Genomic DNA, 57671 nt, shown 5'->3' on the forward strand with positions numbered 1-57671 from the left:
GCATGGCCTGATAGATGAGCAGCGAAGCTGCCATCCAGAGGGACTCGCCCAGGACCGCGAGTGACAGGCGCGCCCCTTGTGCTGACACCACCAAACCGACTTGGGTGTTCCTGTAATCAAGATAGGAGAGAGCGACAAACGAACTGAGATATGCAATCGAATTGACCCAAATAACCGCAGCGACCCCCACCGCGAATTAGCACGAGCATTGTGAGTGCCAAGCGCAGCAGGCTTTGACAATAGTTCACCGCGACTGAGTAAGCATTAATCCGCCCGAGGACACGATAAATGGCTCCCGATATCTGAACATCCGCCGCGAATATCATTCCTAGCATTGCGACTGCGCACAGATATGAAAAGTCGCTAACGTCCGCGTAAACTGCTTGAAGCAGGGGACCGACTGCAACAGCCACAAGGAGAAGCATGATCAAGTTTAGCGCAAGAACCAAAGCACGAGAGCACGTCCATAGACCGCAAAACTCGCGCGAGTCCGGCGGATAAAATGTGCCGTGCTTCAATAGCGCCAGGTCGAGCCCAAGGGGGCCAGGATCAGAACGAACGTCGACAGGTTTTTAAGAATGGCAACTTCGCCAAAGCCGCGAGCCCCAAGATAGCGAGCGATGCAGACGCTCGCCAAAAATGCGGTGACTTGCTGGACAAGCATGCCGCCCATCACGACCGCAGTTTCAGATCGGCGCATATCGTCGCTCACGCAAAATTGGCACAGGGGTTGGCTTCGGCCGACAAACGCGGGTCTCGCCAAGGGCGAAGGGGGTCATTGAGGCGCTTATCGTCCAATCGCCAGATCCGGATGCAAGCTTTTGTCTTCAAGTTCATCGATCATCTTTTCCGCCGGAACTGCCGGTGCGCCAGCAATCGCGCCAGCGAGGAGGGAATACATAATGACCGCAACCACCCAGGCAGCGTCGTCGCGATTCAGGAGCGAACTTTCCAACAAATCTCGCAACCAGCAGAACGAAAGAACCGCGCTCAGCAACCACCGCGACGCATCGGGAGCAAGCGGCTTCGAAAACAGAGAATGCAGCGGGAGGACGACGAGGGTGAGGATCGCAATAATTGCTCCGGGCACCCCGATTTGAAGCGCAAGGTTCAAATATCCATTATGGGCGTGATTGATGGTCGTCACCCAGTTCGAGGCGTAATCCAGGATAGGACTACCGGAGCCTATCGACCAGAACGAACCGTAGCCAGCCCCGAGCCAGGGATGATCCCTTAGATAGTTGATAATGACCGGCCATATCTGCACCCGACCCGTGAGCCCCGTAGGGTCGTCGAATGTGCTCTGAATCAGCTCGTATGGAATAAGATCCAGAGCCACGGCGGAAAGAGGTATCACCACCAATCCAACGAGGACCACGCGGCGCAGAACGGGGCGGGACAGGCAAAGGTTGGACATCAAACCAATCAGAGCAGCCACAAACATAAATCCAAACGACGTCTTCGACGACGTCATGTACAGAAACACAAGAGACAGAATGATCAACACCGGACCGGAGATGAACGATCGATATTTCACGGTCAGATGCAAAAAGAACAGGCAGGCGATGGCGCAAACTGCGCCGGCTTCGTTCTTGTTATCGTGGATGCCGCGCCAACTTCCCGCTAAGTTAGGATCTTGTACGAGATTTCCACCTTGGTGAACGGCATCGGTGAACAGCCCTACGACCAACCAGTCCGCTACCACAACAGCAGCAAATATGGTCGAAAGAATTCCCACGGCATCATCATAGGGAAGGGCACGAACGGTAAGCACCAGAGAGAGTGTAACCACTGACGTAAATACAACGCGTCGTAACGCAATGTCCGGCTCGATCGCCCAAATGACGCTCATGCCGCACCAGACGAGTACAATGGCAAGTCCGATCGGCACCTGCAGCAACGCGCGCGCTCCTTGACGCGCAAAGCTGTTTAAGAGAACTGAGGCAAAGAATCCAACGTAGAGAACTTGACGAAGGGCATCGCCACTCCCATCGCTGGAAGTGCCAGGCGCAAGCTTCGTTTCTCCTAACAAGAAGACCGGCTGAAGCCGCACGATGGCCAACAACAGAATAAGCGTAAGGTTTATCTTCGCGATCCGACTTCCGCTCCAAAAGCGGAGCCAGCTGGGGCCCTTCGTCACCGGAAATCCTCTAGTCTATCGATAGGTCCCGAGGAGTGTAGCGAATCGTCGACGTCCGACGCACAGATATCACGAGATCGTGAAAATTGCTTGTCCTAGACGCTGGCGCGGTTCTGCCGCTTCCTCGACGACGGCCGCATCTGCCCGTCGATCAGCGCCGCGGAACGGGCCTTAAATGGCAGCGCTTTAGAAGCTGTTTTGCGGCTCCGACCTTGGTGACGACCGTGCCGCAATGAACTGATCGGCGACGTGGATCCAAAGCCTGACTCGCCTACGGCCTGGTCACTGCGCGGAGAGCCCAGAAGCTCGACCAATTGAAGACCGTCATGAAAATGTTCAGCCGAACCATCGTCGCTCGAGCAATGGATCTTATACAGATCGAGCTCGCACGCGCGGACCTGACGATGGCATTCCAACAGCATCGGAACCGGCAGAGTTCATCAATCGCTTCGATCTTTGTGTGCAGTATGCCTTATTCGCCTATCGAGTTGCTCTGTACGGCGCCAAAATCACGGAAGTACGGAAGTTAGGAGTCGCAACGCCGATTGCATCATACATTGATGACCGAGCCCATCATCACGACTACGATAAGCGCATCAAGGCCCAGTGTGATATCTTCGCCTTCATTGAGGGCTTAACAACAGAACCTGGCGCCATTGGGCTATCGGATATATTGACCCGATTGAGACGCAGCTAAAAGCCACCTCCTAACCCGTTTCACTTTCCGTGAATATCACTTTCTGTCACGTCGACGCGCGGAGGTTGCGAGGAAGTGCCGAAAGAGCTAAAGGAAGGCTATCATTACTAGTCAGGGACTTTGCCTTGCAAACTGGCGACGCCTCCATTTCCGTTGTTATACCTGTCTATAATTGTCCTGACCGAATTATTGGGGCGGTTCAAAGCGCACTCACGCAGTCACCCAAACCGTTAGAAATAATTCTGGTCGATGACGCGTCTTCAGATCCGATCGATGAGAAATTTATACGCTCGATGGATCCCTGTATTCGCGTTATTCACCACGAAGCAAACCGCGGCGGCAGCGCCGCCAGGAACACCGGTATCGATGCCGCTCGTGGCCGGTTTGTTGCGTTGCTTGATGCAGATGATCGCTGGCTACCAGAAAAATTTGCGACACAACTCGAACAATTGCGCGACCAACATGACAAAGTTTTTGCTTGCGCCAATGTCATAGTTGATCGGGGACCGCTAGGGCAAAGCAATCTGTATAATGCGCGTCCGCCATACTTCGGCGAAGATATCAGTCGATACTTTCTCATCCATTTTTGCACATTTCAAACATCAACATTGTTTGTTCCGACTAAGCTCGCACGATTTGTCCGCTTTGATGACCGGTTACGACGGCATCAGGATTGGGATTTTGTATTGCGATTAATCGCTAGTGGCGCTCAGTACTCTTATTTTCACGAGCCACTCGCAGTCTACTGGGATGGCTCTACAACGGGTAGAGTTTCTCAGCAAAAAGCGATTGGGCCAGCGCTCTTCTGGTTAGATGTCGCCGAAAAACTGATTGCGCCTGACGCTGCAGCCGCATTCTACTTTCGAACAACATTTCGAAAACATTTCAGGGAGGAGCCCAGGCGTGCAGTTTTGATGGCGCTCCGGTTGGCGTTGAAAGACCGGAAGGCCCTTACATGGATGATAAAGCGCGTTCCAGGATTCGAATTGCGCCGTAGAGCAACGCGCCATCGAGCGCCGCAATATCAGTATGATATCTCAGCTCCATTAGATACGGTGCTATTCCGCTGCACCACCGGCCGCGACTGTTTACGAACCGCGTCGTAGATTGCCTCCATCTTTTCGGAACATTTGCCGAGGTCAAACCGCTGCGCCACGAACCTTTCACTCTCGTGCGACATTTTTATTAGTAGCGCCTCATCTGTTAGCAACCGCGTCAAGATTGCAGCGAGCGTTGATACATCTCCTGCTGTGAAGGAAAAACCGGTTGCTCCCTCAAGAATCCCTTCTGTTGCTCCGCCAAGAGCAGAAGTCACGACAGGCACTCCCGAAGCCTGCGCTTCAAGCAAAACAATCCCAAATCCTTCTGCATCACCACTGCTTGCAGTAATGCTAGGGAGGCACAGGACCCTAGATTTGTTTATTTCCGCTTTGACATCATCGGTCGAACGCGCACCCAGAAAAGTGACTGGCGCGCCCTGTTTTGCGGCTTGCACCTCCAGCTCGCCACGGAGAACTCCATCACCAATCACCGTCAACTTCGCCTGTGGCAACTGCTGCCGCACACGCGCCATGGCTTCGATCAGAACTCGACACCCTTTCTTTTCCACCAACCGGCCAACAAACAAAACCTGAAGATCGCGCTGGCAAATTGGAACCTGACCGGGCCGAAATCTCGTCGAATCGATTCCAATATAGCTTACCTCGATTTTCTCCGACGGAATGCCATACTCGATCGCTCGTTGGCGCAACGCGTCCGAGACGGCGACAAATCTCACCCGAGGTTCGACCGCCAATTGTAAGAGACGGTGTGGGTAGAGGCGCATCCGAAGCCCGCCACGACCTGATTTCCACCATTGGGGGTTAGTGTTGATGTCATATCCGTGAAGCGTCACCAGCATCGGCAGGCCCAGTGCCCGCGCTATAGGCCATGCGTCGATCGCGTCCATGCCGAAGTGAGCGTGGAGTAGCGCGGGGCATTCGGCTCTCAGCGAATTCACAAATGCAGAAGGGGCAATCCCGAAAAGCACTCTGAATTTTGACAGCACAGCGCTCAAAGAGCCAGATTTCCCGTCGATGACTCGCACATCGAGCCCATCGAGGGGAAGTTCATTCAAGAGCCGTCTGCCAACCACAATGGGCCGCCATCTTGTGAAGTGTGAGATTTGTTCCTTTATGAACGTCTCTGATAGCGGCAGTAAGCTATTTCGATAGATCAGTACGGTCTGTGGAGTCATCGCGATTACACACCCGAGGCATCTAGCCTATATCGACCTCGGATTGTTGCCTTCTTATGACGATCCGTTAGCGCCTTGAAAGAAGAAGCTTAAGTTCTTCAACGTCTCGGCGGGCCAGAGTTACAATGAGGATAACATAGACAACCACGCCACTGGGAACAAGGACGGCAAGCGTAGGAACAGGTGCCATCTCTGAGAGCCATATTTTTTGCGACATAGCGAGCACTGCGGCCATAAGCACGGCGCTGACCAAAGGGCGGGCCAGACCTCTAGCGAGGTCAACAAGCGTAAGTTCGACCTTAAAAAGCGCGACACCAAGGCCAACTGCAGTAGTGATAATGTTGGCAAAAAGTAAGCCTCAGCAACACCAGCAGCTCCAAATCTAGCACCAAGGAAGAACGATGAGAGATAAAGGAGCGAACAAACCAAGCCAACGTTTCGAAGTAATTTTGTTTTCCCAAGCGCCATCAATATGGTTCCGCCGGTAGAGGCGAGAGATTGCAGATAGCCGGTGGGCGCAAGCCAAGCGATAATGCCGGCGGAGTCCTTCCAGTTTGGTCCGAGAGTAATTATAATAAACGGATCTCTTACCGCCCAAATCCCGAGCATCAGCGGCGCAGTGAGTAAGTTAATCATTTTCAGGAGCTTTAGATAGTTCCGGCCGATTGAACGCTTGTCTTGTTGCTTGCTGCTAAAAATGGGGAAAAATGCACGATTCAGCACCAAGGTGAGATTTTGAAGCGGGAACAGCATGATGCGATAGGCCATGTTGTAGAACCCAAGCTCGGAGGGCCCAAGAATCCGCCCAATGATCATCGCGTCAGCATTTCGAGAGAAATAGTTGACGATATTAAATGAAACCAAATTGCCGCTGAACTGCAAAAGGCCTGTGAATTCGCCTCGGCTCCAACGAAATTTTGGCCTCCAACGCGACAATAGCCAATAGCAGCAACCTGACAGGATTGTTGTAATGAGCGTCTGCCCTATCAGGCTCATAATTCCCGCGCCACGCCAGGCCGCGAAAATTCCGCCCGCAGCGCCGACAAATGCCGAACCAATCTCGACACCGGCGATCGTCCGGAAAAATCCACCGCGCTCGAGGAGCGAGAGTTGGGTGGTTCCAAGCGCCCCGATTGGAAAAGCAATCGAGAGTAGTAACAGTATCGAACCGAGAGCCGGCTCACGGAAAATCCACGCGATGAAGGGCGAACCAAGCGCAACTAGCGCACCGGCAAAGACCCCGAACGCCGCATTCGACCAAAATACAGTGTCAAGCAGCTTGTCGGACAGAACCGCTGTTTGAATGACTGCCGCGCCTGTGCCCATATCGCGAATAATCATCGCAAAGTTGGTCACAACATTGGCCATTGCAAGTAGCCCGAAATCCGACGCCGGGAGCAGTCGAGCAATAATGACCAAGCTAGTGAGCTGAATCGCGACGCGGCCGATCTGGGATGCTGCTGCCCATTTGACATTCGAAACAGCGGAAATTGAATTGCTCATTGAATTGAATCAAGCGCCTTCTTTGCTAGGCACCGTATAAGCGTCTAGACTTTGCTTGTCTCGGCTGTTCATAAGGCAAACAGTCATCGATCGAGCAATCGTTCATCGGCAGCTCGCCTAGGTGAACTCGAAAACGCAGACGCGGCAGATCAACGCACTGATCCGGTACTTTCGTCTAATGGAGAGTGTGCGCCGCAACCCACGCAAATAACTAATCTTTTTTGCGAGTTGCCGATCGCGATCTGCTTCAATTTGATCGTGAACAGCCCACCAAGCATCCGAATATGGTCGCAAAGTCGCCAACACGCGCTGCCGCTGTAGCGCTGTAATATCAAGTGCAGACTCATCGACCGTCTTGATGAATTTCCGCGGCAATTGGTCAGGATACGTTCCGAAGCCATCCCATGCCGCCGCCCGAACACCGGAGGGCAAGCTGCGACGTCCCAGCCCGTCTTGCCCAGGCGCACAACCGACTAATAGAAAAAGGGCAAGAACAGAACATGATGGTCTCACCGGAAGCCCGCCACTTAAGAAAATCAGCCAAATAACGGCACATACACTATTAAAAAACTAGGTTAATAGTTCCTAATGATTAGGAGGATGCGCCGGCCCAATTAATCCCTCCTCGACCAGGCCTAATCTACCTCAAGTTGCCATGGCTCTTGTGTTAAAAGGAAAAACGAAGATGCCCGCTCGTGCTTGGCCGATTTTTTTGTTGTATCGCTGCTCGCAACGCCTGCTTTCGCAGACGACATTTCTTTTGAGTTTTTTGGAAAGGCGTGACTCCCTGCCAGAGCATATCCAAGAGTCCAGCAATTACGATTCACAATTTTCCGAAACAGGCAAAACGTGTCATGTTGATCCTTACTCAGGGGAATTTGCCCCGTGGTGGACAAGAAGTAGATTTGCCCGCTAGCGGACGAATTCCCGCCGGGGCAGCGGTCACAATGGGTCCCTGCAACCCCGGCACGTACCGCTGGACTGCGATCTTTAAATCCGAAGCCGGACAAGTATTGGCCGAAGCGCAGTTTGATACGCAGTACCCCTAACTTTACAACGTTTTAGGATGCTAACCAGCAACGTGACGCCTGGCAGCCTTATATTTCGGTAGTCGCGCCCGTCTACAACGTAGAGGAATACGTGGCGACCTCCATGCAAAGCGTTCTCGATCAAACCTTCTCGGATTTCGAATTGCCGTTGACGAGGGATCAACCGATCGATCTTCCGAAGTCGTTCGTGAAGAACGTCCCTGAGCACCGTTTTACGCAAGGTGTGGTTGCGATAGGTGGCGACAGAGTATCCATAACAGGCCGCATAAAAGTTCGGTGAGCCAGCGGCGGAGCAGGCTGAAGTTGTAGCCGGCGGCGGCGAGCACGGCGTTGGTGCGGTCGCCGTCGCGACCCTTGAGATGGTTACGGCGCATTCGGTGGTTGTCCTTGAGATGGCCGATCACAGGCTCGACGGCGGCGCGACGCCGCATCTCGCGGCGGATGGCTTTGGTGACACGGCGAACCTGGCCGCTGATCCAGACCTTGAACCGGTCGGGATAGTTGTGGCCGCGGTAGCCCTTGTCGCCGTGGATGCGGCGCGCTGCAACACCAGTGAGCTTTTCGAGGTCGGCGATGACGGGACCGAGCGTGTGGCCGTCATAGGGATTGCCGTGCAGGGCCTTGGCATGCAGTACGAACTGCCCGCCTTTGGGCGCGGTGGCAAGCGTGGCAATCGAGACTTTGCAGCCAAATTCGTAAGGTGCTCGGGCCTTGCCTTTGCCGATGCACTCCACCTCGGGGGCGTGCAACGAGTAGACCTTGGGACCGCGCTGACGCTGCTCTTGATGGCGAACCCGGTGGGCAAGATCGAGCAGCGTACCAAAGCGATCCTCAAGCGCAGGGTCGCCCTCGATCTTGCGTCTGATGTCACGGATGATGCGGCCAAGCCGGGTGCGCAGGAATTTGAGCTCTCGCCGGGCACGCTTGAACTGGTGGGCATGCGTGTAGCGTCCCACCATGATGGCGGCGCGCCTGGCCACGCGCAGATAGCTTTGGCGCAGTTCGACGCTCTCGCGTTTGGCCAAACCGACCAGCTTCTCGATCGCCCGGTGCATGAGCCGCGCATCGCTCGGATGCGCGATCGCCTTCTCCTGTACGGTGGTATCCACAACGACCCGCTCGAGATCTTTGGTCTCGATTGCCCCAGTTCGATGCGCCACCGAGAGGCTTTCTTGCAACAGCGCGGCGATCTGCTCCTCACCCAGCCGCTGGCGCCAGCGGGTCAGCGACGAGCGATCGAATGGCAAGTCGTGCCGGAACACCACCTCGCCGCAGAAATACTGAAAATACGGGTTCTCGACCCACCTGTCGCACAGCCCCTCGTCAGAGAGATTGTGCATGTGCTTGAGGATGAATAGTCCGGCTACCAATCGTGTCGGCAACGGTGGCTGCCCCGGCCCGAGGCGACAGACCGAACTGAAGCGTCCCGCCAGGAAGTCCCAATCGATCTCCGCCGCCAGACGCACCAACGGATGGCGAAGGTTGATGATCTTCTCCAGAGATGGACGAAACAGATCGTCCTGACGATCGTCGCGCGGATGGCTCATGGGTGTACGCATACGACGAAGGCCGCCTGGTTGGCGCATGCGCGCGAACACAGCGAGAGCTATGATGGCGTTTGGTGAAGGTCAGGCAGCCTGCTGATCGGCGGCCTTGTCGACCTGACGCAGGAGCTTCCATTCCCAGGGCAGCAGCTCGTGCAGACGCGATGCGGGATGATCGGCGATACGGGCCAAGACGTCGGCGAGCCAAGCCTTTGGATCGACGTCGTTGAGGCGGCAGGTCGTGATCATCGTCAGCATGATGGCGGCACGGTCGGCACCACGCTCGCTACCGGCGAAGGTCCAGTTCCGCCTTCCCAATGCGATGCCTCTCAGGGCGCGCTCAGCGCAATTATTGGTCAAGCAGATCCTGCCATCGTCGAGGAAGCCGGCGAAGCCGTCCCAGCGCCTGAGCATGTAATTCATGGGCTTCAGAACCTCGGCAGAGCGCGAGAGGGTTTCGCGCTCGCGGAGCAACCAGGAATGCATGTCGTCGAGAAGCGGCTTGCTCTTCTCCTGGCGCACGGCGCGCCGCTCGTCGCCGCTAAGGCCATTGACGGCGCGCTCGATCTCGAACAGAGCGTCGAGGCGCCTGACCGCCTCCAGCGCGATCGGGGAGACCGGTTTGCCCTTCTTGCCTTCCCGAGCATTTTTCTCGATATCAGCCAGCTCGAAGAAGCCCCGCCGCGCATGGGCCAGGCAAAATGCCGGTGTAATCGGCAGCGCCTTCTTCTGCGGGTCGAACAGCGGCTCGAAGCCGCTATAGCAATCGGCCTGCAGGATGCCGGCGAAGGCGGCCAGATGTCTCTGCGGATGCTCGCCTCGTCGGTCGCTTGAGGCGTAATAGACCGCCGCAGGCGGCGCAGGCCCGGCGAACGGCCGGTCATCCCGCACATATGTCCAGATCCGGCCAGTCCTGCACTTGCCCTTCGCCAGGATACGGATGGTGGTGTCATCGCCATGAAGGCGTTCGGCGGCGAGCACATGGCGTTCGATCAAGTGGAACAGCGGCATGACGGCGAAGGTCCCGTGGCCGACCTGGTCGGCCAGCGTCGATAACGACAGCTCGATCCCCTCGCACTTGAAGCGCGCGCTCTGGCGATTGAGCGGGATATGCATGCCGAACTTGTCGAACAGGATGGTCGCCAGCAATTGTGGGCCGATGAAGCCGCGCGGCGTGGCATGGAACGGCGCCGGTGGCTGGCTGATCTTCTCGCAATCGCGGCAGGTGAACTTCTCGCGCACCGTCTCAATGACCTTGAAGCGGCGCGGGATCTCCTCCAGCGTCTTGGTCACATCTTCGCCGACCTTCGCCAGCCGCGATCCACCACAGCAGGCACAGGTCGTTGGTGCCTCGATGACGACGCGCTCGTGTTCGATATCGTCCGGCCACGGCTTGCGCACCGGTCGCTTGCGCACGAAGGGACGGACGTTCTGCGTCTTCGCCGCTGCGGCCTGTGCGGCAAGCTCATCCTCGCTCGCTGTGGTGACGAGTTCTTCGAGTTCCAACTCCAACTGCTCAAGCAGGCGTGCCGAGCGCTCGGATCGTTGCCCGTGCAGTTCGCGTTTGAGCTTCTCGATCCGCAGCTCGAGATGCGCGATCAGCGCCTCGGTATCCGATAGTTTCGCCTGCGCATTCGCGGCTTGCGCCTGCCAGTTGGCGGCCTTCGCCTCGGCTTTCTGTCGCGCCTCACGTTCGGCCTGCAGCGCCGCCAGGGCACTGACAAGGTCCGATGGAAGATCGTCCGGCTTCGATATCATGAAGCCATTGAATCAGATCGAGCCGCAGATTCAAACCGTAAAAACGGTTATCCCACTCGCGTCGGACGCTGGGTTTCTTGAGGGTTGCGCCAGTCGATCCCGGACAGCAGATAGGAGAGCTGCGCCGGCGAGATCATCACCGGTTCACCGGCTACCGATGGCCAGATGAACCTTCCTCTCTCGAGCCTTTTTGTAAAAAGGCATGCTCCCTGGCCATCGTGCCAAATCACCTTCAAAAGATCGCCGCGTTTGCCCCTGAAGCAGAAAAGACCACCGCCCATAGCATCGTGCTTGAGCACTTCCTGCACGCGCAGAGCCAGGCTCGGAAAGCCACACCGCATGTCCGTATGGCCCGTCGCCAGCCACACTCGCACGCCCGTCGGGAGCGGGATCAACGTAGTGTCTCCAGCCCTCGCATGATCCGTAGCAAAACCGCGACATCGACGTTGTGGTCCACGATCACGCGTCGGCCATTCGCGGTCACGATCTCCAAAGTGCCCGTCATCGCCGGCGCGGTCGCAGGCGTCGTCGACTGGATCTCCGGCACAATCTGGGCTGGCACAAATCCATCGGCCTGACTGCCGCCAAGCTGTCCTTCGCGATAGGCCTTACGCCATGAAAACAGAAGCTGTTTCGCAACCCCATGGTGCCGTGCTGTCGCCGACACCATCCGTGGCGCCGAAAAACTTTCCTCGACAATTCGGAGTTTCTCCGCTTCCGACCAGCGCCGACGCCGACCAGTCTCCACAATCTCAAGGCGGCTCACTTGGCGACTATCAGTAAGGATATCCATACTGACAGTCAGCTACAGGTCGGAAAAACCCGCAAGACGGCCGTCCTCGGACGAATACTCATGGGTTCTCCCCAACAGCGAATCTCGCCGTCAAAAGGAATCACGAAGCCGCCCAATCCGGAATCAAAAACGCAAGAAAACCAGGACCTACCCACGGCTTTCTTGCAAAATCGAATACTTGCTCGCGTCAAATCACTGCGACAGATCAATCGCTTCCGAATTCTTCACGGGCGACTCCGAAATCATCGTTGAATTAGCCAAACGCGACGCGCGTTTGACAGTCGCGCGAAAGGAAGACTCGGGAATTGGCGACGCCCTCAGTCTGGGGTTGTGACAGGCTAAAGGCCGCTGGATTGCCAGCCTGGACTCAGAATAGTTGATGCCTCTATCTCGCCTCGCTCAGCAGCTCCAGTTCGTAGAGGCCAACCCGGACACAGCCGCCGTAGCCTGTATGGCATGATCGGCAGCGCAGGCAGGGTGGACACGCCCGAGCGGAGTTCGCCGACGCGCGCCAATTCCAGGCAGCAGTTCTTCAAGCTGATGCAACGGATGGGCTGCGATCCGCGCGAGGACGTCGGTAGGCCAGGCTTGCGGGTCGATGCCGTTCATTTTCGCGGTGATGATGAGGCTGTACACAGCTGCCGCGCGCCGCCATCCACGATCAGAGCCGCAGAACAGCCAAGACATCCGTTCAAGAGCGATACCTCTTAGACTTCGCTCTGCTGCATTATTGACAGGCATATCGCCGCGAATACGAACCTTCTGAGGACGCAGATCTATTCTGCTCGCATGCTGCAGCTGGGTCACACTATTTAATTCAGCCTAGGGTTTTAACGCATTGCCGCGTTCACTCAACATCGATTTCGAGCAAGAATGCTCTCCGTATGTTCACGATGATACGGTCTACTTTTACCAATTCCCATGCCGAGGGAGCTGGCTATGATCAGAGAACCTACCAAATTCTTTTGAACGATCAAACGAGCGGGCCATTAATCCGACGTCTCATTTTGGGCGCACATTGTCTAGGAACTCATGATGCGCGGCCCACGATGGCGTCCATCTATGGTCACGAACCAAAACGCTGCATGCCTGATCGTAGCTTCTATCTTGCGACCCGATGGCGCTCTACGGAGAACGTTCCGTCTGTTTAAACTCTGGTGTCAGCAGGGTTAGATCTGACAGTTTGGCAAGATCTTCTCGTATCAAAGAAGCGGCAACAACCCGGTTGTCTGAGCCCACGACAGGGAGTTCGTATTTTCGCAGTTTATTCGGTCCCGCTAAATGAACCACCGAAATGGCCTCATGAGGCTCTCCCGGATCGCACAACAGTTTCCGTGACTGATCCCATACCGGTGTACTCAGCGTACAAATCCAATTGAACCGAGGCGATACAAGGGCGGCTCCTGATGTATCGAGTCGCATGGCCGCTTGAAAAGCGTGCTGATCGAGATTGAGCTTACCGGTGCGGTCAATAGCCTGCTGATACCGATTGATCCAGGCTTCCCATTGTGGGGAAATATCGCTTAACGCAACTATACCGATATTCACCGAGGTCTCAAGTCCAAGCCGAAGCCCCCTCATCACACCAAAGGCGGCTATCATGTTGCCGACCCACCATCTACGCTCAGCCAAGGTAGGCCTATAGCCGGTGCCGTTTTCTGGCGCGACGGCGGTTCCCCTGGATGCGGCTCCTTCCAGGTATGCCAGTAAAAACTCCGGCGTTTGAGCCCAGGCATCTCCATCAAACCAAAGATAGACTCGGTAGCCCGGAAAATAATCCCGTAGCGCAGTCCTTGCGACAAGCCCCATTTGCTTCGGATTACGAAGGTCCGTCGGAACATTCAACGTCCACTCCGGAACTACCAAACGATAACCGAATGCACGCAATTTTGTTGCTTGCTCAGCCGAAAACCCATGATCAATGATCCCAATGTCGACTTTATAATGGTCCGCGAGCAACCTAATGCTCGCTAGAGCACGCTCGACGTAGGGGAAGAAGCTCTCGTCTCCGCCCGTAATCAAGATAGCTTCTCTTGCCAAGTTTCGCCCCCATCGCCATTCCGAGAAGAGAGCAAAACTCAACTCCTTCGGTCACGAACCAATCCAAATCAACCTCAGCGCAGTGCAAGCATAGCCTGCCTCTGGATACAGCGATAATTTTGGATCAAATAAGTACATTCCCTAAGAAGTGTCTACCTCTAGGATATCTGCGTGCTGCTAGCTCGCTCAAACTCGGCACTATCATGGGCCGCCACACCCGCCAAACGATCCGAAAGCCCAACGGTTTTAACTACCTGCAGTTGGTCCTTGCCGTGAGTCATGAGCACTCACAACATCCCCATTGCCTATGGTTACCATGAGAATATCTCCTTGTTTGTTAGCCGGAACTAGCTGAGCGGGAATTATTTATTATAACGCTTTCCTGGGCGACGCTGTACTTGCGACTTTTCCGAATTTTAGAAGCGGCATAAGAATGTCTTGATTTCTTTGGCGTCGGCCAGTTCTGTCGTGTCGTGGTGGATCGCGGAACGCCCGGCTCTGCGCTCTTGCCACATTCGCTTTGTTGATCGGCTAAGACTTCGGCTAACCGATTGAGGAGACATTCTAATGAAACAGTGTCGAGTTTGGGCACTTCTCTGCCTTACGAGCCTCATAGCCAGCCTCGCCAGCCCGGCGGCGGCGAGCGGATGGAAACTCGTATTCGGGGATGAATTCGATAGTTCCCAACTCGACCGAACTAAGTGGGCAACGCGCTATATCTACAGCGGCGAAACAACGGATCATCTGAATGACGAGGTTCAGAGATACAAGGACAATCAAAACCACATAGTTCGAGACGGAGAACTTCAACTAGTAGCGCGAGAAATGGGGCCGAACAACTTCGAATCAGGAATGATTCGATCCAAGCAGACTTTCTATTACGGCTACTTTGAAACCCGCGTGCTGTTTCCTAAAGGACGAGGCATTTGGCCTGCGTTCTGGCTAAACCCCGACTACGATGAGGAGGGACGGCTGGCGTGGCCACCCGAGATCGACATTTTCGAGTACGTCGTGAACGGCAAGGAGGATCTTGAAACGATGCTGCATTCGGCGGCGTCGACGACACCAAATGCTCCGCCTATTACCTATAGCTACCGAGATCCAAATTATGACACCCGATGGATGTCCTATGTCAATTCAACGCCGCTAAACGATGATTGGCATGTCTTTGGGCTTGTCTGGACGCCTGAGAATATCTCTATGTTTGTGGATGGAAAGAGGATCTATACGAGGCCCTATCAGTGGCTGAAGAGGGATGGCACCCTCGGCGCTCCAGCTCACGTGCTTCTGAACTTTGCGGTTGGCGGACATTGGGCCGGGCGGCATGGCATCGATCAAAGCCAATTCCCGCAGGCCTTCCGGGTTGACTATGTGCGCGTCTGCCAGTTCACAAGCGACGCATCTGGCAAACCTGAGTGCGGTGGCAGTAGATTCACCCCCAACCCCGCTGAATTTGGCTATAGGGCTGAACAAAACGACCTGCCCAAGCCGATCCTTGGACCGAAGACACTCGTTGTTCAATCGACCGGTTCAAGCAAGGACCCGATCAAACGTTTGGATATAACTGAGACAACGATCGCTATCGATACACATCTTCGACTTCCGAATTCGTGGCTAAATGCCGGAAGGAAGCTCGCTTTGTCGCTTCGTGCTCCCCAAACAAATAAGGAATTCAGCAGGATCACGCTTCCGCTCGATACGACAACACTTGATGCGTCATCAAAGGAGCAGCTGAAGATTCCAAGATCTCTACCGGGGGGGCTTACACGGTTCAGGCGACTATCTTGACAACTAACCAGCCTAGTCTGCCAGTACCGGTGAAATGCGAATCCTCGCTCGACAGCAGCGCCAAAGCCCTGACGTGTCCAATAGCAACAATCTATTTGGATGATGTCAAGTGAGCGGCGTTTTCATTCGAGCTTCCCGCGAGGGCAAGATGACGGCACACTTAAACGAACGACGGTTGAGCTGGGTTCATACGCATGGTCGATGTCTTTAATTTTTGGGTTGATCAACCGTCGCTATAAATCTAATTTGGTGTGTGAGGGGAAAGCCCTCAGAATTGAATAGAGCTAACGATTGACCTCTCCTCCCCTCTTCTCCGTCTTGATGCCCGTACACAACGGGGAAGCTTATCTGGCCAAGACCATAGAAAGCGTACTGAATCAAACGCTATCAGACTTCGAGTTTATCATCGTCGATGATGGCTCGACGGATCTTACGGGAGAAATAGTCTCAAAGTTTGCCCGTCGAGACTCGCGGATAAAGGAATTTAGAAAAGTTAATTCCGGAATTAGCGAAACCTTAAACATTGGCTTAGCGAACGCGCGCGCCGAATGGATCTCAAGAATTGACGCAGATGACTTGATGCTTCCAAGCCGCCTCGAACGCCAATCCGTATTCATTCGTGAGCATCCAGATGCCGCAGCGTTCGGGTCCTACTACGATCTAATCGATAGTCACGGAACGCGTAAGTTTGTCCGGCGCCCACTCCCTCGAACTGGCGATGAGCTAGATGATTTGCTTGCTCGCGAAGAAGCAATTCCATTCACTCATCCAACGATGGCCTTTCGAAAAGAACTCGCCTTAAAGCTTGGCGGCTACCGACGAGAATTTGAACCATGCGAAGATGGAGATTTGTTCGCTAGGATTTTGCAAACCGGAGCAAAAATACTTGTTCAACCAGAAGTTCTGACACAGTACAGGGTACACGAAAATTCGATCTCCAGCGGAAACGCTGTTCGAATGTATACGAAGCTTCGATTTATATTTTCAAACTTTTATAGAGTTCGGAACGGAGAAGAGCCGTTAAGCCAGCTGCAGTTCGAAACTAGATTAAAGAACGGATCTATTGGGACTCGCATGAGATGGTCGCGGGACTTAGCGTGGCACGTCATGATGGTAAAGCAAACGGCATACGCGGTGCAGAATCGGCAAGTTCGCGCCGCGATTTGTCTCGCCTCGGCCTGCCTTCTTCGACCTGACAGATTGGCTCGTCGTGGGTTAAGAGAAATATCCAAGCTAAAATCTGGTTAGAGAGATTCTTGGATCGGCAGTTGCGTAGGAGCCAGTATCCTCAACCTCATTATTGGAAGGGTTAGGCAAATATCTAGGCAGAGCGAAGTGGATATCGCGGTTGCGAACGATGATAATCCGCCCTAAAATCTGAAGTAAGGGAAAGGCGTATCATGTCGCAGACCAGCACTAGCTTCTTCGGACGAGCTAACCAATTTACTAAGATCTGGAAGGGAGGCTATTTCGAAGGCAATCCGCTAGACCCGACGACATCATCCACATACGTCGTATACGGCTACAATAGCTTTCTATACACGACTTATCTCGTGTGCATAAAACCCTTCGTCAATAAATCTACAACTGTGCTTGAAATTGGTCCGGGTCGGGGCGCTTGGACGAAAACATTTGTCCATCTTGGCGCTCAAAAAATCTATTGTCTTGACGCGGCGCCGCCTGAACATACCGGATTTTACGAGTACGTAGGCAGGCATGATTCAATCAACTACATTACGGTCGATGACACAAACTTGGATCAGATCGAAAATAACAGCATCGATTTTTTCTTTTCATTCGGAGTTTTCTGTCATCTTCCACGGGAGATCGTTGCGGGCTACATCCGAAACTTAGCCTCAAAAATGAAACCGGGAGCAAATGGTTTCATGATGGTGGGTGATTTTGATAAGTACAATAGATGCATAGAGAGACGTTCGACGATATTCAACTATCACAGTAGATGGGTATTGCCCTTCAAGTTACTCTGGCAACTTCTCAAAGTTGTCTTCCCAGAAAAAATACGGCTTACGAAAATTAAGCCCTGCTGACAAAAATGCGCTAGTCGATCAGACGGGTTTTGGAAGCTGGTATCACTTTTCTACAGACGACGCATGTAAGCTCATTCAAGAATGCGGCTTTAAAATTATAGAACGAGACACGGAGGTCTGCCTCCGAGACCCCGTTATCCATTTCATGAAATGACATCACAAGACCAATTCCACCCCCGAATTTTCTATTTTGTGTAGCTCAGTGTTCGGACTTGCCCTTGTACCGCACGCCAACCTCGTGAGATTCGCTGGGGGCGCCAAGCTGTTTTGGCATCGCCGGCCAAAGGCTGATGCAGATAAAGATAACGGCCATAAAGTCTGGCGAGAGAAGTTGCCCTCCTGAAGCAAGCCAAGCATATAAGAGGGCTACTCGAAATTCAGGAGAGGCCCAGCTCGACCAAAGCGCTTTAAGCAGATAAGTCAAAATTGCGATGAAGCCCAGAAGGCCGTATTCATAAATGCTCTTTGCCCAGGTGGGGTCGTGACTGCCACCAATCGAGTTGAGGGTTAATGCCGCGGCCGTAATTGAACCAGGGCCATGTCCCAGGAGCGCCGCCCAGGGCGGAAAATCAATATCTCTTTGCAATAGAATGTATGGCGCAATAAAGCGCGCATAGCCACTCGTTTTCGGGGTCGTAAACTCCGCCACGCGGTTCGTAAAAATTGACAGATCAAGAACTTCGCTTACGACCACGTAGAATATTGTGAACACGGCTCCGAGAACAATAGCACGAGCGAGCGAGTTCAACCGTATCGGAAAGAACAATCCGACCACCAGAATGATGATGCCGGTTCCTGACAGCGAGACCAGCATTCCTCCACTGAGGATTGCGAGACGTATTGGCCGCTTGTAGTGGAAATACTCCAGCAACAACGCGATAGCGCAGAGCATCGACATAAAAGACGGCTCGCGCAAAAAGAAACCATTTGATTTTTTTAGGCCCCCGGCCGCTTCGATCACGGTATTGTAGACACCGCTCGCCTTGATCGGCTCAGGTATCAATTTATACGATGCAAATAACCAATCGTCGTGGATAGCGAATTGTGCAACAAATTGTACTCCACCGATCACGGCAATTAGCGTTGCATAATCGCAGAATTTTTTTATGGCAAACGGACGCCAATTCTCGTTTGCTTGAGACTTGGCAACAAAGGCCAATGGAAAGTAGATAACAGCCAACAGGAAAAATGAGGGGGCTGATGGCCCCCCGTTTGCCTGCAAGCTGACGACACCGAGAAATACGACAGAGCTGTAGAGCAGAAGGCCAGCCAAACTCAACCGGAACACCCCAAAGGCGAGGCCCAACACGAGAACCAAATAGATCGCCACTAAGCTGAAATTGAGGGAGTATGATCCAAAATTGATACCGAACTGTGGAAAGATAAAAATCGTAGAGATGACAATGGAGATAGATAAGCGAAAAAAAGCGCCGGAACAACGCTAGGTTTTGCTGCTCTCGCGGTATTGCGTTGCAAAAAGGGACCTTTGCGGCCTTTGCGCCATTCCAGCGCTTGATCTGAGACACGCGGCTGCATCACGGGCTCAGTCGAAATCTCTCGTTGAGGAGCTCTGCTTCCAATCTCGCAATGAGGATCCGAGATCGAATTGATACTTGAAGTCTCGTTCGATCAATTGCCGCGGAATGACATTAGTAGAAAACCGGAGCTTCTTGAGGCGCTCGCGATTGATACCGGTCCGAAGACCTATCATCTGCAAAGCCTCGAACGGGAGTGCCGCGGCGTTCATAAGCCAGACAGGGCAATTTAAGCGCGGAAGACGATAGCCTGCTGCCTCGGAGAACGCCTTGCAGATATCGCTAATTGAGTAGCGCTCTTTGTGGCAGAAATTATAGGTGAGCAATCCCTCGTTTCGGCCTGTCATGTAGAGCATGGATTGAACGAGATCCTTGACATAACCGCACGACTTGATTGTGTCAGTTCGTCCAGGATAAATGAAAATGCCCCGCGACAATAGCCGCGACAACCTTGTGAAGTTTCCGCGTTCTGACAAACCGTAAATCACGGCTGGCCGAACGATAGTGAGACGGCGGCTCGCGTCCTCACTCTGCCAAAGCTTTTGGATTTCTTCTGCGGCAAGCTTGGACCGCCCATACGCACTGACCGGCTCCGGCTCGAAGTCCTCGTCGATTACGTTCTCGTTTGGACCATAGACCGAAATCGAGCTGGTAAAGATGATGGTCTTGCATCCGATCTGTCGCGCAAATTGACAAACCCGAACCGCGCCCATCACGTTTGTATCGTAATATTCCCAATCCTCGTGCCCCGGCGTTGTGTGAACCGCCGCAAAATTGAAAATATCTGTTTCCACGCCCGGCGTCGCGAGTTGGGTAGGAATTTGCTGTCGAACATCCAGATTCACATATTCGGCGCCACGATTGGCAAATCGCGGCTCGGCGACATCGACACTAACTATCCTCGCGTAACGCTTGGCGTCGACAAGGGCTTGGATCAAATGTGAGCCAATAAAACCCGCCCCGCCAAATACTATCGCTTCCCGCTGAGGCATTCAGATCGCCCTACTCGTTGCATCAAAAGGTGGATTTCCTTATACCTACACGTAATCTGCCGCCCCGAAAAGTGCCGTACAGGACGATTGAACGATGTTGGCTAGGCTCTCTCGTCTATTGGTGCTCTTTGCCGTTTTTTTGGCGGTGGCAACCTTGCCCAGCAAAGCCCAGCTCTCGAGCTTGACACCCACCACGGCGCCGATTTTTGGTGGAACGGCAGGCCTGCCCGCGCCGCCGGCAAACCCGTTCGTGCTTCCAGGAGCGAACTTCATCCCGATTCACAAGGGCCCCTCGGGGGTACCTTGCATCCGGGTCACAGGGATCTCTCGCCCGCAAACCGTGAATCCCCATATCATCGAGCAGATGGTAACGGCTGTGAATTCCTGTCCTAAAATGATTAAGCTCCAGGTTTGCTATTTTAAGTCGAAGGACTGCATCGCGGTGACCGTCAATGGATCGTCCTCCGTTCAGACAACACTAGGTATAACTTCCGGTATCATGGATTTCCGCTACGAATATCGTGAACTGGGTTCATAGCGTTGGTAGCAGATATCGTGCCAATCAGCGCTTTGGCGACAACGACAGCTCGGCTGATCCTATGCATCGCGCTTTTGCTCGAGATCAGCGTAGAATTGCATGCGGCACCGCTTTCTCGTTTACAAGTATGTTTGGACAGACCTCTAGCCATGAGTGAGGCGGGCTCAATCATCGCGTTAAAGAGAGGCTTTTTGCTGACGCCGGCTTGAGATCGAATTTGCGCCGAAGACCGTTCGAGACCACTTTGCGTACTTCGACAGCAGGCCCATTGGCTCGATAGGCCTTGCCAACGTGTTCGATTTCTTACGTGCGCGCGCCGACGGTCACAAGGTTGTAGCGTTTGCATCGGCCTATACGCGCAGCCCGATCGTTTTTTATGCCCGCCAGGACTCGAATATCCGGTCTGTAACTGACATCATGGGTAAGGCAATAGCTTATGATCGTGGCACCCCCGCCGCGATTGTATTCGACGCGCTCCTGGCGAAGAACAATCTCTCGCAATCAAGCCTGAAGCTTATTCCAAATGCTGCTTCCGCGGAAGCGCTGAAAGCGGGGCAAATCGACATCCTGCCGGGTGAAATCGGGAAGGAGTCTCACTTGCTGGATCAATTGGGACAGCCTTTTTATCAGTTGAATCCTTCCTCGTACGGGATCCACCTACCCGGCAGCGTCTACTTCACGACAGAGGAGACCCTGCGAGCCCAGCCGGACGTTCCGCGTAGGTTCCTGTTCGCTTTGGCCCGAGGGTGGGAGCGCATCTATCAGAAGATGCCCGAGGATCTCGCAGTGCTTGCTGACGCTTTGCAGTTACCTCAGAACCTGACGAAGGTTATATTAGACGAACAACGAGCCTTTCTCAGACCGTCCGGCATTCGTCCTTTCGAGCTTGACACATTCTACATGAAGTCGGTCGTATCGCTGCTCGTCCAACAGCGCCTGATCAAAACGCCCCTGCGCTTGGCTGATGCTCTTGATCTTGATGCTGTAGGAGAGGCCTCTAGACAACGCTGGTAACAAAACCATTAGGGCCGGCTATACCAGCTGCCAAGCTCGCTCTCTTTCCGCGCTGATCTTGGATAGCCGGCCTTACCTCCACGGCCGCTGTTCAAAAGGCTCAAGGCCCGGGATGTCAAGATAGCTTCCCTTGCTGCGTGCGTACTTGGCAAACTCGTATCGTTTAAGTTCTGGCACCTCAGAAAGACCGGCAAGCAACACGTCCCGCTTGGTCCACCCTGCCCCCATAAGGTTTGCATAGGCTTCTACATAGAAGCTGGAACGAACGAGAGCTGCGAATTCGCGCTTTACGCGATCCGCCATGTCTGGAGGCAGTTGATCGAGCACAGCAAGAGCAAAACCGTTTCGTTTGACGGCAATCCATCCTTCATAGGGCCCGGTATCGTAGGACATGCGAAGAAAATCGATCGATCGCTTGTTCAGCCCATTCTGATTGACGTCTATCCAATAGCTAAGCAACCAGAGAAACGATAGGCTGGGGTTGCAGGAAAGCGCAGCGGCTACGCTGTGCTGAAGCTCTTGAAACCCGACCGAGGTGCCTTCTCGATTTGCAGAAGAAACCGCAGCCTCGTAGAGACGCAATTGGACGATCGCCTGAGCATTAGCTTTGGACGCTTCACACCGCGCGTTGGCAGGCGATGAAGCGACCAGCAATCGTCTAAGGTACTCGGTATCGAATATTCGCCCATCGATGATCGCCGCCGCCGCGCGCTGTAGTTCATAGCGCTTAGCAAAAATCGGCAGCGAGGCCGCACCCCAAACAGTGCTGGCTACGCCGATAAAGAACAGCCACGCCGGAATAATCAGCCTAACAATCCCGACCATGCGCCAGTCGGCTAAGACGTGTAGCCGTAACGGTGATAGTGACGATTGTAGTAATAGTCGCCCTCTCCCGCTCCATATCGAGCCATCGTCTTGATATCGACCTTGTTGAGCACGACGCCGATCAATTTATGCTGGAACACCGGCATTTCGGCCATCGCCCGCTCAACGACATCCACCTTTGTACGAGCCCACTCGACAACGAGAACATACGAGTCGACCAATTTGCCCGTACCTCGAACGTCGACAATAGGAGCAACCGGCGAAAGATCGAGCACGATTCGATCGTAGCGCTTGCGCAAGACTTCGAACAAACGCTCCATCGCTTCCGAAAGCAGGATGTCGCTGGTATGAGCCAATTTGCTTTCGACCACCGTCGGAAGGAAATCTAGCCCCGTCGCTGCGTCTGTCAGAATAACGTCATCCAACGATGCTGATCCAAGGATGACTTCTAACAGACCCGTCTTTGCTCCAGGCGCCAGCAAGCTCGTAAGAGATGGATTGCGCAAATCGCCGTCAACGAGCAGCGTTTTCACTCCACTCTTGGCCAACATCGCAGCTAGAGCGGAGCTGATCGTCGTCTTCCCCTCATGAGGCAATGTCGATGTAAGTCCGATCACTTTCTGCGAAACGCTATCGATTCCACTGAGCTCAACGGCCATCCGTATCGAGCGAATGGATTCTGCGGCCCGCGAAAACGGCTCATTGACAATAACGTCCATTAAGCTGCCGCGGGAACCAATTTCCCATTTGAGTTCGTCCAAACTGCCCGTGGGCGAACCGGTCGCTTGCCGCGGCGCTCCAGGTGATTTCTCTCGGGACAGCAACCTTTTGATGGGCGACAAAAGTCCGGCACCGAACTGCGGACCAGTGCGCAAGTCCTGCCCTCCAACCTTAGGGACAATGGAAATACATGGGATACCAAGCCGACTTTCAACCTGACCGCTTGTGCGGAACACCCGATCCGATAGATCCCGAAGTGCTGCAAGACCGAATCCCAAAAGGCCGCCGCCAAACATGCAGATAGCAGCAACGATCCAGGTTTTCGGCCAACTCTTGCCCAGCGCCGGCGTAGCCTGCGAAATGACCCTGGCCTCGGTCATGGGGAACGACTGTTGTTGAACCGAGACCATGTAAAGTTGCAAGAAGTTATCAGCCAATGCTCGCGAACTCTGCGCATTGGCTTCAAGATCTCTTAAGATGATCTGAGCCTGATTGAGTTCGTTTGACTGGCTGATCGACTTTCCGAGGCTGTCGCGAACCGATTGCTCTCTCGCCTTGGCGATTTCCAAATCGCTTTTGTAGGACTCGGCGATGCGCCCCAACTCATCGCGAATCGAGCGGCGGATCTCGCGCATCTGATTTTGCAAGTTGATAACAGCAAGATGCTGAGCGCCGTACTTTTGCGACCAATTCGACTCCCGCGCAGCGAGGTCAAGATACTGAGATCGCAACTTATTGATGACGTCGTTGCGCAGCGTATCTGTAACCGTTGCGACGTCGCTAACCAGCGCGTCCTCTTTGCTATTGCTGAGAATATCGTGAATTCGATCAGACCTAGCCTGCGCCTCAGCAGTGGTCGCACGGGCCACCGTCAACGAGCTATTCACTTCCGACAACTGCTGCTCGTTGAGCAGCCGCCCGCCGGCATCTACAATGTTGTTTTTCTGTTTGAACTCAACAACAGCGCGGTCAGCCGCGGAAGCTTGCTCTCGAAGCTCGTTTAGGCGGTCTTGAAGCCAGGTAGCAGCCCGCTTCGTGGCTTGATACTTGGCCTCAAGTGAATCGACAATATAGGCCTCGGCGACGGCGTTCGCGACCTGCGCCGCGAGTGCGGGGTCCTCCGACTGGTAGGTAATCTCGATGACATAGCTGAGCATTCTGCGCTTGATCGCAAGCATGCTCTGAAAGCGACCAAGGGCCCCCTGCGTCAGTCGAAAATCGTCCGGAGCGGGACTGTCGTCACCGAACGAGAATAGATTTAAGACAGAGCTGAGCGCTCCCGGGCCGCCGACGAATTCCGGTTTTTCTTTGAGCCGCAGGTCCTTGATCACGGCGAGTGCGATGCTCTGCGACTTCATGATCTCGACTTGGCTGTCAACCATAGAAGAGTCGATAGGCGTATCGCTGCCCATGGGACTTTGCTGCTGAAGCAGCTGTGTTTTGCGGCTGTCGATGACAAGCTCTGCAGTGCTCGTAAATCGCTTAGGCGTCGTCAGAAGATATCCGGCCCCGAGCCCGCAAAAAAGCAAAACCACGAATGCGATCAAACCGTACTGTCGGCGACAGATGGCCAAAGCCCAAGAGATCATCTCTTGAACGGGCTCGGCGTTCACGCCGTCAACTGTAGAACGCTGGGAAAGCTGAGATCTTTGAAGCATGCAATCCGTATGGTTTGTCGCCGGACTCGCGTCAGCGGGATACTCGTGCTGCCCCGAACCGCGCGGCGGACGGCCTAAGGGCTAACGCTGGTCGTCGCAGTATTAAACACCGTGAACGAGGTCGCGCTCGCCGAGGATGTTCCACCCGTAAAATAGTTGGTCGACGAATTCAGCGTGCTGTTGGAGCTAAACAACGCAATCCCCGTGCCAAACGAGGCACCAGACTGCAGACTTCCTCCCGTCGAACCGCCAGATGCGCCGCCTGATACGCCACCGCCGCCTGCAACGCTCCGGATTGGGCTACCGGTTGCTGCAGCATATGCGTTTTTGGCGTCTTCGGACGGAGTCGCGGCAAGCTGCGTCTGGATATCGATTGCAAAAGCCGGATCCGGACGAATACACAGGCCAGCGGCCTGTCCAAGGCCGGTACCGATTGCGCCCTGCTGAGCCGAATTTGCGGTGGAAAGAAGGGCGATGACGATCGGAAGTGTGGCAGGATTGGATGCAACCAAGTCACGCACCTGCCTGATCAGACTTGGCCCACCTTCCGCGTTTTTCGGATCCTGAAGCAACTGGCGGGAGTTACCTAGGAACTCGTCAACTGTGGTCGCAGGGAGCTGTTGATCCGGACCGTAACAGGCAGCAAGGGCCTGGGCAGAGACACCAACGAGAAACGCTATCCCCAACGCGGCGCTGATCCTAACTCTCAAACGATTTCTCACGATCAAGTCCCACCTTCAATATGCGGATTGGTTGAGTAATTTTATCGCAAAATCAATCGAATAGAAACCTCGTTATCAGCAATAGTTAACGGGCGCCGACCGTGTCATCTCGGCATAGAAACCGATCGTTCCTTCAGGCCAAATATCCAGAAAGGCCGATCAGAGGCCAATCACAATCAGATTAGCTTACTTGCCTTTAATGACGCACCGAACGCGCCGCTTTGCCGGACATTGTGCTAGTCCAGCCCCCACCAAGCCAAGAACAACAATAGTAAGCCCAGGAATTTGCAGCGAAAAATCGATCAAGGAATGCAGCATCGCAAGGGATAGGAGAGCGATGCTAGCGAGAGGGAAAATCCGCCCTTCCCGTCGATTCCGGACACCGTTGATCAGGACGGCAAAAATAACTCCCACAGCCAACGTAACGAGTAGCGTGAAGGGGATTCCCTGCTCGGCCGCCAACTCCAAGGGCGTACTGTGCGCTCGATCCCAGATGCCAAAAGACGAAATGTCGCTTGGACGGTAAGCCGGAAAAATCGAAGCAAACGTCCCAAGTCCCGCTCCCCACCAAGGATGATCCGAAATGAGCCGGAGAACAGATCGATAGACGGATAATCTCGCGCTATCGACGAGCCCCTCCACTGCAACACGCCCCGCGATTCCTGCTCCTACAATGGCCATCAGGGCCGCGAATAGAGCCGTCCCGCCGGCTAAGGTGTACCAGGTAGACGACCGCCCTGTCCCCTCGAAGGCCCAAGTCAGAATACTAAAGGTAACGAAAATAAAAAGGAGCGAACCTGCCCGCGACCCTGTCATGAACGTGGCTGACAATAGCAGAATGAATACGGCGAAGTTCACTATGACCTGATACGAACCGCCGCTCCGAATCAACTCGCTCAGCTGATGTTGCTGCACGCGAAAGCTGGACCCGGAGATGCTCCGCAACAATCGCAGGAGCCAAAGAAGGGCGCATGCCCCGAAATAGACCGCGGCCGTGTTACGATTGATAAATGTCCCAGTAAGGACCGAGCGGTAGGCGACTTTCTCACGCCAAAGCACCGTTGCCGGATCCCAAATAAAACTAACAATTGCATAGGCGCCATAGACGGCCCCTGACCATGCAACAACCGATAAAATAAGCCAGGCCGACGAACGTTTTTCGCCAAGTATAAATCCGCAAGAGAGAGACAATGCGGCTACGATTTGCGGCGCGACTGCATAGAAAGGTTGATCGCGAACGACGGAGACGCGTGGAGCAAGGGGTTGATCAAGCAGGCCAGCGGCTAGCGGCCAGACGTGATCGCCAAAGCGGCCTACGATAGGGGCGAGCGCGGTAGTTTGTATGAAGAGCAAACCGGCCCAGGCTATGGCCACTATCGAAGCGCAGGCGACGAACGAAATCTGTGCTCGGGTCGGCGAGAGTGGAACCGAAAGCAGCAATGTTCCGCCTAATGCGACCACCCAAACCGAGAGAACGGCCTCGTCGGTCGAGCCAAAGGCAGAGGCGCCAATGCGATGACGCCACAGAACAAGCAAAGAGCAATTCGCTTCCGAATTGCACCCATTACTGACGCGAGGTGATTCTCAGGATTTGGACGTTGTTGGCCGCAACAGTAGCGTCGTTTGCAGTCGCGATAATGACGCGCACGTACTGCATAAATTTCGCGCTATCCACCGTCGCAGCATTCGCTGCGAAAACGACGTCTTTATCCCGCATCTGGAGTTGGTTCGCGAGGAAATATCCGGCCGGATCCCGAAAATCGACATTGTAAATCACAGGAACCGTGGGCTCCACGAATTTGGAGCAATCCACGCCAAGCCTTTCAGCTAGCTCGCGCGGCTCGCGTCTGTAAAGGTATACACCCGAAGGTTCTGCCTGCGCGTCGAGCAGGCCACCAGCCTTGGCAACCGCCTGGGCAAGATTGATCTTCCACATGTCGAAGGTGAACTGTCCCTGGGTTCCGGAAGCTCCGAACGCAAGGAAAACCTGCGGCTCGCGGTAAACATAGATCGTATCATCCGGGTGAACCCAGACGTTATTGGCAGGCTGATAAACCAGCGCGCCGAACGGCACGGTTGCACGTTTGCCGTGTCTTTCAAGCGTTACCCATGTCTCATAACCTTGCCCCTTTGGACCTCCAGCCCGGGTAATCGCATCAAGCACGTGCTCGCCCGCCGAGAGAGCTGGCAGACGCGCTGGCGCGTTCACCTCACCAAGTACAGAGATCAAGGAAGTATTCTGGGTAGCTAGCGACACAATGACTTGCGGCTCAATGGCTCGATTGCCGATCGCTCTGATAATTTCTTGCTGGATCTCAGCTGGAGTCCGGCCTGCGGCCTGTATGGCACCTGCGTAGGGAACAGTTATCTTGCCGTCAGTGTCGACGTTCTGGTTCGGCAACTGGACAAAGTTTCCCGGCCTCACACCCGCTTCTGCCGGAATGAACAGACCTCCCGCCGCGGCCTCAAAGACGGAAACGGCAACTACGTCTCCGATACCGAACTTGATTTTAGGGGGCGGACGGTTGTCCGGAAAGGACGCAGCCAGCGCACCGGGGCCATATTCCTTAAGAATATTAACAACTTGCGGCGTAAGTTGCACTAGACCATAGTCAGGCCCCGATCGGGTGATTTCACTCTTAATAACGTGGTCTTCAGGACCCGACATAGGCATAATCGAGCAGCCTGTCGAGCTGAACAAGACAACCACCATCGCCCCGACTAGGAGGAATCCCCGCTCCAACACACTCAATGTCCCCAATGACCAGATCCCAAACTCGGCGAATTCTCAAGACGAGTCAATGATACGGCTACTCTTGAGATCGCTGCACCGGCAATAACATGGACGTTGTTGCATCGCGGTTACAGCGCAGCTTGGCGACGGCCAAAAGCGCCTCAATAGGCATTCCTGCGGGTGGTAACTTCCAGACAGGTCATCATAAGGATCTTGAGGTCAAGGACCACGTTCCAATGGTTAATGTACCAGAGATCACAATCGATCCGGCCCTTCATTTGCTCGACCAGTTCGGTCTCTCCCCTAAATCCCCTCACCTGCGCCCATCCCGTGATGCCTGGCTTAACGTGGTGCCGATACGCATAGTCCGATAGCAATTGACCATAGTAACTATCATGAGCCAACGCATGAGGCCGCGGCCCGACAAGCGACATGTCTCCCAAGAGAACGTTTATCAATTGGGGAACTTCGTCGATGCTTGTCCGACGAAGTAACCTCCCAACGCGGGTGACACGAGGATCAAAGCGCTTTGCTTGGACAACGGCCGCCCCATCCTCCATAACTGTCATGGAGCGAAACTTGTATATATAGAACTGCTTGGTATTAAAACCATTGCGGCGTTGTCGGAAGAAGATTGGGCCTGGAGAATCCAGCTTGATCATGATCGCGCTGCAAATCATCAGCGGCGCGAGTAAGAAAAGACCGATCAAGGCTCCAACGACATCGACAGAGCGCTTGGATATTTGCTCCGTCCGCGACAACGGACCGCGTTGAATCTCGACGGACAAAGTTGTCCGAAGCGTGAAAGATGGGTTTCCGGCTAGCGAGCGGATACGTTGGTCCGGCAAAAGGCGCGCCGGAAGAGGCGACACTCGCAAGCTGTCGCGAATGAGCTCAACTTTGCGCGTATCACTCCAAGGGAACGCCAGAACGATCTCTTCAGCTCCGCGGACCCGCGCAATATCGATAGCGCGCGCCAAAGCGGCTGACTCGCCGGCGCCCATGGCAAAGCCGCCCTTGCCGGAAGGAAACACCACCCGCTCGACTTCAGTGATGCCGAATTTTTCAAGCAGCTCCCCGAAACTAAGGGAGGCCAACTCCTCACTCGTGCCCAACAAAATGGCACGTCGCCCGATAACTTGGCCTTCGGCTACAACACTACGGATGAACCGTCTCGCAACTCCCCGCCCCGCCATCAGCAAGACAGGAGTGAGCACTCCGAAACAGACGACCGAGCCGCGAGAATAAACCGCACCACTCTTCATAAGAAAAGCAAGGGCGGTGAGCATAAGACAGACAAGAGCCCATTGTGCGAAAATGCGCCCGCTGTCCCGTTGCCTCTTCGCCAAAACGACGCGAAGATCATATCGTCCGGTGGCATGACCAATCAGCCCATAAAGCAAAGCAGCAACCGGCCCAGCTCCCAAGACCGGCTCGATATGATCAAGGGTTCCGTTAGCGGCGACCTGATATAGGGCAGTCCCGACCATGCTCGAGAGCATAATCGTAGCAGCGTCGAATGATGCTATGAGATGCCCCAGAGCAGCATAGGGAACCTTGATGCTTACACGCCGCGTCGGGTAACGGCCCTCAGTGCGAGGCTGGCTCGATTCTAGGTTCGACTGGCCCGATACGGGTCGGTTTTGGGCGACCTCGACCTCTGAAGTGCCCGACACTGAACTGCGAGGGAGCAAAATCACCTCCTAAAAATTCGGACAACGCGACCTAACTCACCATTCAATCACAACAACACTTGTTATATCGCATTGCAATAAAATAATGCACTGCATTAAATCAAATTTGAAAGACCGCGCACTGAATGCCCGATCCTTGGCCGTTGAGTCAAGCCGAGGTACAAACGCAAAACCTCAGACGAAAGTTATCGATGATCAAAATTGGCCTCTGGGGCCTCATATCGATATTAGTGTTTGCTTCGATGCCCCCTCCGAAGCGGAAGAAAACAATCTAGATCGGCCGGCTTGCGCAACTCAGCCTCCGCAAGAGTGCGACATGCAATACCTGAAGCAGATTGGCAAAGGTAGCATCGTCACCCAGCTGGACGGCGGATGGCAGTTGGTGAAAACAAGGCCCCCATCAGGGGGGTGGACGCCGTGTCGATCATGCGCGTTGTGGACACGAGGAACTCAGACCCGGGCCTCGCCGGACTTAGCTTCGCATGCCAGGGCGACGGAACTATAAGCGCGATTGTGATACTCGTGCAGCCGATGTCACCCGGCTCCCGACCACGCGTTAGCTTAAGATCAGGTGCAAGCGACGCTCTCGAAGTGGAGGCCACTGTCGGTCCAACAGGGCGCTCTCTGTCGCTCCCGCTGCCCGCGCGAGAACTTGCGATCAAGGATTGGCAGCAAGCAGCAGAGCTCGATGTCGAGATTGGGAAGAGGGAAACATCGATGCGAGGGACTGTTCCCGTCGGAGGACTGGCCGCCGCGTTTCGGCTCCTTAACTCCAGCTGCCCTCGGCATTAGAGATTGAAATCATTAAGGAACCTCATTGACAGATCCTTAGGGCGAAGGGAGCAATGGTGACGCCGGAGACAGAAAATGATTCCGCGGCCATATTCCTTTTTCTTACGGGTGCAGTGTTAGCCTGGCGTTTTCGCGTCTGGATTCTAGTGCCGCTCGGTCTGACAACTGTTCTGGGCACCCTGCTTCTTCAGCTCTGGCTTGACTTTGGCGCCCTGGATGCTTGTGGCAACGGTTTTCTGCTGAGCGCAACGCTACAGCTGGGTTACTGTTTTGGTCTAGTCGCTAGAAGCGCGCTTCCGATGCGCCTTAAGCAACGCTCGCCTCAGAGAGCATTCGTTGCCGCCCTATATGAGCAACGTTCGATTAACAAACCTCGATGACGCCGAGCGCTCACCTCGCCTGATCAGTCGTAGACGCTGTCGACTGTTGGCGAAGCCATACGCGCGTGATAGTCGGGAGAACTGGCAAGCGACCGCTGCTCAACCTCACAATTTCCGTTACCCACTTGCAAATCGCCTATTATCTCCTCGCCTCGCTATTGGTTGCGACTTTGGCCGGGCCATTCCTTCCCGAAAGTCTTGTGCAACACGGGGCTTTCATTATTTCTGCTCTTTTGTTGGTGTGTTCGGTAGCGGCAATGCCCGCCACGGAGTTTGCGGCCGCGACATCAAGCCTGAGACGATGCGCCGCAGCGATGCTCCTGCCAATCGCTTGGATGTTGATGCAGCTGGCGCCAATTCCGTTCGCTCTGCTTGGGAATCAAATTTGGTCCAGCACAGCGCTCGCGTTAAATGAACCGTCACTCTTTGGCCGAATAAGCGTCAACGCGGGAAGCACTGTAAACGCCCTCATTTGGTACTTGGCGATCCTATGTCTGACGCTTTCGACCGCACTTCTCACGAACGACCGTCGTCGAGCTGAAATCACACTATTTGTGCTCACAACTGTCGCGACTTTTTGGACCCTCGGGGATTTGCTGGACTTTGCTTCGATCGCCCCTGGCCTTCGTCCCCTTGGCGGTCACTTTATGGTCGGCTCGATCGCTGCAATCGGTAATGCCGCGATCATGACCATGATCATCGGGCGACAAGCGAGACGTGCGGACAAGTCACGCGCTTCACTTCTCTCGGGCATTGCCTTGGCGTTGCTTGGCATCATGACGGCGTCAGCCTCCCTAGCCGTTCGCGGGAATAATCACGCGCTGGCGTTAATCGGCCTCGCTTTGGCTATTTTGGCGTTTGTTGCGATCGCGCGCCGAATGGAACTCGCTGCATGGGTTTCGGCAGCCTTTATTACGGTTCTTGTGCCTGTCATCGGTTGGGTGGCGCTCTCATCAATGAGAATGTCATTTCCATTCGAGGTTATAAATGCAGCCTCATCGAACGCGCCGAGCTCAATCGCACTAGCACAACGCGCTTTGGTAGGATCCACTTGGCTAGGAGAGGAGTCGGAACGTTCGACCAACTGGCTCGCGTTTATCTAGGCTATGGCGAGATGAGGGTACCCGCAGCTTCCTCGACGGCAATACTGGTTATTGTTGAATGGGGACGCTTTGCGCTTCCGATTCTTTTGCTCTGCGCCCTGCAGATTTTCTTTGTCATGGTACGAGGCGCTATTGATCGAGGACGAGACTCGTTCTATTCGTCCGCTGCGGCAGCCGTTTTTGCAGTATCGATCGGCCAAGCGTTCGCGGGCAGCAGCCTATCAGATCCATTGATCCAGATTCTACTTGCGGGAACGGTCGGTCTTGGCATTTCGCAAAGCTCCGGCAGGACTTCCAGTGTGTCGACCTAAACCTTGGCGCTGGCAATCGTTGCCCATAATCGCGAGTTCGGCACTTGCATGCGAACCCAGCGATACGGGACACGCGACCAAGACTTTATCTGTGACGTGAGATTGTCGAGCACCAAATCTCCATCGCCTGTCCTGACGACCAGAACGAGATGATGCTCGCCCGAACTGACGATGACCTCACTCAGTAAAAGCGACCGGGATGGCCAGCCGCGCGCGAGCAATTCGTGTCGCTTACTTACTGCGTAATCATTGCAATCGCCCCGTGCAGGATTGATCAGCCACTTCTCGCCGGCAAGCCCAAGATCATTCGGTTCGGGCGCGATGGCGAGGTTAACCATTTGGTTGACCTCCCTGAGGTCCGCCAGCTTTTCGTTGGTCAGACGAACCAGCCCGGGACGGAAAATCGGCTGCGCTCGGCACTCCTGTGCGTACCGCTGACAAAACTGCGTGTAGGCCATCGGCGGAAGAGCCGGCGCGGCAGCCTTAATCCTTTGCATAGACGACTGCAAGTTCATGGGTAGGCCTACAAAGCCCGCATGAGCCGGCTTGAGTGTTACGATCGCAATTGCCATGCCTGCAGCGGCCAGCGTCCATTTGTTGCGCATTGGTTGCTCCCCGTAGCATTATTGGCTAGGAGGCTACCCACCAGCGCTTTAAATACTGCGCCGATGCACGCATTCTATTTAATAAATTGATGGCTATAGTCTTCGGACTGCGTTTACCAATCCGCCCGTCGAGGTTCACCGACCGGATACAAACTCGACCCATGATAAAGCTGCCGCGCTTGAGGACTAAACCGGCCAAACCGAAGTTACCGGAAGGCATACGCATCTACGCGCTAAGCGACATTCACGGGTGCGCGGATCAGCTTGAGCAGATGTTTGCAGTTATTGACCGGGATCTGGCGAACATCGGCTCCCGGCGTGCAATCCATTTATTCCTTGGGGATTACGTTGATCGAGGCCCGGACTCAAAACGAACAATTGACCTCTTGATCGATCGGGGTCTGAAGCATGAATCGGTTTTCTTAAAGGGCAATCATGAAGCATTCTTACTTAGCTTGCTCGATGATCCAGGCCAATTTCACGCTTGGCGGCAGTTTGGGGCCCTTCCGACGTTGACCTCCTATGGCCTAAGACCTTCGCTCAACCCCGATCCCCTCGAGCAGGCAGAATTGATCCGACAGCTGCAGCTTGCAATGCCAAGATACCAGCTGAGATTCTTGAAAAGCCTCCGGGCGCGTTTCGTTTGTGGAGATTTCTTCTTTGTGCATGCAGGTGTCCGGCCGGGCATACCGCTGGCCAAACAAGACGAACAAGACATGCTTTGGATCCGCGATGAGTTCCTCTCAAGTAACGAATACTTTGGGAAGTATATAGTTCACGGGCATACCCCCCGTTCCAAACCCGGATGTGCGTCCCAACCGGATAAATATCGACACCGGAGCTTATGCGACCGGGAATTTGACCTTGCTAACGATCCAGAACGACAGTTTGCTCGCCTTGTAATATGGGTAACCCGCGAATGACTCCCTCGGTCCGCGTTCGTATGACTTTCTTGACCCTGGCCTTAATCGTCGGTTGCTACGGCATTGTCTCCGCGGCCGCGCAACTGGGATCGGAACCCCGATCGCAATTTCCGAGCGATCCAACGAAGATTTTCGGGCAAGCAAAGCCAGGATTCACATGGACCATGTCCTCGCCCTGGTTTAGACCCGATTTGGAAAGCGACGCCACTTTGAACGAAACATTGCGGGTCCTTGAACCTGGTCGAGGAGGAGGCGGAGTCTCCTTGGAGAGCGAGCAAGCGCGATCGCATCTCAGGCAGATACTTTCGTCCGCCCCGTACGATGCCGAGCTTTGGCTTGCACTTGCTGTGCTGGAGGACCACTACGATCGGGGCGGCCCTGCCTCGGTCAACGCCTTGAAGATGTCCTATTACACCTCGCCGACCGCGCTAGAACTTATGCCAGTGCGGCTCGATACCGCGACCCTCTCGGATGCGACGACCGACGCCGACCTGGCAGAGTTGGTTCGCGGCGACCTGCGTTTGATGCTAGCGCGGCGCCCCGATCAAAAACCAGCAATCGTGCGCGCCTACCGACGTGCGTCAAGGCATGGGAAAAGTTTTCTCGAGCAGGCTGTAGGGACAATCGACCCCCTTTCGTCTCACGCTTAGGGGTTAGGGCCCGCCAGCGCTTGCGCTTGCCATTTGCGACGTAGCGCTTACAATTGATCCCAATCGGGAGAATCTACAGCATGCGGTCTTTTTTGGACTTTTCTTGGTTGGCGTCAGCCTGATCGTATTAATCTCGCCGTCCGCGGCCGCCGACTATGCCGTCCCGCCGGTTGCCGTCCGCCATGCGGCCAGCATCCCGTATATCGATCGCGGCTCCAGCCCCTATTGCGGTCCCCGCTGTGGTTGTCCGATCGTGGTCAAAGTTCGGCACCGCTCGCTTGAGCAGGGCTATTCATCCGCGTTTGACCCTCGAACGCGCGGCGAGCCCAATTACTATTACGGTCGGGTCCGCACATATGCGCGCTACACCCACCCGGCATTTCCGGAGAATGTTCTTCAGTATTGAGCTGTTGGAGCTTCGACCGATCGAGTTGACCAGTGCCTACCTGCGTTCAGGTGTGGGTATGACCGGGATTGGCCTAACTCACCCTCTCCGCCTTTAACTCGGGAAACCGGCTGAGAATCGCCGCCCTCAAGAATTTGAAATGAGCGATTGAGGAACCAAGTTCCTTAAGCCGCCGCTGGCCGTTCAAGATCTCCTTGTCGAAGAGGTCTTGATGATGGTTGTCAAGCGCCTCGCGCTCAAGATATTCGTCGTTACCGTTGCCGAAGGTCACTGCAGCCCGTGCCAACACATCTTCCACCCGGCGGTTCAGGCCCGACTGTTCCCGCTCGGCCGCCTGCAGAGCGTCTTCGATCGCTATCATGATAGTTTCAATGCGAGACTGATCTGTTTCGGCATCGCGCTCAGGGGAACGAGCACGGAATTCCTGCTCAGCCCGGCTGTGGCCTTTCAGAAAGTTATGGGTGCGGGCCCGCAAAAATAGCTGAAACATGCGTGCATTTTCCGATTGAAAGCGCCAGACCAGAAAATGGGTCTAGGATGGTTAATAAAGGCTAAAGCCCCCGCGCTGCTCAGCCCGATTTTGGGCCATCCATGCTTTCCAGGCGCCTTCATGCTTGGCGTACAATTCCAGCCAACGCTGCTCGCCCGCAATCTGCCGCAAAACGCTTTCGCCGCAGACAATATCGCCATTTACCAAGGCAGCGCCGGGCTGGCTATCCAGCCGCTCGAACTCGAACGTCTCATCGAGGGTCAACCCGATCAGGACCCGTCGCCCACCCGCATCGACGAAATATCGCCTCGGCGCGCTATTCATAAGGTCAGTCATGATGCGCTGGCTCTCGCAAGATCCAAGGACCACTCAACGTATTGAAGCGGCGACCATAAGCCCGGACAAACAGCGAAAGCCCGGTACGAACAAAGCAACGAGCCAGATCATCCACAACCACCTAAACCCGACAGCAAGGAAGCAATCAAAGGCCTTCAAAATCCGTGGAGCACTTAAACTACCACCGTATAAGCGGACAATGGCAGCTGCGATTTAACCTAACTAGACAAGGTTACTTCGATGATCGTGGACCCAGCCCACCGTCTACCCGTCCATGCAAACGCTAGACCGGAGTATCGACATCTTCTTCCGGCTGTACATCCTTAAAATGATCTGCGCGCAGCTGGCCGAGACGAGGGTGGCCCGTACGGTGCGTAGAGCTGACGCACGTGCATCCGCTTATGCGATCGCCACCTACGCGCGGCGTAGCCAGAACCGAAGCCGGCAAGGAAGATCAAGATCACGATCAAGAATGGCGTCATTGGGAAGTCTTTTCATTTGCGGAACGTTTACATCTCCCAGACGCAGCATTCTCATCGTGCAGTTGTGTCAGCATGATGATGAACGCCGATAGTTTCGTCATCAAGCGAGAGAAATTTTGGGCGGCAATCTGCTTGCGGATTAGTCGTCGGCCTGCGATCAGCTAAGGAACCACAGGACCAATCTCACCAGCGACAGTGTGATGAAATAAACCCAACCGGCCATTGCGACGAGCACAATGATGAAGAACGCGCCTTCGAATGCCCGTTCTCTGATCTTGGTGAAAGGAAATGCCGCCCAGGTCTTTTGAAGCATTTGCGTATTCGCATTGGTCGTTTGCGCAATCATAGACGAACGAATTCGACGATCTCGTGACGCGTCATCGTAAAACGCGTCACAAGAATTTTTCTAGAGACCATTCAGCAAAGCAATGTTGCCTGCGCGCATCATGATTGGATTGTGAACCGAAGTTGCCTGGACATTCACGATTTCGCGCGCGACGACTCGATTCGTATCGGCCGGGACAAAATTCGCGAGGCTCCAGCGCGACGGAATAAAATAAGTGTCGTGCAACCAAGCTAGCGGGGGCTATCGGCACGAGGTCCGGAGTCTGTCCATCCGCGCCGGATCGACCGCGAAACAGAAAGAAGCCCTTGTCTGTGGAGACAATGTCTCCTGATTGTAGCGTGTCGCCGCCGAGCACTCGCTGGGTGGCTATCTTCTCAGGCGGATCCGGCGCGAACAAGCGCAGCGGAGCATTGTGCTGCCAATCTCGCCGCGCCCGCTCGGCACGCTTGCGCGCATCTTCGATCCGGCGCTTCCAATCTTCGCGAGGGATCAAACTGTCGGGGGAAAGAGCTAGGTCGTTCGCCGGCGCCTCGGCTGCCGGCACCTCGTCGCCCGCGCGGCCTGGCCCCGTCCATGCCTGGGCAGCAACAACCAGTACGAAGGTCGCGACGAAATGGGCCTTCATACGCGTCATCACAGTCGTCCAGACTTGCCGCCTGCAGTATAATCCGTCGGGTGGGCGCTGTCTGCGGGGTGCTCGGTCGAGAAGCCCCTTGCACACGCCGAGGCATGCATTATCACGAGGCAGGCATTTAGTTTGGGCTTTGAGGACGCATGAAGGGTATTATCCTGGCAGGAGGAACGGGCTCCCGGCTCTATCCGGTGACGGCCGTGGTGTCGAAACAGCTCCTGCCTGTCTTCGACAAGCCGATGATCTATTACCCGTTGTCCACCCTGATGTTCGCGGGTATTCGGGACATCCTCATCATCACGACTCCCCAGGACCAGGTGCTGTTCCAGCGGTTGCTCGGCGACGGTTCCGAAATCGGCCTGCGTTTCTCTTATGCCCATCAGGACAGCCCGCGCGGATTGGCGGACGCCTTCATCGTCGGCCGAGACTTCGTCGGCAAGGACCCGGTCGCCCTGGTGCTGGGTGACAACATCTTCTATGGCAACGGTCTACCGGAGATGTTGAGCCGGGCCGCCGCGCCCAAGCGCGGAGCCACGATCTTCGGATATGCCGTCAATACGCCGGATCAATATGGCGTGGTTGAGCTCGATGCTGGCGGACGCGCGCTGTCCCTCGAGGAGAAGCCTGCGCAACCGCGCTCGAACGTCGCGGTGACGGGGCTCTATTTCTATGACAATGACGTTCTCGACATTGCCGCCGGGATTTCGCCGTCCGCGCGCGGCGAGCTTGAGATCACCGACGTCAACAGGGTCTATCTGGAGCGCGGAGAGCTGTTCGTTCGGATTATGGGGCGCGGCATGGCCTGGCTCGACACCGGCACGCATTCCTCGCTGGTCGAAGCTAGCCATTTCGTCCAGATCCTCGAGCAGCGCCAAGGGCTGCGCATCGCCTGCCCAGAGGAAATTGCGCTGCGGCAGGGCTACATCTCCCTTGAAGCCTTCGAGAAGCTGGCGCAAAAAAGCGCCAAGAGCGGCTACGGCGAATATTTACTGTCGGTCTACCGCTCGTTTGAGCGCAAGGCGGACGGCTTCTGAAGCAGGGACCGAATGCGCTTCGAGGGCATCACCATTTTCGTAACCGGCGGTGCGGGCTTCATTGGCTCGGCCGTGATCCGCCATTTGATGGCCGACACCGGTGCGCGCATCGTCAACATCGACAAGCTGACCTACGCGGCCAATCTCGACTCGCTGCCGGGCGCAGTCGGCCATCCGCGCTATGCTTTCGAAAAGCAATGCATCGGCGAGAGCACCGGCCTGCGTGCATTGTTCGAAAAGTACCAGCCGGATGCCGTGATGAATCTCGCGGCGGAAAGCCACGTCGACCGTTCGATCGACGGCCCGGCGGAGTTCATCCAGACCAACGTGATCGGTACCTTTACGTTGCTTCAGGAGGCACTGCGGCACTGGCGGGGACTGACGCCTGCGAGGCGCGCGCGCTTCCGATTTCTCCACGTCTCGACCGACGAAGTGTTTGGATCGCTCGGCGCCAACGGCATGTTCAGCGAGGATACGGCTTACGCGCCGAACTCGCCCTATTCGGCGAGCAAGGCCTCGTCCGATCATCTGGTCCGCGCATGGCGGGAGACCTACGAGCTCCCCACCATGGTGACCAACTGCTCGAACAATTACGGGCCATATCATTTTCCCGAGAAGCTGATCCCGCACATGATCATCCGCGGGCTGGCGAACGAGCCTCTGCCGGTCTACGGCGACGGCGGCAACATCCGCGACTGGCTGTATGTTGCCGACCATGCGTTGGCCCTGACGCTGGTGCTCGAGCACGGCACGGTCGGCGAGACCTACAACATCGGCGCACGCTGCGAGCGCAGCAATCTCGACGTCGTGGCGCAAATCTGCGAACTGCTTGACGAAATTTCACCGCCCATCACGGGTTCGCACCGCGGGCTGATCAGCTTCGTCACCGATCGTCCCGGCCACGACCGGCGCTACGCCATAGATCCCGGCAAGATCGAACGCGAACTCGGATGGCGGCCGCGTGAAACTTTCGACAGCGGATTGACCAAGACCGTTCGCTGGTTCTGCGACAATCGAACATGGTGGCAAGACATTCTCGATCGCGGCTATCAGCAGACGCGTATCGGCCTCGGTTGAAGAAATCCCGTGGTTATACGGGAGGCACGTGCCGAATTTATCTCGGTACGGTTGAGCAGTTAGCTTAACCCGCGTTGTTTGTTGCGAAGTCTCACCGATCGCATAACCATCTTCGCACCGGGCTTTCCCCAAGAGTCCGGCCCCACCCAAGCAAAGCCGTCGAGCGACATGGGTCGCTTGGCGGCTTTGTCTTGGATTTGCGAGAGGAACAATTTGGACATGGCGCGCAAGCCCTGGTCATTCAAGGAAGACCGTCGGTTGATGGAGCTGGCCAGGTCTTGTACTTCACTGGAAGAGGCGGCAAAGCAGCTGGGTCGGTCGCCCCACGCGGTCAAGCGCATGGCACTGCGCCTTGGCTTGTCGCTCAAATCGAAGGCCACCAACCAGGGCTGACAGATCCGGTCACGAGGCCAGTTGACGCTAGACGGCCGGTGGTTCTGTGCGTCGCTACCGTCTCAATGATGCACTTCGTCATCCTTTGGCTCGCCCTCGACGTCGCTTTCGTGCGCTGCGGCTGTGGATCACCCGGCCTGTCGACCGCGGGATCCAGGTGCACCGTCATGAGTTGAGCGTCGTCCGTGTGAGACAATCCTCGCGCCGATAGGAGTGCCCTACTAACCACGTGCGCGCGATCAATACGCCGGAAGCGGGATGAACATTCGGCAATTGAGCTCCGCAAATCACGGAGTTCGCCAATGCCCCTGCGGCAAACTACGCGACCGCCGTCGACCATCTTGCAATCACTTTTCCGCATCCACAACCCGCCGTAGCTTGTGCGCATTCCGAGGCCCTAGCAGTAAACGGTTTGACGGGCTGGCATCCCTTTCTGATGCCGGCATGGCACGCTCAAATCGACGCTCAGTCCACACACACCGACGACGGTCCGATGATGCGAGCGACGGCATTCGCGACTTGCCGGTGTTCTGCAGGACTATCGCGGCCTAAGTCGAAAAATGGCCGGGCGAGATCCGGCTTTCCGAGCTCGAGCCTCAAGCCTTGCAGTTGAAACGGCACTCGTGCGCCCTCTACGGCGGCAGCGAAGCAACGATGATGACGGTGTGGTGGCAGGAACTCCCCCTCATCCGAACGGCCGATCCCGCGCCCCGCATTCAGCCGTCCCTACCCGCAACCGTTTCACGACACGCAGGCTGTCGAGCCCATCCTCGCAGCGATTTTGTAGGCATTCCCCACCAGGCTCTCGGCTTTTACCGGCGCCGGGGAGGAGATTGCATTTGACCGCGGTCATTAATCCCAAGCTGGATGAATTGAATCGCGAGATCGCAGTGCGCCAGCGCCGCACCGAAGATCAGCAGGTTCTAATCGAAGTTCTTGAGTGATGACCACCATATACTTGAGCAAGAGATAACCTTGGACAGAGAGCGTTCTAAAGCTTGCCCAACAACTCCAACTGTTACCTCATCGTTTGGCGTAGATGCCGATGAGAAATTGGCCGCATTCGTTCGCCTCGGACTAACATCCACCGGCGGCCTCGCGCGCGAACCATTCAATGTTGCAAATGCGGCCCAGAAACGCATGCTCAACAAGCTAAAGGCGTTCTCCACGACACTCAAGCCTGAAACGGCGGCTTCGGTCTCACGTTCTTCCCGCCCGAAGCTGTCCCTTCGACCGAATGCGCAGAGCGTTTCGGATGGATCGCCCAAATCGTCTCAAGCCTCACCTGCGGAAGCGCACGCTTCCTACTGACGCTCTTCGTAGCGATCGCAGCGAGCGTCCCCACGCTTAATGTCCGAGTCGATCTCATCGAGCGGGGGAGTGCAGCGAAGTAACGAATACTTGTCGTCGTACGGCGCCGGTTGTCTGCGGCAAACACTCGCGCCGAACGGCACTTGAATTGCCTGATTTCCGACGGTGTAAAAGCAATTGTCCGACTTCTGATCCACTTTTTTCTCGCCCTGGTTTTGCGCGGCTGCGAGCGCCGGCACGACTAGGACCGCTGCGACAATGGCAAACCTTCCCATCGACGTCTCCCTGATTTCCAACGGATCGAAGTAAACTTAGGAGCTGTTGGTGAGCTATTCAACGCCTACAGCCGGGGCTCGAAACTGCTCTGAGGATGCGTACTTCTTAGGATCGGCGAGGATTTATTGGCGCGGGTCAGTCAGCTGTGGGCGGACCTTGTTCTCGGGTTGTGCGAGGGGCTTTCCGATGATGAAGACCTCGGGGAACTACCGACCGAATCCGACGCCACCGCACACCTTGTTCGAGAGAGACCACTGACGCTGACAGCAAGCAACCCTGGATCCCCAGTAACTACACCCACTAGGATACTGCGCTGCTCGAAAACGGCACTGCAAGCGATGCTGCGATAAGCACCAAGCCATTTCGGGAGTGATTTCCCTCGCACGGAGCCAACTCGATGACCATCCCAGCTAAAGCTCCGAAGGCCACCATCGAAGTTAGCAATCCGGCGAGCCACAGGACGGACCGACCGGTAAGCAGGGGCCACTGCAAAAACGCTGCGACCACACTTCACGGTTCAGCCACTGGCACAAACTGCACATCTATCGGGACTTGGCGCACCGTTGGGGGCAAGTGGGCCTGCTACTTCCTCCGGAACCGATTGCCCCGGGAGGTGTTACGCTAACGCATGCAATCTTACATTGCTACGAGGTTGTAGGCACAAAGCGCAACTCGAGAGACTTTGAAGTGAGGGGTCGGCGCGGCACGGGAACTCTCACCACCTAGCGTCCCCCACAGATAGGGAAGCATGACATGCGCCCTTTTTTACAACTGCTGTGCTGGCGATTGCGGGGATAATCGTCGGGCCTGACGCCGTCAATGCAATGCAGCTGGAGATGCCGACGGTACCCCCGCCGCCAACAATACGTCACATGCGGTTCGAAACGCCGACGCTTCCACCGATGGCCTATACGATGTTTTGCCTGCGCTACGCGGACGAATGTCGCACCCAGCCGCTCTTTCGCGGGGGTCTGGTTCGCCTGGCTGGCGAACGCTGGGCCATTCTCAAAGAGATCAATCAAACCGTCAACCGCAGCATTAGTCCGGACGGCGCAGAATTGAGCTCGGGCGTCGAAGCCTGGTTGATCAATCCGGATCGAGGGGATTGCAATGATTACGCAGTGACTAAGCGCCACAAACTGCTCGACCGAGGCTGGCCCTCAAGCGCGCTGCTGCTGAGCGAGGTTGTGACCCGTTGGGGAAAGCATCACCTCATTCTCGTCGTGCGTACCCAAAGTGGCGATCTGGTTCTCGACAATCTGACGCCGGTGATCAAGCCGTGGGCGCGTGTACCCTATCGCTGGGTTCGAATTCAGATGCCGGGTCAGCCTCGGCTATGGACCACGATCGCCGACCGTGGGGAGTGAGCATTGCACCGGGTCTTTGCCACGCGCAATAACGTGCCTGCGTCCCTGCATCCCTGCTTGGCAATTGCGGTCCTCAGTGCTCTCACGGAGCGTCTGTCTTGGATCACAAGGGAGCTCACGCATTGGCGAAGTAGGTCAACTTTGGCACCAAGTGCATTAATCAATGACTGACAAATCTCCAATCGATATCGGGCACGGCCTAACCTGCCTCGCACGGTTACCTTCGCGCGGTGTGGTTTCGGCTGAATTCACTCAGAACGCACGGCGCGCCCTGGCAAACGGCACCTGCTGGCGCCCCCAGGCAGCGCGGATTGGACGTTGTTCCCTGTGCGCCCTCGGCGCGCGCATCGCATAGCCGATGCAGAGACCAATGAAGGTCGCAATCAGAATCGGACGTCTCTCACTTTGGCCGCGCGTCCGTCGCCTCCATTCGGCGATCGAACATTCTCATCTTCTAGTTGTGTCGAGATCGTGCTCACCGTCGCTGATTTTGTCGTCACAGGCGGGAATCTTTGGGCAGCAGCGTGCTTGCTTCCTGGCCGTTCGCATCAACCAACGACCCAGAAGAAGAAATTCACCGACAGCAGGATGATGAAATAGGACCACGCCGCCATTGCGATCAGCGCGATGCCGAGAAAGGCACGTTCGAATGCCCGCTCTCTCATCTTCGCCAGAGGCTTAGCAGATAGGATTTTTGAAGCATCTCGATCTTCTTGTTTATTCGTATCGCTGGCACGATCATAGCCGAACGAATTCGACGATCTCGTGACGGATGCAGGCTAGAAACGGCTGATGCGCACGCGGACTCCTGCACGACATCGATCTTCAACGAATTTTGAATCGATGCGGCGCGCAGCATCGGGTGACGGAACAATTTTTCGATGGCGCGCCTGAGCTGTCTTCGCGGGAGAGCGGACCGGTTCTGCGTCAACCGGACGTGATGGCGGGAGGCGGTGGGCCGGATGGCTGCGACCGTCGCTGATCGGCGCCAGATCAGGAAAACCCCGGAGTTGTACTGAGCGCCAGGGGCCAATTTCCTCGCGGTAAGGTTGAGGGGTTAGCTTAATCGCCGTTGTTTGTTGCGAAGTCTCACGGATCGCATATCCATCTTCGCACCGGGCTTCCCCCAAGAGCCGGCCCCACCCAAGCGAAGCCGTCGAGCGACATGGGTCCGCTTGGCGGCTTTGTTTTTGTGTCGATGCGAGAGGAGTTTTTCGGTTATGGCGCGGAAGCCCTGGTCGTTCAAGGAAGACCGCCGGCTCATGGAGCTGGCCAAATCTTCAACGTCGCTGGAAGAGGCGGCGAAGCAACTCGGGCGCTCGCCTGACGCGATCAAGCGCATGTCTTTGCGTTTGGGCCTTTCGCTCAAGTCGAAGAACGGAAAAAAGAATGGAGTGTAAGTTCAGCCCGGTGCTGCACTGCTCGAGCCGAACAAAGGGAGCTAAAGCTCAATCAGGCCTCTAGCAACTGCTAGAGCCACTACGCCGACGTGCCCTTGCTCGGCAAAGTCACCAGACAGCACCAATGCACTCAACTCGGCGGACGAGACCAAACTAACGGAGACGCCCGTTTCCTCAGTAAAGTTGGCTACCCGCTCGCCGGTTCGAATGAAAAACGAATGGGTCGTGTTGCTGATTCGACTTGAACAAGTTGCCCCCTTACCGATCAACTCGATGGTCGCTGTTGGATAACCGGTTTCCTCAAGGAGCTCACGTGCGGCAGCAGTGTGCGGGTCTTCGTTTGGGTCCAGCATTCCTGCAGGCAGCTCAAGGGAAAACCGTTCAATGGCAGGACGGTATTGCCTCACCAGCAGCACGCGCGAGTCGGGCGCAATCGCAAGCACAACAACGTAGTCGGGCTGCGCGACGGCGTAGTAGGTCTCGGCGACGGAGCTACCGTGAAACTGTACATCCCGTGCAATAACTTCGAGCCATGGCGACACTGGAATCCGTGAGGTTGCAAGGATTTTTGGGAAGATGTCGGCCATTCGAACCTCTTTAGTCGTTGGGCATGGGGCACTCGACGGAGTTCCCCTCGTGGAATATTACCTCATTATCATAGTCTCAATTTAGTTGGTTCTTAACCTTGCATTCGTCGCCTTGCGGCTTTGACTTACGCGGCCAGTTCGCCATCGGCTTCGCCCGGACCACTTTGAGCTAAGCCATATTTGGATGCTACGGCGCTCGTCCGGAAAATCCCGACCGTCGTTGAGCCCCGCAAAGACTAGTCGCGGAACGCAGGCCTTTTGCAATCGCCCCGGGTTTACTGAATCGGAATCCTCCCGGAGAACCGACCGTTTACGATTGCTCCGAGAACGAACCCTCTTAAACCTTATCTTTGCGCTTCCAAGATTAGGGTCCGGTAGTCCTCTCTTACCCCACCTCGGGCCGGATGAAAGCAGCGCGGCCGAAAGTCTCACTGGCGGCGCTCGTGCTTGCGGGCATGGTTGCGTTCGCCGTTGCCGGTCACTCCGCTGCGACGCGTTTCATCCACGACCAGCAGGCACGCCAGCTCGATCAGCTGACCGAGGTCGTGCTGCGCCGGTCTGAATTCGCTGTCGATTTTGCGGCCGCGAGCCTCGACGAGCTGGCCAGCCGCGGGCTCGCCACATGCGACCCGGCCTCGCTCCAGGCGATCCGCCTCCACGTTTATCAGCGCTCCGCCGTGAAAGACGTCCGCCTCGTCAATTCGGACGGCTCGGTGATCTGCTCGGCCTATTCTGAGACGCTCGAGTTCGACAAGGGCTGGGTCGATCGCGCGGACATGCTTGCCTCGCGCGATTCGAGGTTGATGCTGTTCCGCGTCGAGCAATTCGGCGGCGACGCGCTCGGCGTGCTCAGGGACATCGGCGACAAGAAGGCATTGGTCGCCATCCTCGGCATCAATTCCGGCCTGTTCGACGTCATGCCGGCGGAGTCGCGCGCGCACGGCGAGGTGCTGCTCGCGCTCACGAACGGAGCACAGCTCGGCGAGTTCATGCTCGACGCCGACAAGGCGCTGGCGCATCGGGTCGATTTCGAAAGGAGCTCGACGCGCTATCCGCTGCGCACCGTCATCCGCATCGACAAGACCGTGCTGTCGACGTGGAACAGCGAAGCCTACTGGCCGGCGATGGCGGTCTCGCTCGCGCTCGGCGCGCTGTTCGGCCTCCTCCTGTCGCGGACCCGGCGCATGGAAGGCCCGTTGCCGACCTCGACCGTGCGCTCGCTCGTGGCGAGTTCAGGCCGTATTTCCAGCCGATCTTCGATCTTCGGACCGGCGAGATCAGGGGCTGCGAGATCCTGGCACGCTGGCTGCGCGAGGACGGCACGGTGGTCCCGCCGATGAACTTCATTCCGCTGGCGGAATCCAGCGGACGGATCGAAGCCATGACCTGGCAGCTGCTCGGGCGCGCGCTGGCCGACCTCCAGTCTCATCTCAAGGCCGACAAGAATTTCAAGCTCTCGCTCAACGTGGTGCCACGGCACCTCTTGAGCAAAGGCTTCATCGAAGCGCTCCGCAGCGCCGTCGCCGCGGCACGGGTTTCGGCGCGGCAGATCGTGGTCGAGGTGACCGAGCGCGACGAGCTCGATGATCTCGCGCGCGCAGCAGCCGTGGTGAGTGAGCTGCGCGACTACGGTTTCCGCGTCGCCATCGACGACGTCGGTGTCGGCCATAGCGGGCTGTCACCGCTGAAGGGTCTCGGCGCCAACACGATCAAGATCGACAAGTTCTTCGTCGACACTATCACGGTGGATGCCTCGACCGCGACAATCGTGGAGATGCTGGTGGCGCTCGCAAGGGACTTCCACATGACCGTGGTTGCGGAAGGCGTCGAAACCGAGGAGCAGGTCCGCGCGCTGATCTCGTGCGGTGTCGAGGAGGCCAGGGCTATCTCGTCGCCGCGCCCCTGCCGGTCACGAAGTTCATCGAGCTCCTTGAGAAGCATAGCTTAGCTGCGTCGGCCGGCACTAAACAGGATATCGAGCTGGTCGCTTAGAGGAATACCTGAGATCGTCACGCGCAGAACGAGCCGCGCGCTTGAATGGAATATGGCACGGCAAATGCTTTGACCTTAGTACTGGCACTGCTTCTCTTGTTGACTATTTTTGCGGCTGGAATTGCCACGGGTTACGGCATTCGCGAGCTCCGTTCGCGCAGGCTCTGGCGAGTTGCCCTATGAAAAGGCGCGCATGATTCTCACCACCATGCCTTGCATGATTCTTGAAAGAGTTCCGCGGACTGCAAGCAAATTCATGTGATTGCGAGCCATAGGAAGTCCGCAAATCTGCCTTATCAGTGCTGAGCAGCCGGAGTATCCAAGAGGCAATCGTCGCGACGGTGGTGCTTCAGTATGTTCGAACTCCTACTTTTGGCTGGCGTCGTGGCAATTTCGTTCGCCGCAGGTTATGGGACGCGATCGGCTGTCTCGCATCGACGTCGTACGAAGTACCTCAAATGGGAGCCTTACGTCCGCTCCTCAAGACCGTCGCAACCACCTCCACAATTCCTAATCCGTTCCGGCGGCGCAAATGTTGCACAGATGCCGAGGGTCGCATCAAGCGGCCGTCGCAGTGGCTGATCCCCGAAAGAAACTTGTTGGCGAGAGTACGCAAGCGTCTTTAACGATAGCAACGGTTTGCCGGCACACCGTTTTGGAACTGGGGTATGGTGCCCAAATGCTCCGAAACCCCTTCGTCGCGGCCACTGCCGTCTGCCTCGCCTTAATCAGCTACGCCACCTTGGCGAAGTTGACAGGAAGACCTGTGCTTGTTGGGCATTCCGAGGCCTACTGGATCGTGGTCGTCGAAAGGTTCAGCGCTTACGGTCTGCTGGGCTTTCTCTTGTCTTTCCTGCTTCCTGGACGCCTCGGTCTCGCTTGCAGCCTAGTGATCTCCGTCGCAATAGGATTGGAAGTCCTGCAAGCATTGACACCCGATCGCGATCCAGCTCTGTTGGATGTGCTACAAAAGGCAGCAGGCGGAACCGTAGGCGTCCTTTTGGCTCAGACAATTCTCGCCTTCTTGCCCAGACCACCCTCTTAGACTGTCTCGGCGTCGGCCCTTACCGCATTTGCCGCAATGCGCCGGTTGGCAAGCGGCTGCGTCTAATCCACAATCGCGACCAACCTTGAGGGATCTAGAGTTATGACCGGCAAACGTTACGTGCTCCTGGCTGGAGCGTTTCTCATTGGCACATCTCTCTCAGCTGTGGCCCAAAGCACCTCCACCAACGGCGTACGCAGCGGCTACACCGGGACGACGACCAGTTCACCTGCCTCGACCACAACGTCCACGGGGTCGACCTCCACTCAGACACAAACCTCTCGAAATTTGGGGACTGGCCAGGGGCGAACCGAGGGCGCGATGGGCCTCTCACCGCAGTTGCAACGCGAGATGGGAGTTAGTCGCCAACAATAGGAACACATTGGCGGCCTCGCCAAGTCAACGCATGCTGTGCGCGCGATGAGATTTTGCACCGAGGCGGCCGCTATCACCAAGCAATCGGTCAGCGTAGAGGAGGGAGCCTCGGCATCGTGAACAGCCGAGCGGCCTGTTCCGAGATCGGTAGCCTGACCGTCCGAGAAAGCGTGATGGCTTCGAACGACTTCTTGCCCCCGCCCAAATCGTGCTCGATCGAAGCGTCACGGAGCATGGCCCGGGCATCGGTATGAAAAAGAGCGGGTAAAATTGTTTCATGCCGGGCTTCGAAGTCGATTTGAACGCCATCTATTCGGGGAAACTGCGACGAAGTCGCGGCGCCCCGATTTGGGCCCTATCCCTACTTCATCATCTGCCCGCGTAGCTCGCCGCCCGGGTTCATGGCAGTGTGGATGTTCGCGTACCACTTTCCAGCCAGTAGGTCCGTTGCTTGGCTTTCAGTGAGCGCCGCAGTGCCCTGGATCGGGCTCTGGACCGCCTTGAACGGCAACGCGATGCCGGCGTTCTTGCCAGCTTCACTGGGGCCGTGGAAATGCGCCCCGATCGCGGGTCCGGTCAGGCCGGCGAAAGTGACCGTATACGTTAGGGTTTTTGTCTCAGTATCGTAGGTCGCTTCTGCCTTGCCCGATCCAGACGAGCTGTTCGGCGGCACTTCGTTGCTGCCTTTGAGGTCGGCCTGCAGCTTTACGACCTCTGCGTTGGCAGGTGCGGCGGTCATGACGACCAAGCCAGCAAGCAGCCCGGTCCCCAACAATGTCACGCAGATCCGAAAGTTGGCTTCCCTCATCGCATCCTCCTGCGGGCTCTATGGCCCGTGCGGGTTGGGACCCGGCCTCGGCCGGAAATTCCGCATGCAGGTCTATGCCTGATTCGGGCGATCATCGGGGAAACTCAGCGCGTTGTCGCATGGCTGATCAATGGCGACGCAACGGCCGGCGGCTTAGGCCACCCCGCGCCTGCCATGGACCTCATTCGGCGTCAGGAGTTCGGCCATCTGCCGATGCGTCGCCTGGAGCGCCTCGATGGCGGTATCCAAATCAAAATCCGCCTCGCGGACGGCCGCGAAAAATTTCGCCGTCAACGCCAGGTCCAGCTTGATGCGGGTCGCTCCATCTCGGCTTTTGCGACGATCAAGCGACAAATGGATGGCCCGCATTCTGGCTTCCGCGGGTGCACAATCACTGAGTGCCGCGAGTTCGTCGTATGTCATCCAGATCTGTGGCATGTTCCCTTCCGTCCTTTACGCGAGCATCAAGCTAGTTTTCATGTCTAAAGGCACGGTTGCTGCGACGCGGTCGCGAACCGCCTCCGTGGCAACATGGTCAATGCAAGGATAAGACCTGGCGCTCGAGCGGATCACGAGACCCAAGGGGCTCAGGGTGATCGGCATCGACTTTCTCTGCACGGTTCGTCCTAATCATCCTTGGTTTTGGTATGCCGCGATTGCAAGCTCCGGATTACTATCGCCGACAAGTGCCGGGCGCGCCGCCCAGCATGTGCGGATGTCGACCGAACATCAGCGCTATTCGACCGAAATCGGGTCGCCGCCATCGCCGTCTATGCTGCGCAGCATGATCTCGTGATCGTTCGCACATACAGAGATGAAGGTCGAAGCGGCCTTCGAATCCAACAACGCGAGGGGTTGATTGAATTGATCGAAGACGTGCGGGCCGGGCGCGCGGACTTCGACCACATCCTTGTCTATGACGTGAGCCGCTGGGGCCGATACCAAGACATCGATGAAAGCGCCTATTACGAGTTCACCTGCCGCTAGGCCGGAATCAAGGTCTGCTACTGCGCGGAGGAGTTCGACAACGACGGCAGCGTCGTCGCGAGCATCATGAAGAACCTCAAGCGGGTGATGGCGGCCGAGTATTCGAGAGAGCTTTCGGTCAAAGTGCGCCAACCTGGTTGATTCATCGGAGGACCATTGAGCCTGCCGAACTTATTTTGGCGCTGCGACTGGACGAGGAAACAAATAGGGAAGTGAAGGACTACTTCCTCTTACCGTTGAACCAAATGGCGACGCAAGTGATCGCTCTTACTGCGACATCTCGCTCCGCTTCGCGGCTTATCGCTGCCCAAGCATGGATGACGTTCTGCGCGCGTCATGACGAGGGCTGCGGCCGTGCCGACGTAGGGGCGCGGTCGAGCGGCCCCACCCTTGACGCGTTCTCGGCGAATCTCTGACAAGAGACCGATAATCCCCAATTATCGAAAGCGGAGAGGATATCCACTCCTCCACATCAAATAACAAACGTATTGATGTCTCGATCGAATTCTCATGACCGATGAGGTTCGCTTCGACAAGCTACGGTACGAACCTACGTATCATCGACCGGCGCTTGCGGTCAGTTGCGTTTCTCGATATCCGCCATCGTTTTGGCGAACGCTTTGCGCAGCTGCTCCGCGTGAGCTGCGCTCTCCGGCTCACTGAGATATGCAATCTTGATCAGCAGCCTGTTCAACAGATAAGTGATCCGTAGATTTTCCGAGTGTCGGGAGCGGAGCGCCGTGATCTGCCGGCGCATCTCGGGAAGGTCGAGAGTCTGGTGTTTCGACGGCCTCTTCAAAACGACACTCGCGCGTGTGGCCAGCGAACGAAGCCAACGCGCCGAGTATGATGGCGCGAAGGCTTCGCCTGGGTGGACCCGGACCGGCAATGTCCGGTGCGTAAAGGTAACGCTTTAATGCGCCGCCGCAATCACAGTCTCAAATTAAGATTGATGTCCGTGCTGCGGGTTAATTCTGGAACTGGTCAGGCTTGGTCTGCTCACGATGCTTCTGCTGGGTGATAGTAATTCTGCTCCGCCGCGATGCTCGCAGGTTCATCCAAAGCAGCACCAAGCTGGCTGTGATGAAGAAGACCGTCAGGAAATTCAGCGAAAGCGGGATCATGAAAACCGATCTCGATTCTAATTGACGGTCGATGCATGGCGCCTGTGGCCTGTTGAAACTCTGGCGTGTGTTGCAGGCCGCGATATCCAGCGGCACTTTTCGCGTTCATCATAGCCTTCATCCGGTCAGTAGCCAGCGAGACCGCCGAGGCTCTGCTAGTTGCACAGCCACGCATGAGCGCCGTAAGAATCGCTATTATGATCGGCTCAGCTAAACCTCACGGGGGAAGCGGGGAATGGTCAGGCCGGCGCGCCTCCCCGGACGCAGGCGTGCTGGGCGATCGCTCATAAATCGAACTCGCCGGTTCATGCTGCGCGCCTTTTTTCACTCGGGATCAAGGTACGGAACGGCGAAGTTTTCGCAGATCGAGGCAAAGGCCTTTTTTGCTTCAGCATTCTCAAAGCAAAAGCGCTTGCCCCTGTCAGCTTGCTCGATCCACCAGTCAATCTTGCTTTCCCGCGCAATAGCTGATGCTTCTGCACGGAGTTGATCCAGCTGCCTGCCGTAGGCCCGCACAATCAGACAATTGGTTTCGGCCATGGAAATACCTCTGAAAGAAGATCAAACAAAAATGGACAGGGCCCGTTGTTTCGCAAGGTTCTTAGTCGCGTGACTTAGGCGCTGCTCAACGGCTAGTCACGATGAGCGGGGAGACGGCGGACAAGCGACGGTCCTGACCGCTGCTCGGTTCAATTGCGAGGAAGCGATCCAAACTATTTGCGCTCAGCGGCTTCATCTCCGGCAATTTCTGCGGGGAGGAGCCCGTTCTCCTCCCAAAGAGAACACCCAAAGACCCGACCGCTCCAGGACGAGACCAGCGACGATCAGCCGAGGAGGAAGCTGAAGCGGCATCAACTTGTCGAGCATTAAAGCGCCTCTTCACCGTCAGCCCGATCCCGACCAGATCGTGACGCCTGTCAGTTCATTTTCGATCTGGCCGGTCGCGTCGGACGTTCTGAAATTCCTCCGGCCCTTTGACGAGCCGCCGCTTCCGGCTGGCTTGGTCGTCCGGATTGACGGAGGCGTCGGCTATCTTGTCAATCGTGCTGACCGCCATTTCGCGAGCCCGCTGCTTCTGGTCCCTACTCATCGGACGATCTTTGCTGCCGGGCCGGCTCTTGGGTTTCATGGTGAGCCCGATCTCCACCAGGCGTCGGATGGCTTCGGAGCGCGCCGGACTGTGTTCCTGTCGTGCTGCCCATGCGTCGATCGCTGCGATGGTCGATTCCGACCACCGCGTGCCGATCTGGATGCCCTGACCAGTAGCAGGGCGGCCACGCTGCTTTTTGGTACCAGTCTTTCGTGCTGCTTTCATTTTGTTGTGGTACCGAAAAATCGAACCAAGGGGAAGCGCGACCTTCCGCCTCGACCCAAACCTCAGTCAAAGGAGGGTTTTCAAGATGACCGAAGCTGACAGCGTGCATAATAGGCCACCCCCAAGGTCGTCTGACTGGACCTTGCACGGACCGCAGCAACGTCTAACATCGCAGATATTGCCGCGGAGGTAACCCAGACGGAGTGCATTGGCGGGTACAACACAGTATGCGCGCAGCTCTTGAAGCGACCTAAGCCAAGCGGCTGTCCGGGGCTCGTGATCGCTCGGGGCGCGCTTCGTTTGAAAACGAGCTGACCAATATCTCCAGCTTTGATTGTTCCTCGTTCAAGCGCCTCTCTACAAATTGGCGCTCGAACTCTGTGAGGCTGGTTTGCAATAACTGACGATAGCGTCGAATATTGTTGCGATGTGCACGCGCCAACTGGTCGTTAATCATCATCGTCTTCCTTTGACGGCTACTATATCATCGCTTTTTTGCTTCACGAGGTGAGGTGACCCCGAGGCAACATTCCAAGATGTCGCGGGAGCGGAGTATCTTCGCTCCCTGACGCCGGTAATCCTCGGTCGGGGCTTTAAACCCCAGCCTTCTAATTCTGTCGGACTTCGATGACAGAAACAAGAAGTACTGGAGGGGGCGGCGCGCGAGCTTTTTGCGATCTGTGAACCAGTTCACAATCGTAGCCGGCATTAGCTGCTATCGATGTGCTATTGCCGAACCAAATCATTGCTTGAAGAACGCCCCAGGCGCACAAGTGGTCGGGATTTTTGCACTGCGAGGGACTGCCCTGACGGGCCTATCAGTCCTATTCGCAAGCGACCCAATCATGATCGTTCTCCTCGAACCACGTTTCCGCAGCACCTTCCGGTTTCATTGCGATCTGTTTATTTGCGAGCTGCAACAATGGATTTGAGAATAGATAGGATTGCGGTCGGCGCGCGTTTCAAACTCAGCGAGCTCGGAACAATTCAATGCCCCGATCTGGCTGGCAAGGTTGGCGTCGTCGTCGACATAAGCTCTCGTACGACCGGCATCACCGTTCTGTTCGATGGTGCCAAACGAGCAACCGTTCTGCACAGGGACTACATCAACCCCAGCTTTGACGAGGACTAGCATCGCTCCGGTCCACTACTCGCTTCCCCCTAATGAGGTACCCAAAAGGGTCGTCAGGATAGCTGGCACGTCTTAGTTTGGCCTTGTACCGTCGCAAATTCGTCCTGGCTTCGTACCCACTTCTTCCATTTTCCCATGCTGCCCTAGGCCTGTAGTCTGGACTGGGTCACCTCGGAAGGGGACGAACTCATGGAAATATTTCGCGCCGAGCAGGTTCTCGTTGTCGAGGACAACTCAAGCAGAGCCTGCCAAATCTGCGGCCAGAAAATGAAGCTTGTGCGAGCGGTGGTGGACGCTGCGAGCGGAGGCATCACTCACATGTTCGAATGTGCTTGCGGCAAGCGCTTCTGGGATGACTGAGGCGTGCCTGACCACCTGAACCGGAAGCGCGACCGGCAGCGGCTGATGCCCACCGCCGCCGGTTGAGGCGGTAACCGGACGTCAACAGCTGCGCGATACGATTGATCATCGCGATGCGCATGGGCCATTGAGAGAACCCGCCGGCCCATTAGCCGGCGGTTTTTTTGGGTCGCCGAACAATTTTATGATGCCAATTAGTGACAATCGGAAAGCGGCGCGAGTTGAATTTTCGCAGGGGGTCGACGTTCAGATCGTCGCCATCGACGGGACTGGAGTCGGCCCTGTAAAATGAACGACGCCTCGGAAGCGGGCTGCAAGCTCTCTGTCAACGGCTTGATCGGGGGCATCGCCGCGCGCGAGTTCTTCCTTGTGCTTTCGACTAGAGGTACCGCGTACCGCCGATGTTAATTGGTTTGCGCGTTAGGCTGAATCGATTTGGGATTGAACGAAGCCGCTGCCGCGGCGTGAGGGGCAAGGTAGCGTAGATCGCCTCCTGGCTGAGAGGATGTGGGTGTTGGAGCCCATCCCCCTCAGACAGGAGTATCGAGATGGCCGATTTGAGCCCTCTTCGCCGCCGCATGATCGAAGACATGACCGTCCGCAATCTGTCGCCGGCGACGCAACGATTCTACATCAGCGCGGTTTCGAAGTTCAGCCGCTATTTTGGCCGATCGCCTGACCGGTTAGAGCTGGAAGACGTCCGCGCCTTCCAGGTGCATCTGGTCTCGACCGGCATCTCATGGCCGGCGCTGAACCAGATTGTCTGTGCGCTACGGTTTTTCTACGGCGTCACGCTCGGCGAGGCGCTCATCCCGGAGCGCATTCCCTATGCGCGAGAACCGCGCAAGCTGCCGGTCGTTCTCAGCGCCGACGAAGTGGTGCAGTTCCTCGAGGCCGTGTCCAGCCTGAAGAGCCGCGCCGCGCTCACCACCGCCTATGCGGCCGGGCTCAGGGCCTCCGAGGTCGCGGGACTGCGGATCGAAGACATCGACAGCGCCCGCGGCGTCATCCAGGTGCGCCACGGCAAGGGCGCGAAGGATCGCAACGTGATGCTGTCGCCCCAGCTGCTGGGCATCCTGCGCACCTACTGGCGGCTCGCCCGGCCGCGGCTTTATCTGTTCCCTGGTCGTGACGAAGATCATCCGATTGATCCGACCGTGTTGCACGCCGCCTGCCGCTCGGCGGTGAAGGCCGCGGGCCTGACCAAGCGCGTCACGCTGCACACGCTGCGCCACAGCTTCGCGACGCATCTTCTCGAGAACGGAACCGACATTCGGATCATCCAGGTTTTGCTCGGGCACAATAATTTGTCGTCGACGGCGCGCTATACGCAGGTCGCCACTCATACCATCCGGGCGACGCAGAGCCCGCTCGACCGCCTGTCGCTGGAGGTGACGCCATCTGGATGACAGCGCGGGATGCGGGTGATGATCCGCCCCGACAGCCGCTGCAACAGGCCCGCCATCGAGATTGCCGATATTCTGCGCCGGCATGGCGACACCTATCGCCGTGTACATGCCGGTCATCTCGGTCGGGGTCGAGCGGCGCGTGATGAGCGCGATCGTGGCGTGCCGGACCGAGGCGCTCGGCGGCCACATGGAGGCTTGCGACGACTGCGGCACGACACGCGTCGCCTACAATTCTTGCCGCAACCGGCACTGTCCGAAGTGTCAGGGGCCAGACCGAGCCGCGTGGCTCGCCGCGCGAGAAGCCGACCTGCTGCCGGTTCCCTATTTCCACGTCGTCTTCACACTGCCGACTCCGATCGCCGCGATCGCCTTTCAGAACAAGGCCATCGTTTATGCGATCCTGTTCAAAGCCGCCACCGAGGCAATGTCGACGCTCGCCGCCAATCCACGCCGGCTCGGCGCCGGGATCGGCGTCGTCGCCGTCCTCCACACCTGGGGGCAGGCGCTGACGCACCATCCCCACGTCCACTGCGTCGTGCCGGGCGGCGGCCTCTCGCCCGATAACGCGCACTGGATCGCCAGCCGACCAAACTTCTTCCTGGCCGTCAAACCGCTCGCCCGGCTGTTCAGACGCCTGTTCCTCGAACGTCTGACCGCCGCCTTCGACGCCGGCACCCTGAACTTCTTCGGCGATCTCGCATCCCTGGCCGAGCCTGCTGCCTTCGCAGCTCATCTCGTCGCTATGCGGCGCATCAGCTGGGTTGTCTACGCCAAGCGGCCGTTCGGCGGCCCTGCGCAGGTGCTGGCCTATCTCGGCCGCTATACCCATCGCGTTGCAATAGCCAACAGCCGGCTCGTAGCCCTCGACGAGGATCACGTCGCCTTTACCTGGAAGGACTACCGCCAGAACGGCGCGACAAAGATCATGAAGCTCAAGGCCGACGAGTTCATCCGCCGCTTCCTTCTTCACACGTTGCCCGACGGCTTCCACCGCATCCGCCATTTCGGCTTCATGGCTAACCGCCATCGCGCCGCCAGGCTCGCGCTTTGCCGTGCCCTTCTTGATCATGAGCGGACAGCGCCAAACAATATTGAGGCGTCGCCCGTGAGTTCGGACCCTCCGACGCGGGCCGAGGTTCCTCCTGTCCCGATTGTGGCAGGGCTGTCCGGGGAAACTCAGGCATAGCAGAGCTCCATCTGGTCGGGTGATGTTCTGGATTGTCGACGGCTGGGGTTGATGGGAGGCGGCTTATCGATGGTTGCGATGGATCGGCGGGTAAACAGGAACTGGCCGACAAGTTGGGCCAGCCTGAGGGGAAGCATTTTGATGCAGTTGGCCCGCGCAGCGATGCGTAGCAGCAGGTAGGCAATCATCGCAGCAAGCACTTGCAGGCGGATCGCATTATCGTTGGTGCCGAGGAACTTGCGGATGTCGAGATGCTGCTTGATCCAGCGGAATAGGAGTTCGATCTGCCACCGGCACTTGTAGAGGCCGGCGATCTCGACGGCCGTTCGGGTCATATCGTTGGTGAGAAGCGTAATCACGCCGCCGTTCTCCCGCCTGACCTTGATGCGCCGCAGCGGTATTGGCAGCCGCGAGTCGCCCTTGCTGGTGAGCTTCACCTCGTCATCGGCGATGACCTTGAAGCCGTCGCCCTTGCACTTGCGATTAGTGCGTCCCTTGATCTTGCGAAGACGCATGCTCGTCTTCGCCCGGGTGACGAAAAAGGCCTTGTTGTCATTGATCTTCTTCCACCAGTCGAAGCGGCAATATCCCTTGTCGAACACGTACGTTGTGCCGGCCTGGATAGGGACATGGCGACCGATCTCGATGTCATTGACGTTCGCATCTGTCACCTCGACGCACTTCGGGACATCGCCTTTGGGATCGTAGACCACGTGCAGCTTCATGCCACGGATGCGCCCGTTCCACGTCGCCCAAGTGCAAACCTTGCCAAGCGGGATCGGACTGGCGTCGATCAGGCGCACCATCTCCTGGCCTTCGCTCCGCAACTGCCGGCTCGCCATCGCCGACAGTCTGGCAAAAGTTTGCGTAAAAACGCCGGGCGGGCGGCGGGCATTGGCATCCGACAGCGTCGAGCGCGACAACGTGCCGGTGCCCAGATGATAGTGGTGCTGGGGATTGGCGTTGAAGCCGGTCACCACGGCGCGCAGGCTGTTGTTCCCGCTCAACTG

The 57671-nt window shown here is 56.3% G+C and carries 53 protein-coding genes and 4 pseudogenes (2 of these 57 cut by a window edge); 23 read left to right on the plus strand and 34 right to left on the minus strand.

Features of this window, described 5'->3' with window-relative positions; all coding sequences use genetic code 11:
* From ACTGJ9_RS36265 to ACTGJ9_RS36275, 3 genes are all read right to left on the minus strand, one after another.
* Window positions 1–34, minus strand: partial view of a lipopolysaccharide biosynthesis protein gene (locus ACTGJ9_RS36265; protein WP_456674940.1) — the 5' portion only. It extends 635 nt beyond the left edge of the window; only the first 34 of its 669 coding nucleotides appear in the window; its start codon is at window positions 32–34; the stop codon falls past the left edge of the window.
* A gap of 480 nt (window positions 35–514) precedes the next feature.
* Window positions 515–712, minus strand: a complete 198-nt coding sequence (locus tag ACTGJ9_RS36270; protein WP_456674941.1) for a hypothetical protein — start codon at window positions 710–712, stop codon at window positions 515–517.
* Window positions 713–787: 75 nt separating this feature from the next.
* On the minus strand, window positions 788–2140 hold the full coding sequence (locus tag ACTGJ9_RS36275) for an O-antigen ligase family protein (protein WP_456674942.1): 1353 nt from the start codon (window positions 2138–2140) through the stop codon (window positions 788–790).
* An 822-nt stretch (window positions 2141–2962) separates the two neighbouring features.
* Here ACTGJ9_RS36275 and ACTGJ9_RS36280 point away from each other — a divergent pair.
* Window positions 2963–3943, plus strand: coding sequence for a glycosyltransferase family 2 protein (locus ACTGJ9_RS36280; protein WP_456674943.1), 981 nt, complete (start codon window positions 2963–2965; stop codon window positions 3941–3943).
* On the opposite strand, the gene ACTGJ9_RS36285 is transcribed toward ACTGJ9_RS36280, so the two are convergent.
* The 8 genes and pseudogenes from ACTGJ9_RS36285 to ACTGJ9_RS36320 form a co-directional block, all read right to left on the minus strand.
* Complete coding sequence (locus ACTGJ9_RS36285; RefSeq protein ID WP_456674944.1) at window positions 3862–4953, minus strand: glycosyltransferase; 1092 nt, start codon at window positions 4951–4953, stop codon at window positions 3862–3864. The two genes, ACTGJ9_RS36280 and ACTGJ9_RS36285, sit on opposite strands and share 82 nt — an antisense overlap.
* Before the next feature lie 240 nt (window positions 4954–5193).
* The gene (locus ACTGJ9_RS36290) at window positions 5194–6576 is read right to left on the minus strand and encodes a lipopolysaccharide biosynthesis protein (RefSeq protein WP_456674945.1); all 1383 of its coding nucleotides are present in this window, start codon (window positions 6574–6576) and stop codon (window positions 5194–5196) included.
* 1261 nt (window positions 6577–7837) lie between these two features.
* Window positions 7838–9172 carry an IS5 family transposase gene (locus ACTGJ9_RS36295; RefSeq protein ID WP_456674946.1) on the minus strand — a complete coding sequence of 445 codons (1335 nt, stop codon included), beginning with the start codon at window positions 9170–9172 and terminating at the stop codon, window positions 7838–7840.
* Between the two features lie 81 nt (window positions 9173–9253).
* Entirely contained in the window at window positions 9254–10927 is a 1674-nt protein-coding gene (tnpC, locus tag ACTGJ9_RS36300) for an IS66 family transposase (RefSeq protein WP_456674922.1), read from the minus strand.
* Between the two features lie 47 nt (window positions 10928–10974).
* Complete coding sequence (gene tnpB, locus ACTGJ9_RS36305; RefSeq protein WP_456678411.1) at window positions 10975–11268, minus strand: IS66 family insertion sequence element accessory protein TnpB; 294 nt, start codon at window positions 11266–11268, stop codon at window positions 10975–10977.
* A gap of 50 nt (window positions 11269–11318) precedes the next feature.
* Window positions 11319–11720: an IS66-like element accessory protein TnpA gene (gene tnpA, locus ACTGJ9_RS36310; RefSeq protein WP_456674923.1), complete on the minus strand. Its 402-nt coding sequence runs from the start codon at window positions 11718–11720 to the stop codon at window positions 11319–11321.
* Between the two features lie 484 nt (window positions 11721–12204).
* A pseudogene (locus ACTGJ9_RS36315) lies at window positions 12205–12452 on the minus strand (transposase domain-containing protein); the annotation flags it as partial.
* Window positions 12453–12845: 393 nt separating this feature from the next.
* Entirely contained in the window at window positions 12846–13679 is an 834-nt protein-coding gene (locus ACTGJ9_RS36320) for a hypothetical protein (protein WP_456674947.1), read from the minus strand.
* A 648-nt stretch (window positions 13680–14327) separates the two neighbouring features.
* Between ACTGJ9_RS36320 and ACTGJ9_RS36325 the strand changes: the two genes are divergently transcribed.
* From ACTGJ9_RS36325 to ACTGJ9_RS36335, 3 genes are all read left to right on the plus strand, one after another.
* Window positions 14328–15548, plus strand: a complete 1221-nt coding sequence (locus ACTGJ9_RS36325) for a glycoside hydrolase family 16 protein (RefSeq protein ID WP_456674948.1) — start codon at window positions 14328–14330, stop codon at window positions 15546–15548.
* Window positions 15549–15839: 291 nt separating this feature from the next.
* Complete coding sequence (locus ACTGJ9_RS36330) at window positions 15840–16796, plus strand: glycosyltransferase family 2 protein (protein ID WP_456674949.1); 957 nt, start codon at window positions 15840–15842, stop codon at window positions 16794–16796.
* 152 nt (window positions 16797–16948) lie between these two features.
* Complete coding sequence (locus ACTGJ9_RS36335; protein ID WP_456674950.1) at window positions 16949–17596, plus strand: class I SAM-dependent methyltransferase; 648 nt, start codon at window positions 16949–16951, stop codon at window positions 17594–17596.
* A gap of 199 nt (window positions 17597–17795) precedes the next feature.
* On the opposite strand, the gene ACTGJ9_RS36340 is transcribed toward ACTGJ9_RS36335, so the two are convergent.
* Window positions 17796–18926, minus strand: a complete 1131-nt coding sequence (locus tag ACTGJ9_RS36340; RefSeq protein ID WP_456674951.1) for a hypothetical protein — start codon at window positions 18924–18926, stop codon at window positions 17796–17798.
* A 213-nt stretch (window positions 18927–19139) separates the two neighbouring features.
* A complete protein-coding gene (locus ACTGJ9_RS36345; protein WP_456674952.1) occupies window positions 19140–20123 on the minus strand; it encodes an NAD-dependent epimerase/dehydratase family protein in 984 nt (327 codons plus the stop codon).
* Between the two features lie 94 nt (window positions 20124–20217).
* On the opposite strand from ACTGJ9_RS36345, the gene ACTGJ9_RS36350 reads away from it, so the two are divergent.
* Complete coding sequence (locus ACTGJ9_RS36350) at window positions 20218–20661, plus strand: hypothetical protein (protein WP_456674953.1); 444 nt, start codon at window positions 20218–20220, stop codon at window positions 20659–20661.
* 291 nt (window positions 20662–20952) lie between these two features.
* Window positions 20953–21675 (plus strand): ABC transporter substrate-binding protein, encoded by a 723-nt coding sequence (locus tag ACTGJ9_RS36355; protein ID WP_456674954.1) that lies wholly within the window; start codon window positions 20953–20955, stop codon window positions 21673–21675.
* Window positions 21676–21747: 72 nt separating this feature from the next.
* On the opposite strand, the gene ACTGJ9_RS36360 is transcribed toward ACTGJ9_RS36355, so the two are convergent.
* The 6 genes from ACTGJ9_RS36360 to ACTGJ9_RS36385 all read right to left on the minus strand — a co-directional run bounded on the left by ACTGJ9_RS36360 (window position 21748) and on the right by ACTGJ9_RS36385 (window position 30034).
* Complete coding sequence (locus ACTGJ9_RS36360) at window positions 21748–22500, minus strand: hypothetical protein (protein WP_456674955.1); 753 nt, start codon at window positions 22498–22500, stop codon at window positions 21748–21750.
* A gap of 11 nt (window positions 22501–22511) precedes the next feature.
* Window positions 22512–24833: a polysaccharide biosynthesis tyrosine autokinase gene (locus tag ACTGJ9_RS36365; RefSeq protein ID WP_456674956.1), complete on the minus strand. Its 2322-nt coding sequence runs from the start codon at window positions 24831–24833 to the stop codon at window positions 22512–22514.
* Window positions 24834–24952: 119 nt separating this feature from the next.
* On the minus strand, window positions 24953–25606 hold the full coding sequence (locus ACTGJ9_RS36370; protein ID WP_456674957.1) for a hypothetical protein: 654 nt from the start codon (window positions 25604–25606) through the stop codon (window positions 24953–24955).
* A gap of 180 nt (window positions 25607–25786) precedes the next feature.
* Complete coding sequence (locus tag ACTGJ9_RS36375; protein ID WP_456674958.1) at window positions 25787–27136, minus strand: O-antigen ligase family protein; 1350 nt, start codon at window positions 27134–27136, stop codon at window positions 25787–25789.
* A gap of 28 nt (window positions 27137–27164) precedes the next feature.
* Window positions 27165–28310: a polysaccharide biosynthesis/export family protein gene (locus ACTGJ9_RS36380; protein WP_456678739.1), complete on the minus strand. Its 1146-nt coding sequence runs from the start codon at window positions 28308–28310 to the stop codon at window positions 27165–27167.
* A 185-nt stretch (window positions 28311–28495) separates the two neighbouring features.
* Window positions 28496–30034 (minus strand): undecaprenyl-phosphate glucose phosphotransferase, encoded by a 1539-nt coding sequence (locus ACTGJ9_RS36385; RefSeq protein ID WP_456674959.1) that lies wholly within the window; start codon window positions 30032–30034, stop codon window positions 28496–28498.
* A 1291-nt stretch (window positions 30035–31325) separates the two neighbouring features.
* Between ACTGJ9_RS36385 and ACTGJ9_RS36390 the strand changes: the two genes are divergently transcribed.
* The gene (locus tag ACTGJ9_RS36390) at window positions 31326–32303 is read left to right on the plus strand and encodes a hypothetical protein (RefSeq protein WP_456674960.1); all 978 of its coding nucleotides are present in this window, start codon (window positions 31326–31328) and stop codon (window positions 32301–32303) included.
* 307 nt (window positions 32304–32610) lie between these two features.
* Here the strand turns inward: ACTGJ9_RS36390 and ACTGJ9_RS36395 are convergent, their stop codons facing one another.
* Window positions 32611–33219, minus strand: coding sequence for a transglutaminase-like cysteine peptidase (locus ACTGJ9_RS36395; protein WP_456674961.1), 609 nt, complete (start codon window positions 33217–33219; stop codon window positions 32611–32613).
* A gap of 161 nt (window positions 33220–33380) precedes the next feature.
* Between ACTGJ9_RS36395 and ACTGJ9_RS36400 the strand changes: the two are divergent.
* The 3 genes and pseudogenes from ACTGJ9_RS36400 to ACTGJ9_RS36410 all read left to right on the plus strand — a co-directional run bounded on the left by ACTGJ9_RS36400 (window position 33381) and on the right by ACTGJ9_RS36410 (window position 35198).
* Window positions 33381–34122 (plus strand): annotated as a pseudogene (locus ACTGJ9_RS36400) (metallophosphoesterase family protein).
* Between the two features lie 283 nt (window positions 34123–34405).
* Window positions 34406–34792 (plus strand): hypothetical protein, encoded by a 387-nt coding sequence (locus ACTGJ9_RS36405; RefSeq protein ID WP_456674962.1) that lies wholly within the window; start codon window positions 34406–34408, stop codon window positions 34790–34792.
* 103 nt (window positions 34793–34895) lie between these two features.
* Window positions 34896–35198: a hypothetical protein gene (locus tag ACTGJ9_RS36410; protein WP_456674963.1), complete on the plus strand. Its 303-nt coding sequence runs from the start codon at window positions 34896–34898 to the stop codon at window positions 35196–35198.
* Window positions 35199–35271: 73 nt separating this feature from the next.
* Here the strand turns inward: ACTGJ9_RS36410 and ACTGJ9_RS36415 are convergent, their stop codons facing one another.
* From ACTGJ9_RS36415 to ACTGJ9_RS36430, 4 genes are all read right to left on the minus strand, one after another.
* A complete protein-coding gene (locus tag ACTGJ9_RS36415) occupies window positions 35272–35688 on the minus strand; it encodes a hypothetical protein (RefSeq protein ID WP_456674964.1) in 417 nt (138 codons plus the stop codon).
* Window positions 35689–35739: 51 nt separating this feature from the next.
* Window positions 35740–36024 carry a hypothetical protein gene (locus tag ACTGJ9_RS36420; RefSeq protein ID WP_456674965.1) on the minus strand — a complete coding sequence of 95 codons (285 nt, stop codon included), beginning with the start codon at window positions 36022–36024 and terminating at the stop codon, window positions 35740–35742.
* Window positions 36025–36663: 639 nt separating this feature from the next.
* Window positions 36664–36819 carry a hypothetical protein gene (locus tag ACTGJ9_RS36425; protein ID WP_456674966.1) on the minus strand — a complete coding sequence of 52 codons (156 nt, stop codon included), beginning with the start codon at window positions 36817–36819 and terminating at the stop codon, window positions 36664–36666.
* Between the two features lie 79 nt (window positions 36820–36898).
* Window positions 36899–37486 (minus strand): hypothetical protein, encoded by a 588-nt coding sequence (locus tag ACTGJ9_RS36430; protein ID WP_456674967.1) that lies wholly within the window; start codon window positions 37484–37486, stop codon window positions 36899–36901.
* A gap of 140 nt (window positions 37487–37626) precedes the next feature.
* Between ACTGJ9_RS36430 and rfbA the strand changes: the two genes are divergently transcribed.
* From rfbA to ACTGJ9_RS36445, 3 genes are all read left to right on the plus strand, one after another.
* The gene (rfbA, locus tag ACTGJ9_RS36435) at window positions 37627–38517 is read left to right on the plus strand and encodes a glucose-1-phosphate thymidylyltransferase RfbA (RefSeq protein WP_456674968.1); all 891 of its coding nucleotides are present in this window, start codon (window positions 37627–37629) and stop codon (window positions 38515–38517) included.
* A gap of 12 nt (window positions 38518–38529) precedes the next feature.
* Complete coding sequence (gene rfbB, locus ACTGJ9_RS36440) at window positions 38530–39594, plus strand: dTDP-glucose 4,6-dehydratase (protein WP_456674969.1); 1065 nt, start codon at window positions 38530–38532, stop codon at window positions 39592–39594.
* A gap of 219 nt (window positions 39595–39813) precedes the next feature.
* Window positions 39814–39987, plus strand: coding sequence for a hypothetical protein (locus ACTGJ9_RS36445; RefSeq protein WP_456674970.1), 174 nt, complete (start codon window positions 39814–39816; stop codon window positions 39985–39987).
* Between the two features lie 1304 nt (window positions 39988–41291).
* Here the strand turns inward: ACTGJ9_RS36445 and ACTGJ9_RS36450 are convergent.
* Entirely contained in the window at window positions 41292–41573 is a 282-nt protein-coding gene (locus ACTGJ9_RS36450) for a hypothetical protein (protein WP_456674971.1), read from the minus strand.
* 873 nt (window positions 41574–42446) lie between these two features.
* On the opposite strand from ACTGJ9_RS36450, the gene ACTGJ9_RS36455 reads away from it, so the two are divergent.
* Together ACTGJ9_RS36455 and ACTGJ9_RS36460 are read left to right on the plus strand one after the other, a co-directional pair.
* The gene (locus tag ACTGJ9_RS36455; RefSeq protein ID WP_456674972.1) at window positions 42447–42941 is read left to right on the plus strand and encodes a transglutaminase-like cysteine peptidase; all 495 of its coding nucleotides are present in this window, start codon (window positions 42447–42449) and stop codon (window positions 42939–42941) included.
* A 1220-nt stretch (window positions 42942–44161) separates the two neighbouring features.
* Window positions 44162–44341 carry a hypothetical protein gene (locus ACTGJ9_RS36460; protein ID WP_456674973.1) on the plus strand — a complete coding sequence of 60 codons (180 nt, stop codon included), beginning with the start codon at window positions 44162–44164 and terminating at the stop codon, window positions 44339–44341.
* A gap of 41 nt (window positions 44342–44382) precedes the next feature.
* Here ACTGJ9_RS36460 and ACTGJ9_RS36465 read toward each other — a convergent pair whose 3' ends face one another.
* A complete protein-coding gene (locus tag ACTGJ9_RS36465) occupies window positions 44383–44928 on the minus strand; it encodes an NUDIX hydrolase (protein WP_456674974.1) in 546 nt (181 codons plus the stop codon).
* Window positions 44929–45332: 404 nt separating this feature from the next.
* Here ACTGJ9_RS36465 and ACTGJ9_RS36470 point away from each other — a divergent pair, with 404 nt between their 5' ends.
* From ACTGJ9_RS36470 to ACTGJ9_RS36480, 3 genes are all read left to right on the plus strand, one after another.
* Complete coding sequence (locus tag ACTGJ9_RS36470; protein ID WP_456674975.1) at window positions 45333–46268, plus strand: CSS-motif domain-containing protein; 936 nt, start codon at window positions 45333–45335, stop codon at window positions 46266–46268.
* Window positions 46181–46876, plus strand: a complete 696-nt coding sequence (locus ACTGJ9_RS36475) for an EAL domain-containing protein (protein ID WP_456678740.1) — start codon at window positions 46181–46183, stop codon at window positions 46874–46876. Before ACTGJ9_RS36470 ends, ACTGJ9_RS36475 begins: the two co-directional genes overlap by 88 nt.
* Before the next feature lie 723 nt (window positions 46877–47599).
* Window positions 47600–47965 carry a VanZ family protein gene (locus ACTGJ9_RS36480; RefSeq protein WP_456678741.1) on the plus strand — a complete coding sequence of 122 codons (366 nt, stop codon included), beginning with the start codon at window positions 47600–47602 and terminating at the stop codon, window positions 47963–47965.
* Window positions 47966–48701: 736 nt separating this feature from the next.
* On the opposite strand, the gene ACTGJ9_RS36485 is transcribed toward ACTGJ9_RS36480, so the two are convergent.
* Window positions 48702–49148: a CHRD domain-containing protein gene (locus tag ACTGJ9_RS36485; RefSeq protein ID WP_456674976.1), complete on the minus strand. Its 447-nt coding sequence runs from the start codon at window positions 49146–49148 to the stop codon at window positions 48702–48704.
* Between the two features lie 153 nt (window positions 49149–49301).
* Window positions 49302–49586, minus strand: coding sequence for a hypothetical protein (locus ACTGJ9_RS36490; RefSeq protein ID WP_456674977.1), 285 nt, complete (start codon window positions 49584–49586; stop codon window positions 49302–49304).
* Window positions 49587–49803: 217 nt separating this feature from the next.
* Here ACTGJ9_RS36490 and ACTGJ9_RS36495 point away from each other — a divergent pair.
* A pseudogene (locus ACTGJ9_RS36495) lies at window positions 49804–50261 on the plus strand (recombinase family protein); the annotation flags it as partial.
* A gap of 451 nt (window positions 50262–50712) precedes the next feature.
* Here the strand turns inward: ACTGJ9_RS36495 and ACTGJ9_RS36500 are convergent.
* From ACTGJ9_RS36500 to ACTGJ9_RS36520, 5 genes are all read right to left on the minus strand, one after another.
* Window positions 50713–50892 carry a hypothetical protein gene (locus tag ACTGJ9_RS36500; RefSeq protein WP_456674978.1) on the minus strand — a complete coding sequence of 60 codons (180 nt, stop codon included), beginning with the start codon at window positions 50890–50892 and terminating at the stop codon, window positions 50713–50715.
* Window positions 50893–51134: 242 nt separating this feature from the next.
* Entirely contained in the window at window positions 51135–51371 is a 237-nt protein-coding gene (locus ACTGJ9_RS36505) for a hypothetical protein (RefSeq protein ID WP_456674979.1), read from the minus strand.
* Between the two features lie 212 nt (window positions 51372–51583).
* Window positions 51584–51799 carry a hypothetical protein gene (locus tag ACTGJ9_RS36510; protein ID WP_456674980.1) on the minus strand — a complete coding sequence of 72 codons (216 nt, stop codon included), beginning with the start codon at window positions 51797–51799 and terminating at the stop codon, window positions 51584–51586.
* A gap of 382 nt (window positions 51800–52181) precedes the next feature.
* Complete coding sequence (locus ACTGJ9_RS36515) at window positions 52182–52388, minus strand: hypothetical protein (RefSeq protein ID WP_456674981.1); 207 nt, start codon at window positions 52386–52388, stop codon at window positions 52182–52184.
* Window positions 52389–52824: 436 nt separating this feature from the next.
* Entirely contained in the window at window positions 52825–53034 is a 210-nt protein-coding gene (locus ACTGJ9_RS36520) for a hypothetical protein (RefSeq protein ID WP_456674982.1), read from the minus strand.
* A gap of 462 nt (window positions 53035–53496) precedes the next feature.
* Here ACTGJ9_RS36520 and ACTGJ9_RS36525 point away from each other — a divergent pair, with 462 nt between their 5' ends.
* The 4 genes and pseudogenes from ACTGJ9_RS36525 (at window position 53497) to ACTGJ9_RS36540 (ending at window position 56661) form a co-directional block, all read left to right on the plus strand.
* The gene (locus ACTGJ9_RS36525; RefSeq protein ID WP_456674983.1) at window positions 53497–53706 is read left to right on the plus strand and encodes a hypothetical protein; all 210 of its coding nucleotides are present in this window, start codon (window positions 53497–53499) and stop codon (window positions 53704–53706) included.
* Window positions 53707–53895: 189 nt separating this feature from the next.
* Entirely contained in the window at window positions 53896–54066 is a 171-nt protein-coding gene (locus ACTGJ9_RS36530; protein WP_456674984.1) for a hypothetical protein, read from the plus strand.
* A 548-nt stretch (window positions 54067–54614) separates the two neighbouring features.
* Window positions 54615–55475, plus strand: a complete 861-nt coding sequence (locus tag ACTGJ9_RS36535; protein WP_456674985.1) for a tyrosine-type recombinase/integrase — start codon at window positions 54615–54617, stop codon at window positions 55473–55475.
* An 18-nt stretch (window positions 55476–55493) separates the two neighbouring features.
* Window positions 55494–56661 (plus strand): annotated as a pseudogene (locus tag ACTGJ9_RS36540) (IS91 family transposase).
* Here the strand turns inward: ACTGJ9_RS36540 and ACTGJ9_RS36545 are convergent.
* Window positions 56652–57671 carry the 3' portion of an IS4 family transposase gene (locus ACTGJ9_RS36545; RefSeq protein WP_456674494.1) on the minus strand. 144 nt of this gene lie beyond the right edge of the window, so the window shows 1020 of its 1164 coding nt (coding positions 145–1164); its start codon lies beyond the right edge, outside the window; the stop codon is at window positions 56652–56654. The pseudogene ACTGJ9_RS36540 and the gene ACTGJ9_RS36545 sit on opposite strands and share 10 nt — an antisense overlap.

The sequence above is a fragment of the Bradyrhizobium sp. RDM12 genome, from assembly GCF_051917485.1.
Classification (GTDB): Bacteria; Pseudomonadota; Alphaproteobacteria; order Rhizobiales; family Xanthobacteraceae; genus Bradyrhizobium.

Excerpts from the sequence above, each read along its gene's own strand:
- ACTGJ9_RS36290 (WP_456674945.1), bottom strand. The coding sequence starts at position 6,576 with ATGAGCAATTCAATTTCCGCTGTTTCGAATGTCAAATGGGCAGCAGCA.
- ACTGJ9_RS36295 (WP_456674946.1), bottom strand. The coding sequence starts at position 9,172 with ATGAGCCATCCGCGCGACGATCGTCAGGACGATCTGTTTCGTCCATCT.
- tnpC (WP_456674922.1), bottom strand. The coding sequence starts at position 10,927 with ATGATATCGAAGCCGGACGATCTTCCATCGGACCTTGTCAGTGCCCTG.
- tnpB (WP_456678411.1), bottom strand. The coding sequence starts at position 11,268 with ATGCGGTGTGGCTTTCCGAGCCTGGCTCTGCGCGTGCAGGAAGTGCTC.
- tnpA (WP_456674923.1), bottom strand. The coding sequence starts at position 11,720 with ATGGATATCCTTACTGATAGTCGCCAAGTGAGCCGCCTTGAGATTGTG.
- ACTGJ9_RS36325 (WP_456674948.1), top strand. The coding sequence starts at position 14,328 with ATGAAACAGTGTCGAGTTTGGGCACTTCTCTGCCTTACGAGCCTCATA.
- ACTGJ9_RS36335 (WP_456674950.1), top strand. The coding sequence starts at position 16,949 with ATGTCGCAGACCAGCACTAGCTTCTTCGGACGAGCTAACCAATTTACT.
- ACTGJ9_RS36345 (WP_456674952.1), bottom strand. The coding sequence starts at position 20,123 with ATGCCTCAGCGGGAAGCGATAGTATTTGGCGGGGCGGGTTTTATTGGC.
- ACTGJ9_RS36350 (WP_456674953.1), top strand. The coding sequence starts at position 20,218 with ATGTTGGCTAGGCTCTCTCGTCTATTGGTGCTCTTTGCCGTTTTTTTG.
- ACTGJ9_RS36360 (WP_456674955.1), bottom strand. The coding sequence starts at position 22,500 with ATGGTCGGGATTGTTAGGCTGATTATTCCGGCGTGGCTGTTCTTTATC.
- ACTGJ9_RS36395 (WP_456674961.1), bottom strand. The coding sequence starts at position 33,219 with ATGCGCAACAAATGGACGCTGGCCGCTGCAGGCATGGCAATTGCGATC.
- ACTGJ9_RS36415 (WP_456674964.1), bottom strand. The coding sequence starts at position 35,688 with ATGTTTCAGCTATTTTTGCGGGCCCGCACCCATAACTTTCTGAAAGGC.
- ACTGJ9_RS36420 (WP_456674965.1), bottom strand. The coding sequence starts at position 36,024 with ATGACTGACCTTATGAATAGCGCGCCGAGGCGATATTTCGTCGATGCG.
- ACTGJ9_RS36425 (WP_456674966.1), bottom strand. The coding sequence starts at position 36,819 with ATGCTTCAAAAGACCTGGGCGGCATTTCCTTTCACCAAGATCAGAGAA.
- ACTGJ9_RS36430 (WP_456674967.1), bottom strand. The coding sequence starts at position 37,486 with ATGACGCGTATGAAGGCCCATTTCGTCGCGACCTTCGTACTGGTTGTT.
- rfbA (WP_456674968.1), top strand. The coding sequence starts at position 37,627 with ATGAAGGGTATTATCCTGGCAGGAGGAACGGGCTCCCGGCTCTATCCG.
- rfbB (WP_456674969.1), top strand. The coding sequence starts at position 38,530 with ATGCGCTTCGAGGGCATCACCATTTTCGTAACCGGCGGTGCGGGCTTC.
- ACTGJ9_RS36445 (WP_456674970.1), top strand. The coding sequence starts at position 39,814 with ATGGCGCGCAAGCCCTGGTCATTCAAGGAAGACCGTCGGTTGATGGAG.
- ACTGJ9_RS36450 (WP_456674971.1), bottom strand. The coding sequence starts at position 41,573 with ATGGGAAGGTTTGCCATTGTCGCAGCGGTCCTAGTCGTGCCGGCGCTC.
- ACTGJ9_RS36455 (WP_456674972.1), top strand. The coding sequence starts at position 42,447 with ATGCGGTTCGAAACGCCGACGCTTCCACCGATGGCCTATACGATGTTT.
- ACTGJ9_RS36460 (WP_456674973.1), top strand. The coding sequence starts at position 44,162 with ATGGCGCGGAAGCCCTGGTCGTTCAAGGAAGACCGCCGGCTCATGGAG.
- ACTGJ9_RS36465 (WP_456674974.1), bottom strand. The coding sequence starts at position 44,928 with ATGGCCGACATCTTCCCAAAAATCCTTGCAACCTCACGGATTCCAGTG.
- ACTGJ9_RS36470 (WP_456674975.1), top strand. The coding sequence starts at position 45,333 with ATGAAAGCAGCGCGGCCGAAAGTCTCACTGGCGGCGCTCGTGCTTGCG.
- ACTGJ9_RS36480 (WP_456678741.1), top strand. The coding sequence starts at position 47,600 with ATGCTCCGAAACCCCTTCGTCGCGGCCACTGCCGTCTGCCTCGCCTTA.
- ACTGJ9_RS36485 (WP_456674976.1), bottom strand. The coding sequence starts at position 49,148 with ATGAGGGAAGCCAACTTTCGGATCTGCGTGACATTGTTGGGGACCGGG.
- ACTGJ9_RS36490 (WP_456674977.1), bottom strand. The coding sequence starts at position 49,586 with ATGCCACAGATCTGGATGACATACGACGAACTCGCGGCACTCAGTGAT.
- ACTGJ9_RS36500 (WP_456674978.1), bottom strand. The coding sequence starts at position 50,892 with ATGCGCCGGCAGATCACGGCGCTCCGCTCCCGACACTCGGAAAATCTA.
- ACTGJ9_RS36505 (WP_456674979.1), bottom strand. The coding sequence starts at position 51,371 with ATGATGAACGCGAAAAGTGCCGCTGGATATCGCGGCCTGCAACACACG.
- ACTGJ9_RS36510 (WP_456674980.1), bottom strand. The coding sequence starts at position 51,799 with ATGGCCGAAACCAATTGTCTGATTGTGCGGGCCTACGGCAGGCAGCTG.
- ACTGJ9_RS36515 (WP_456674981.1), bottom strand. The coding sequence starts at position 52,388 with ATGAAACCCAAGAGCCGGCCCGGCAGCAAAGATCGTCCGATGAGTAGG.
- ACTGJ9_RS36520 (WP_456674982.1), bottom strand. The coding sequence starts at position 53,034 with ATGATGATTAACGACCAGTTGGCGCGTGCACATCGCAACAATATTCGA.
- ACTGJ9_RS36525 (WP_456674983.1), top strand. The coding sequence starts at position 53,497 with ATGGATTTGAGAATAGATAGGATTGCGGTCGGCGCGCGTTTCAAACTC.
- ACTGJ9_RS36530 (WP_456674984.1), top strand. The coding sequence starts at position 53,896 with ATGGAAATATTTCGCGCCGAGCAGGTTCTCGTTGTCGAGGACAACTCA.
- ACTGJ9_RS36535 (WP_456674985.1), top strand. The coding sequence starts at position 54,615 with ATGGCCGATTTGAGCCCTCTTCGCCGCCGCATGATCGAAGACATGACC.